We start from the raw sequence: 57,671 nt of genomic DNA, 5'->3' as shown, positions 1-57,671 counted from the left end.
GAGCGAAGTCGTGGCCATCTACCCCATCACCCCTTCCTCCGCCATGGGCGAGTGGGCCGACGCCTGGTCGGCCGCCGGACGGCAGAATCTATGGGGGACCGTTCCACGCGTTATCGAGATGCAGAGCGAAGGGGGCGCCGCCGGCGCCATCCACGGGGCGCTGACCGCCGGCTCGCTGGCCACCACCTTCACCGCCTCGCAAGGCCTTCTGCTGATGATCCCCAACATGTACAAGATCGCCGGCGAGCTGACTCCGGCCGTGTTCCACGTCGCCGCCCGCTCCGTCGCCTGCCAGGCGCTGTCGATCTTCGGCGATCACAGCGACGTGATGGCGGCCCGCGCCACCGGCTTCGTGCTGCTCGCCTCCGGCTCCGTGCAGGAGGCCATGGACCTGGCAGCCGTCGCCCACGCCGCCACGCTCGAGTCGCGCGTCCCCTTCCTGCACTTCTTCGACGGCTTCCGGACGTCGCACGAGATCCAGAAGATCGAGGTGCTGTCCGACGCGGACCTGCGGGCCCTGATCGACGACGAGTGGATCCGCGCGCACCGGTCGCGCGCCCTGACCCCCGATCATCCGACCCTGCGAGGAACGGCGCAGAACCCCGACGTCTTCTTCCAGGCCCGCGAAGCGGTGAACCGCTTCTACCTCGCCTGCCCCGAGATCGTCCAAGGCGCGATGGACCGCTTCGCCGACCGCATCGGCCGGCGATACCGTCTCTTCGATTACGTCGGATCGCCCGAGGCGGAGCGCGTGATCGTCCTCATGGGCTCGGGCTCCGGCGCCGCCGAGGAGGCGGTCGAGGAGCTGGTCCGGCGCGGCGAGCGCGTCGGGCTGGTCAAGGTCCGCCTGTTCCTTCCCTTCTCGGCCCGCCGTTTCATGGAGGCCCTGCCCGCGACCGTCCGGTCGATCGCGGCGCTGGATCGCACCAAGGAGCCGGGAAGCCTCGGCGAGCCGCTCTACCTCAACGTGGTGGCCGCCGTCGAGGAGGCCCTGGAGCAATCGATCGCTCCATTCGCCGCGCGCCCCCGGATCGTCGGCGGCCGGTACGGCCTCTCCTCGAAGGAGTTCACCCCCGCCATGGTGGCCGGCATCTTCTCCGAGCTCGCCGCCGAGCGGCCGCGGAACCACTTCACCGTGGGGATCGTCGACGACGTCACCGGAACCTCGCTGCCGTGGGATCGCTCCTTCTCCACCGAATTGCCCGAGACGGTGCGCGCCGTCTTCTTCGGTCTCGGCTCCGACGGCACCGTGAGCGCCAACAAGAACTCGATCAAGATCATCGCCGGGCAGACCGACCGCCACGCGCAGGGCTATTTCGTCTACGACTCGAAGAAAGCCGGATCGGTCACCGTCTCCCACCTGCGCTTCGGCCCCCGTCCGATCCGCTCCACCTACCTGATCGACTCCGCCAGCTTCGTGGCCTGCCATCAGGAGAGCTTCCTCGAGACCATCGACCTGATGCGGGTGGCGGCCGAGGGAGGCGTCTTCCTCCTCAACACCATCGCGCCGCCGGAGCGCGCCTGGGATCGCCTGCCGCGCGACCTCCAGGTGGCGATCCTGGAGAAGAACCTGCGCTTCTTCGTCATCGACGCCTACCGGGTGGCGGAGGCGACGGGGCTCGGACGGCGGATCAACACCGTCATGCAGACCTGCTTCTTCGCCATCTCGGGCGTGATGCCCAAGCACGAGGCGATCGAAGCGATCAAGGAATCGATCCGCAAGAGCTACGGCAAGAAGAGCGAGCAGATCGCGTCGATGAACTTCGCTGCCGTCGACGGCGCCCTGGCGCAGCTTCACGAGGTGACGATCCCTGCCGCGGCGCCCGCCGCCCGCTGGCGTCCCCCCGTCCTCTCCGGGCGCGCGCCCGATTTCGTGCAGCGCGTCACCGCCGAGATCATGGCGGGCCGCGGCGACCTGCTGCCGGTCAGCGCCCTGCCCGTGGACGGGACCTATCCCACCGACACGGCGCGCTGGGAGAAGCGCAACATCGCCCTGGAGGTTCCGGCGTGGGACGAGTCGTGGTGCATCCAGTGCAACAAGTGCGCGCTGGTCTGCCCGCACGCCGCCATCCGGGTGAAGGCCTACCCCGGCGAAGCGCTCGCCGGCCGGCCGGAGACTTTCAAGAGCATGGACTGGAAGGGATCCGAGTTTCCCGCCGGCACCCGGTACACCGTCCAGGTGGCCGCTGAGGACTGCACCGGCTGCGGGCTGTGCGTCGAGATCTGCCCCGCCCGCAACAAGACCGAGACGCGCCTCAAGGCGATCAACATGTCCCCCCAGGCGCCGCTGCGGGAGGCGGAGCGCAAGAACTACGGGTTCTTCCTGGAGCTCCCCGAAGCCGATCGGGGCGCGGTGCGCCTCGACACCGTCAAGGGCTCGCAGCTCCTGCAGCCCCTGTTCGAGTACTCCGGGGCCTGCGCCGGCTGCGGCGAGACGCCCTACGTCAAGCTGCTCAGCCAGCTCTTCGGCGATCGCCTGATGGTCGCCAACGCGACCGGCTGCTCCTCGATCTACGGCGGCAATCTGCCGACGACGCCCTGGAGCGCCAACCGCGACGGCCGCGGGCCGGCCTGGTCCAACTCGCTGTTCGAGGATAACGCCGAGTTCGGCCTGGGCTTCCGGCTGAGTCTCGACCAGCAGCGCGATTACGCCCGCGAGCTGCTGCGCCGCTTCGCCCCGGCGCTGGGCAGCGAGCTGACCGGCTCGCTGCTCGCGCCCGACCCGGCCGGCGAGGCGGGGATCGCGGCCCGCCGCGAGCAGGTTGAGGCGCTGAAGCGCAAGATGGCCGGGATCGAGGAGCCGGGGGCGAAGGACCTCCTGGCGCTCGCCGATCATCTCGTCCGCAAGACGGTCTGGATCGTCGGAGGGGACGGCTGGGCCTACGACATCGGCTTCGGCGGGCTCGATCACGTCCTCGCCTCGGGGCGCGACGTCAACGTCCTCGTGCTCGACACCGAGGTCTACTCCAACACCGGCGGCCAGGCCTCGAAGGCGACGCCGCGCGCCGCGGTGGCGAAGTTCGCCGAGGCCGGCAAGCCGGGGCCACGCAAGGACCTGGCGCTGCTCGCCATGAGCTACGGCAACATTTACGTAGCGCGTATCGCGATGGGCGCTTCCGACGCGCAGACGGTGAAAGCGTTCCTCGAAGCCGAAGCCTATCCGGGGCCGTCGCTGATCATCGCCTACAGCCACTGCATCGCCCACGGCATCAACATGGGTCTCGGCATGCAGCAGCAGAAGCTGGCGGTCCAGAGCGGCTACTGGCCCCTGCTGCGCTTCAATCCCGCGAAAGCCCGCGAGGGCGTCAATCCCCTCCAGCTCGACTCGAAGCCGCCCCAGATGCCGCTGAAGGAATACGCCTATCGCGAGACGCGCTATCGCATGCTCACCCTGAGCCGGCCGGAGGAGGCGAAGCGGCTGCTCGATCTCGCCCAGGAGGACGTCGCGGAGAGGTGGCGGACGCTCGAAGAGCTGGCCCGCCCGTGGAAACAGCCGGAATCGGAGACGGAAAGGAAGGTCGGTCATGGAGCTTAGGACCAGCTACCTGGGATTGGATCTGCGGAACCCGCTCGTCCCCTCCGCGTCCCCGCTGTCGGAGGACCTCGACAACCTGCGGCGCATGGAGGACGCCGGCGCCGGAGCCGTGGTGCTGCAGTCGCTGTTCGAGGAGCAGATCGAGCGGGAGGCGCTGACGATCCAGCATTACCTCTCGAAAGGCACCGAGTCGTTCGCCGAGTCGCTCACCTACTTTCCCGAGCCGAAGGAGTTCCGCTTCGGGACCCTGGAATACCTGGAGCACGTCCTGGGCGCCAAGAACGCCGTCGAAATCCCGGTGATCGCCAGCTTGAACGGCGCCTCGCTCGGAGGCTGGCTCGACACCGCCCGGGACATCGAGCAGGCCGGCGCGGATGCGCTGGAGCTGAACCTCTACACCATCCCGACCGACCCCGACACCACCGGCGCGCAGGTGGAGGAGCGGATGCTGGAAGTGGTCCGCCAGGTCCGCTCGGTCGTGAGCTTGCCTCTGGCGGTCAAGCTGGGGCCGCAGTTCAGCGCGCCCGCCAACATGGCGAAGAAGCTGGTGGAGGCCGGGGCCAACGGCCTGGTGCTCTTCAACCGCTTCTACCAGCCCGACATCGACCTGGAGAGCCTCGAGGTCCTGCCGCGCGTGCTGCTGAGTAGCCCGCAGGCGATGCGCCTGCCGCTGCGCTGGATCGCCATCCTCGACGGGCACATCGAGGCGAGCTTCGCCGCCACCGGCGGGATCGCCACCCACGAGGACGTGCTGAAGATGCTGATGGTCGGGGCCGACGTGACGATGATCTGCTCGGCGCTCCTGCGGCGCGGCATCCCGCACCTTGCCGAGATCCGCGCCGGGCTCGTCCGCTGGATGGAGGAGCACGAGTACGTCTCGGTCTATCAGCTCAAGGGGAGCATGAACCAGCGCTCCTGCGCCGACCCCTCCGCCTTCGAGCGCGCCCAGTACGTGAAAGCCCTGACCGGCTATCACCTGCCGATCTGATCGCGGGCGCGGCGGACTTCAAGGGCTGCTGGAGCCACTGCTGCTTCCCGCGGGCGCCTCCACCGCGGTGAACTCCTTTTCGAGGACCATCTTCTTCTTGGCGATCTTGTCCTCGATATCGGCCCGCACCTTGTAGACGCCCAGGGCGTCACCGGTTTCGATAAGAATCCCCATATTCTTCACGCTGAGCTGCATCTGGCCTTTTCCCGGCGGCAGCTTGTTGAGCCACAGCTCCCCTTCGATCGGATCGCTCCACGGTTTTCCGTCGGGCGCCTGGGCCGAGAATCGGACCGTGGCGTCGCAATTCCCCTTCGCGTCGGCGGCGCACCCGGAGAAATAGACGACCGCGACGATCGGAGCCCCTCGCAGCGCCTTCCGCGTGCCGCTCAACAGCGCGGCGGGTTCCGGCCTGTCCCCCTTCTTGAACGTATCATTCGGCGTGTCGCTGAAAACCAGCTGCGCGACAAAGTCTCCATCGGACTTGGCCCAGGCGGTATCGGGGACCGGCTTGCCGTTTTCCTTCCACGCTCCGCCGCACAGGCTCAATGAAACCAGACAGCAGAGTATCGTCCGAGCTTTCAGCGTCGACATGGACATGATGCGTCACCTCCGTATGCGACAACCGCGACAATGCGGGATTGAGCCCCGGCCGAGTGGCGGCCGTCAGGCCGAAGCGGGGGGGTAGGCGCCTCACTTACTTAACCATAATTGGCTCGAAATGCCGAGGAGCCGTCACCTACTTGTCCGGGCGCAGGAGCGCCCTGTTATAACGCAATTCGCCCGCGCCGTGCGTTGCCGCGGCGCACGTTCGGCTGTGCGGCGCGACTCAGTCGGGCATCACCTGCTGCACACGCTCGGGCTCTTCGCCCAGCCATTGCGGGTTGATGGCGGTGGCGTCGAAGATCGAGGTCGTCTTGAACAGCTCGAACTCCCCTTTCGAGGCCGCCCCGACCGTTTTGGCCAGCAGCGCCTTCACCTGGGCCTTGCTCATCGGGCGGAAGGTGCGCGCCGCCTCGAACGCCTGCCCGAGGATCTCCATGCTGTCCACCCCGGTGATGACCACCGAGGTCGGCAAGCTCAGGGCGTACTGCAGGCACTCAATCGCCGTCACGGTTTGCGACTTTAGAATGATTCCGTTCCCCATGCTCTTCATGCCGAGCACCCCGATGCCCTCCCGGACGAGCGCCGGCAAGACCAGTCTTTCGAAGCTGCGATAGTGCGCGTCCATGACGTTCAGCGGCATCTGGACCGTGTCGAACCGGAAATCGTGCTCGCGGGCCACCTCGAGCGTGTGCAGGTGGATCCACGGATCCTTGTGGCCCGTGAAGCCGATGAAGCGGATTTTGCCCGCCTGGCGCGCCTCGAGCAGCGCCGCATGGGCCCCCTCCTCGTCGAAGATCCGGTGCGGATCCTCGAAGCGCAGGATCTCGTGGTGCTGGACCAGATCGATGCAGTCGGTGTCGAGCCGCCGGAGCGATTCGTCGAGCTGCCGCGCCGCTTCCTTCTTCGACCGCCCGTCGATCTTGGTCATCAGGAAGACCTTCTTCCGATAGCCGTCGCGCAGCGCCTTGCCCATCCGGATTTCGCTGGCGCCGTCGTTGTAGTCCCAGGAGTTGTCCATGAAGTTGATGCCGCCGTCGATGGCGGCGCGAACGATGCGGAGGCTGAGCGGCTCGTCGACCTTCTTCACTCCGAGGTGCCAGCCGCCGAGACCGATCGCGGAGACTCTCTCTCCGGTCTTGCCAAGGGTCCGATAGAGCATGTCAGGCTGTGACTTGGACTTCGGCGTCGTTGGTTTCGGCATTTCCTCTTTTCCTTTCAGGATCCACGCCGCCCCGTTCAACCCAGCGGGGCGGAACCATCGGCTAGGGAAGCGCGAGGACCGAGCCAAGGCCGGCGCGGTCGAAGCGGTCCCCGAAACGATCCATGAAGATCGAGAATCCCGGCTCGCTCGTGCAATGACCCGGGGCGACGCGCTCGACCTTCAGGGTGTCATGAAGCAAGTCCGCGGTCCGTTGCACCTGTTCCCGGGGCGTCTGCACCAGGTGAAAACCGCCCGTCACGGTGTACAGCTTTGGGTCGATCCGCGCGGCTCCTTCGAGGATCTTCTCCACGCCCGGATGGGAGCAGCCCACGACGACAGCCAGCCCCTTGGGAGTGCGGATGGCGAGCGAGACCTCGTTCATTTCCATCGTCCCGGGCTTTTCGGAGCGAGTCGTCAGGACGTAGAAGCCGGGCAATATCTCCGTCGTCTTCGTCACGATTTCAAAATCGGCGGTTTCCCAGGGAGTGCCCGATTGAAGACGCTCCGGCTGCTTTCCGTCGAAGTAGCGCATCTCCGGTGGCAAGGAAGGCTGGGGCTCCAGGAAATCGGCCGGAAGCCGGCTCTTGAAGAAGGCTCCCTCCTGCGGGACGTAGATCTTGACGGCCGGATTCTCCCGCAGCAGGTACGTCAGGCCGGTGGTATGGTCTCCGTGCCGGTGCGAGATCACGGCGGCATCGAGTTTTTTCAAATCGATCCGGAGCCGCTTGACGTTGTGCTCGAAAATCTTCGCGTTGTTGCCGGTGTCGAACAGGATGCGTCGACCCGCATACTCCACCAGCGCTGCGAACCCCCAATCCTTCTGCAGCGCCGAGGGTGGGCCGAAGGCATCGTAGAGCACGGTGATTCGCCTGGGCTCCGCCCCGGCGGCCAAGGATGCGCTTGCCAGCAGCAATGCCAGGCCGACCGCGAAACCGTACAAGGTGCGCTTCATCATAGCCTCTCGCATACGGTTCAAGACGATGCCCTCCCTTTCATCGCTCGGCTCACTCCCGTGGGACCACCTTGACTCGGGCGGCCTCTCCTGAAAACTATGTCTGCACTTCGCCGCAACGCACTTGCCCGAGGACCCGATTCTCCTTGTTCATCCCAGACCGACGGTTGGCCCTCAACGCACGCGCGCTCTTTATGGATCGGCGATGAGCTTCCCGCCGCGCACGGTGGCACCAATCACCACGCCGGCGCTGATGAGCACCAGGTTCTTGATGATGTACTGACCCTCCAGGGTCGGCGCATAAGGGAACCGCAGGAAGACCTCGTCCGGGAAAAGGAACATCGGCGTGATGGTGCCGACCATTTGCACGAACATCAAAAGAAGGGTCGCGCGCATGAACAGGCCCGACAACAGCCCCACCCCGATGAGACACTCCCAAACCGCCAGCACCGGCAGGCATACGGCCGGCGGCACCCTGCCAAGGGTCAGGGCACCCATCGTGCGGGTCGCCAGCTCCTGCGCCGGGCTGAGGTCGGGAAAGAACTTGAGAACGCCGAACCAGAAGAAGACGATGCCCAGGCTCAGGCGCAGGAGGATGACACCTTCCCGCGCCATCCAGCGCGGCAAGATCGTATCCAGCCAGCTGTAAGCCTGTCGAATCGATGTCCCGATCGGCATGGCGCTTTTCCTTACGCCCCCACGCAGCCATTCTTCCTGGCGATTCTAACTCCGACCTCCCGGCCCTGGCATCTTCGCGCCCGCAAACCGCCCCTTTGCCGGGATGAGCCGCGTCGCCTGGGCCTGGTCCGGTTGACGGGAACGCCGCTGCAGGGCTAGTCTTTCGAATTCAACTTCAAGTTCACGAGTCTTGGAGTGGGCATGACACGGTGGATCCCTCCGGCAGTCCTGGCCATTCTTCTCGTCGGCGCGGCGGAGGGCGGCTTCCGCGCCGGTGGCGAGCCTGGCTCCAAGCCGAAGCACGAGCCTGCGGCGGCCGACCGGCGGACGCGGAGCCTGGCGAAAGAATTCCAGCGCGACGTGGAAATCCTCGCGGCCGACTCCATGGAAGGGAGGGGTCTGGGAACCGCCGGGATCGGACGCGCCGCCGACTGGATCGAGTCCGAGCTGCGGCGCCGTGGGCTCCAGCCGGTCTTCGACGGCAGCTTCCGGCAGTCCTTCAAGGTGAAGATGGGCGTGTCGATGGCGAAGGGAAACCGCCTCGACGGCGTCCCGGACGCCGACTGGGCGACGCTCGGCTTCTCGAGCACCGGGGAGTTCTCGGGCCCGCTGGCGTTCGCCGGATACGGTATCGAGTCCCCTGCCCTCGGGTTCGAGGAGCTGAAAGGGCTGGATCTGAAGGGCAAAGTCGTCCTGATGCTCCGTTACGAGCCACAGGAGAAGGACGACGCCTCCCCCTTCGCCGGGAAGAAGCCGAGCCGCTGGTCGGGGCTCCGCTACAAGGTCCTCCAGGCGCGCGAGCGCGGCGCGGCGGCGGTGATTTTCGCGACGGGGCCGCTCCAGGACGAGGGCCAGGACAAGGTCCCGGCGCTCAAGAACGACGGACCCGAGAGTCCCGCCGGAATCCCCGTCCTGCAAGTCAAGACTTCCGTGGCGCAGAAGTGGCTCGACCGCGCCAAGATGGATCTGAAAACCTTCCAGGAAACGGTGGATCGGGATCTGGTTCCGCGCTCGGTCGATGCCGTCGGGATCGACGTCGCCGGCCGAGTGGCGCTCGACGCCACCTACGCCGAGACGGCGAACGTGGCCGGAAAGCTCCCGGGGCGCGGAAGCCTCGCCCAGGACGTCGTCGTGATCGGAGCGCACTACGATCATCTGGGGATGGGCGGCGAGCGCTCGATGCGCCCCAACGAGACCGCGATCCACAACGGCGCCGACGACAACGCTTCCGGAGTCGTCGCGGCGCTTCAGATCGGCACGGAGCTGCGCAAGCTCCTGGAAACGGCTCGCGAGCGCCGGACCGTCGTGGTGGCGCTCTTCTCCGGCGAGGAGGTCGGCCTCGCCGGGTCTTCTTATTTCGTCGATCACCCTCCTTTTCCGCTGATGCGGACGATCGCGATGATCAACCTCGACATGGTGGGCCGGCTGCGCGACAACCTGCTCGCGGCGCTGGGCTCCGATTCGGCGCCGGAATGGAAGGCGGAGATCGACCGGGCCCGCCAGGCGGCGGGCCTGGAGGTGACGGCCCACGGAGACGGCTACGGCCCCTCGGACCAGACGAGCTTCTACGCTTCCGGCGTTCCGGTGCTCCATCTCTTTACCGGCGCCCACGAGCAGTACCACACGCCGGACGACGACGCGAGCACCCTGGATGCGGAAGGCGCGGCGCGGATCACGGAATTCGCCGTGGAGCTTGCCCGGCACCTTTCCCAGGAACCAATCCGGCTGACCTATAACAAGTCCGGATCGGCTCCGTTCTCGAGCGGGGACAGCCGGGGCTACGGCGCTTACCTCGGCACCGTGCCCGATTACCGTGCGATGGAAGCCACGGAGGGAGGCGTCCTGCTCGCCGACGTCCGCAAGGACGGCCCCGCCGATCGCGCCGGCATCCGCGGCGGCGATCGGATCGTCGAGATGGCCGGGACCCGGATCGAGAATCTCTACGACATGACCTACGCCTTGCAGGATCACAAGCCGGGCGAGACGATCACCGTCGTCGTGGTGCGGCAGGACAAGCCGAGCACGTTTCGCGCCACGCTCGGCGACCGGGCCGCGATGACCAAGGAACCGGCACCGGCCGCCTCCCCGGGCACACCGGCCCCGGCCGCATCGACCGCCGCCAAGCCGGCGGCGCCCGCCGCGGAGTCCGCACCTTCCAAATCGGCTCTCCCGGCTGCTCCCGGATCGCCCGCGTCCGCGCATGACACGCCAACGCCGTCTGCCGAAGGCGCGGTCGCATCCTTTTACGAGGGAAGGCCCGGGCCCGATTTCCAGGTAGGCGCCGGCAAGCCGTACGGCAAGATCGTGGAGGGAGAGCGCCATCTGAAGGAGATTCGCCAGCTCACTTTCGGCGGGGAAAACGCCGAGCCTTACTTCGCCCCCGACGGGCGCCAAGTGATCTTCCAGGCCACCCCTCCGGGGGGCGGCTGCGATCAGGAGTTCATCCTGGATCTGGCGACGGGCGCGATCCGCAGAATCTCGAGCGGCAAGGGGCGCACGACCTGCGGCTACTGGGACTGGCCCGAGGCCGACCGGGTCGTCTACTCCACCACGGAAGGAGCGGGAGCGTCGTGCCCGCCGCCGCCGGATCATTCGCAAGGGTACGTCTGGGCCCTCTACGACAGCTACGACATCGTCGAGGCCAAACCCGACGGGTCGGGGGTTCGGCGGCTGACCGAGACGCCGGGATACGACGCCGAGGCGACCTGGTGCCACCGCGGCGGCAAGCTGATCTTCACCTCCGACCGGAACGGCGACTTGGATCTCTATGTGATGGACGAGGCCGGCGAGACGAAGCGGATGACGCACGAGGAGGGGTATGACGGCGGCGCCTTCTTCAGCCCCGACTGCTCCGAGATCGTCTGGCGCGCCAGCCGCCCGCAAGGGCCGGAGCTCGAAGAGTACCGGCAGCTCCTGAAGAAGGGGCTGATCCGCCCCCACTCCCTGGAGATCTATATGATGAAGGCCGACGGCACCGGCGCCCGCCCGCTGACCTCCAACGGCGCCGCCAACTTCTGCCCGACCTTCACCGCCGACGGCAACCGGATCCTCTTCTCATCCAACATGGGCCCCGGCGGCAAGCGCGAGTTCGATCTCTATCTCGTCGGCCGCAACGGAGGCGAGCCGGAGCGCATCACCTTCAGCCCCGGCTTCGACGGCTTCCCCCACTTCAGCCCCGACGGCCGCTGGCTCATCTGGTCGTCCAACCGCGCCGACCCCGCCTCGCACGAGACCAATCTCTTCATCGCCCGCTGGGCGGATTAGTCTCCCGCTTCCCGTCAGCTCACCCTTAGCCGTCGTAATACGGCGCAGCCTTGTGCTTCCTCCCTCAGGGCCCTTCTTATGAGTAAATTCCTGGCGCGCCAATCGGAGTTCCTTCGGACCACTCGCTTCGATGGGCCAGTACGATGAGGAGGAGCACGAGATCGATTACGATTCCAAACACGGCCCCGAGCCCCATCATGAGACCCCACATGCCGCGCGCCATCATCAGTCCGGCGATTCGTGCGATGACCGTGGAGATGCTCGCAATCATCGCTACGCAAAAGCAACGAGGCGCCGAAGGCTTGTGCAGGATCAGCCAGATGGCGCTGAAGAGATAGAACGCGGACACGGCGAGCGAGACCAGACCCAAGCCGATGCACCATGGGGTGAACCACCATGGCGCGGGCGCCAGAAATTGCTCGAACATGGCGGCGACCGCGCCGAACGTCTGCCCCGATCCCTGTTGTGAGGCTTGGGTCTGTATCGTCGCGATGAACTTCCGCTGCCATTCCAGCATCAGGGGAGTCAAGGCCACCTGCGTTGCGCTCATCACCCCGAAGCTACCGAAGATGACTCCGAGAACGCCGATGACGGTCTTCCAGCGTCGTCGCGTCGGCCCGCCGGGAGAGCTTTCTTGATCCGTCATGGCTTCGCTTTCGCCCGCGCCCGCCGGATCGAAGGCCAGATGACCGCCTGCGCGACGATGACCTCGTCGCCGTTGAACGTGGCCGCCGGAGGCCCGTACAGCTCGTAGCCGAGCGCCAGAGCTTCGCTGACCCGGTGACAGAACACAGCATCGTCCACTCCGGTCAGAAGCCGATACACGGGCAGGCCGCGGGGCGGCGAGCTTGTCGACCGTCGCTTCGTGCTCATGTCAGCTCCGTGGCGTCTTCATCAAGCAGTCCGATAGTCCATGCAGCATCCTTGTCAACCGCCCTCGCTCACGGGAGGCGGTGCCTTCAACTACTCAGGCCCCTTTCTTCATCGCATCCAGGTCACGGATCATCCGCTTGAGCGCCACCCCCCGATAACTCTCCTCGAGAAGGCGGCCGACGAGGCGTCAGTTGAGCGATCCATCCGCCCATGCGCTGACCCACCGGCCGCGGCCGTAGGGCGTCGCGAAGAAACTCTTGAGAGGAAGCCGCCACTCGACCTCCGCGGGATCCAACCGGAAGGTAATCGAAGGCCTCCCTTGGATCCACTCGAACGCGGCGAACGTCCTCTTGCCGGCCCGGAAGTTCGGATGCCCCCACGAATCCACTTCGCGGCTCTCCGGCAGCGACAGGCAGAGCTTGCGCACCTGCCCGAGGACCCGATCCTCCTTGTTCATCCCAGACCGACAGCTGGCCATCAATAACGCCGCCTCTCGAGATCGGCGACGGCCAACGCGGCTATCGGACCGACCAGATCAAAAGCGACCTGCGTCCACGTCCCTGACGAATTGGATGACTCCGTCGACGTAAATCTTCTGATCATCATACATGGCCAGGTGGCTGCCGTTCGGACAGAAAAGATATCGTCCCCTTCGCACCTTACCGGCCATCATCTCCATGTGCGCCGGGTCCATCGTGTCGTACCGCGCGCCAATCACCAGCGTCGGCACCGCGATCTTCCCGAGGTCGCTCGTCCGATCCCAGTGGATCAGCTTGCCCTGGGCGCTGAGCTCGCTCGGTCCCTGCATCGGCACGTAGATTGCCCGGTTGAGGTGCTGGAAGGCCCGGTTCACCGGGTCCGGCCACTGCGCCGCCGGCATCCGCAACACGTGCTGCCCGTAGTGGTTCGGCATCAGCAGCTCCATGTAGCGCGGCTCTTCGGTCTTCCCCGTAGCTTCGAGCCGCTTGATCTCCGCCAGCGCGCTCTGGTCCATGGCCGGCATCAGCACGGTCCGGGCGTAGTCGTTATAGGCCGGGATGCTGGACATCATGTTCGAGATGATGAGCCCCTTCAGGTGCTGCTGGTACCGGAGCGCATACTCCATGGCGAGGATCCCGCCCCAGGAGTGCCCGAGCAGGTAGAAACTGTCCCGGTCGAGCCCCAACGCCTGCCGCACCTGCTCGACTTCTTCCACAAAACGCGGCAGATCCCACAGCTCGGGCTCGTTGGGCTGATCGCTGTAGGCCGAGCCCAGCTGATCGTAGTAGTAGTATTCGATGCCGGCGGCCGGGAAGTAGCTGTCGAAGGCCTCGAAGTACTCGTGCGTCGCCGCCGGCCCGCCGTGCAGCAGCAGCACCTTCATCCTGGGATTGTTGCCCACGCGCTTGGTCCAGACGCGGAACGTGCCCTTCGGCGTCTGGATCGGAATCATCCGCACGCCGCCACCGAGCAGATCGGTCCGTCCGGTGTAATCCAAATAGCTCGAAGCCTTTGCCGCGGGGGCGACGGAGCGGTCACGGCAGGCCGTCAGCCCCATCAGGCATGCCGCCAGGACGAGAGCCCATTTCACTTGAACGCTCGGTTCAGTCATCGTGCTTCGCCTCCGCGGTCGGGCGTGTTTCTCTCGGTTTTGCGTTTCAAATCGCCGGCGCAGGTCGCCTGCGTATGGTTGGACCCTTCAGGCTACTCGGTAGCGCCATGGGCCAGGAGAATCGTGATGAGATCCCCGCGCTTCATTTCACGAGCCGCATGAAGCGGGCTGTGAGCCCACTTGTTGCGAAGGTTCACGTCCGCTCCCTGGGCGAGGAGATACTCGGTGATCTGCACCTGCCCCCCAACCACCGCAGCATAGAGGGCGGTCGAACCGTCGCGGTTCTGAGCGTTGAGATTAATTCCAGAACGCATAAGGCTCTTCACGACGCCGAGGTTCCCCGTGGCGGCCGCATAGGTCAAGAACTCGGCCGCGTGAGGGCCGGACGAGAGACGGCCGACCGCAAGACGCTGCCAGGTGCCGTAAGGCACCAGGGGAACGAGCAGGAGAGCGATTGAAGCGGCCAACACGATCCAACGGTGTCGGGAGACCGACTTGCCCCGCCATAGAGCCCACAGACTGCGGCCGAGCACCGCCCCGCACCAGATCAACATGAGCACGGTGCTCAAGAGCAGAGGGAAGACCAGGCCCGAGTGCGCCAGAGCGAACCCCACCATCTGCGGACCACGACGCCAAGTCAACCATGTCTGCTCATAGACGAGGCGAGCCGCCAGGAACACGGCCCCGGGAGCCGCAATGACTCCGAGGATGCGCAGCCAAAGCGGCAGCCTGTCCGGCACGCGTTCTGGCCTGATCAGCGGGAATCCGCCCTTTCCATCCATTTCGCGGCATCGACTCCCTTGACGAGCAGCCAGGCCGTCAGCGCCAGCGCGGCGACCGCCGCCGGCAAGAGAAGGAGCGGAGATGAATACGGCGGCGCCAGGACCCACGTGAAGGTCTTGGCCACGAACCCGATGCCAGTCAGCGCCAAGAGAATTCCGATGAATCGGGGCAGGAAACCGGATCGGACCATCAGGTAGCCGACCAGAATCGTACCGACTCCGTAGAACATGGTGAACACGGACTGGCCGTAGACGCTCACCTTGAGCGACAGCAACGCGAGGGTATTCAGCTGCTCGGGGGAGAATACCCTCAGCGAATCGTCGCCTCTGACGATGGGCAAGGCCGCGAAGTGGAAGACCTGGGCCATCGCGAAACCCGCGGTGCCGATGAGCCGAAAGAAGACGGAGAGCAGGGCTAGGTCCTTGCGAACCACCCGAAGCAAGAGATAGAGCAGCAACGTGAGCCCGACGTCACACAGGGCCTCGACGAGATAGCCGGCGAAGCCCCAACGAAATAGCGACTCCGAGGCCGTGATATTGGCAGCCGTCGCCGCGGCATCCCGCCATACCACGAGCGCCGCCGGAACGTAGGCTTCGCCGAATCCCCCCGCCACGATCGAGACGAAACCCAAGACGCCCGCGATCCTGGCATATCTCTGGATGGGAACGACGTCAGGGTCCAAGGTGGTGATTCCCGCTATTCAGACGGGCGCAGCTCGAGGGCCTTGATGAACTGGGCAGAGCCCGACACCCAGCCGAGCAGCACTTCAACAGCCAGGAGCGAGGCGTCGTGATTGCTTCTCGGCAACCCCTGCCCGATGGGTTCGGCCATGCAGTCCGCGAGCAAGATGCACGCATAGTCCCTGAACATGGCGTCCCGGACCGTCGAATCCACGCAAATGCTCGTCGTGCAGCCCGTCACGATCAGGTGCTTGATGTCGAGCTTTCGGAGCCTGGCATCCAGGTCGGTCTCGTAGAAACCGCTGAACCGCGTCTTTTGGACGATGAGATCGCCGGCCCGCGGCGCCAGCTGGGGGACGACATCCGTGTTCCAGGTGTCACGAATCAGAATCCGACTCTCCCTGCCATCGGGAGCTCGGACCACCTTACCCACATTCAGCCGCAGATGCCGAACCCGGTTCACCGAGTCGGGAGCGCCCAGATCGGAAAGATCGGCACGATAGCCCATCTTGAGGTAGGCGATCTTCATGCCTGCGGCCCGGGCAGAGGCGATGACTTGCGCTGTGGGTCCGACGGCCTTCTGGATGCCCGAGATGTCAATCCCGGCGCGATCGAACATGCCCCCCTTGGACCCGAAGTCGTTCTGCATGTCGATCACGAGCACCGCCGTCTTCGCCGTATCGATCGGGATCGGCTCCGGCTTCGCCTCGATCGTGACTACACGGCCTGTGGGCGCATCCTGGGTGGCCATCTTCGTCCCTTGGGGGTCAGTCGCAGCTCCCGCGCGAGTGCCGCGAAATGCTATCGCTGCCAGCCCACCGCCGGCCGCGACGCGAATCAGATCACGCCGGCTCATCTTCGCCATCGAGTCCTCCTCACGCGCTGCGCTACGCTCCCCATCCACTCTATCCAACGAGACCCACTGAGAGGAAATGGCCGCGCCCAGGGTGATTTTCTTCTCCGATGCCCAGGCGACGAGCAGCTCACCGAATTGATCGCCTTCCAGATCCGCGATCTCCGGACCGGTGGGCCCTTGACATGCACGGGTGCATACTCGCTCCCGGCGGCGATGGGGGGAGATCGGTACTATAAGCTGGATTCGGAAGTTTCGATAGCGGGAATCTTGTAAGCCTCTGGACGTGGGAAACAGCACGGCATCCCATGCTGGACAGCGATCGGTCGTAGGCTCAGTTTTCCTGGTCTGCCAAGCGGCAAATGAATCCCCATCCGCCACCGAGCTCGCTGACCGCGAGCATCAGCTCATTGCTGCCCTTCCTCAATGGGAGGTAGACGGCGTCGTTTTCCGGGTTGACGATGCCAAGGAACCCGGGATCGCGAAAGCCCTGGGCGCTTCGGCCACGATAGAGCATCTTGCCATTCAGAAACACGCTGACGTCGTCGCTATAGCCTATGGTGAGTCTCTTCACTTGCTCGCGGTCCGAACGGATGCTGGCTCGCGCGTACACCACCCTCATTCCCGGCTGAGGCTCCAGACGCTTCGAAAAGTCCCCCTGAAACGAGACTTTCGGATGCGGATTTTCGCGATAACGATTGATGACCACGAAGCCGGGCGGCTCGGCCTCCACCTCCTGCCAGCGTATCGCCTCGCTCTCGGAGGACGGGATCGGCCGCTCCAGATTGCGTTCGAGCCCATCGTACGAGGGCGACAGGCTCCACTTGGTCAGAGTATCCGGTGGCATCGAGGGCAGGTGACGTTCCCAGGGCGCGTCGGGCGTCGTCCGTATCTCGAAGTTCGAGAAATAGGTCGCGCCCGTGAGAACGTACAGGGCCACCTGGCCCTTCTGAACGCCGCTTTTCAGGTCGTTCATCACGAGGGCCGGCTTGTCCAGGTCCTTGACGTAGAGCTTTGCCTGCGCGCCCGTAACCTCCAGGCGCAAGTGGAACCAGACGTCTTTCGGGATATCGACCGCGCCGGTGAAGCCTGGCCCATTATAGATTTGCCAGTTGAGGCCGGTGTTGAGAACCGGCGTGTAGTGCATGGCGTCGGGAAGCCCGGATTTGTGCTGGCGCAGGTAAACCACTTCGGCGCTGGCCCCATCGTTGGCGATCCGAAATTGAATGCCGAAAAACCCTCGACTTGCCGGGGTCGCCACATCCACATCGACGACGCCGTCGCGCATTTCCAAGTCTTTCACGACGGCTGCAGCACCATCCAGGAGGAGACACTTGCGGCCTTGATACTCAACCGTCTTGGCATTGCCTTGCAGATCCCAGCGCGGGGAGTCTGGGGGGATCCGGAGCGTCGCCGGCGTCTGGGAATGGCCCGTGGATCCAAAGAGAAAAGCAAGAGCGCAAACAATGAGATGTCGATGCACAGCTCGATGCCCCAGTACTCTGATACTCACCTCCCCCGCCTCTTCGCGATGCTCGCGACGGCTTCTCGCCACGATCCAGTCCGCACGCCAATCCGAGCCATGCATGGATCACATATCCGGGCAAGGTTGGTTGAATTCTGCATACCGGTACGCAATGGAATGGAACGAGTTTCACCATACCCCGAATTACTTGGCTTCTTCGATTCTGAGGAATCGCGCGGCGTTATTGTAGAAGATGTCCCGCTTCTGCTCCTCGGTCAGGAATGGGGCCGACTCCACCCCCTCGATGGCCATGCCGATCGCTTCGGGCCAGACCATCTGGTCGGAGCCGAACATCAATCGCTTGCCGAACCCGGCGCGCATGAGCGAATGGAGAACCTCGTGGAACTCCTCGCGAGGGATGACCCAATCGATCACCCCGAGATCCGCGTACACCTGCCGGTACACGTTCATGATGGCCTTGGTCTCTTCGAGGTACGGGGCGCCGGCGTGCATCAGGTAGACGCGCAGCTTCGGATGCCGGATGAGCACCTCCTCCACCAGGAGCGGATTGCCGAGACCGACGCGGAAGTTCGGGCAGCATGGGTCATAGGGTACCCCGTGAGGACCAAGCCCCGTGTGAATCGCGACCGGAATGTCGAGCTCTTCCGCCAGCGCGAAGTAAGGCTCGAGCTTGGGATCGCTCGGGGACAGCCCCATGTACTGCAGCGCCAGCTCACCCAGGACTTTCACGCGACCGGCCTGAATGTCGGCGCGCAGCGTCGCGAGATCGGGGAGCGGTTCGTAGGTATCCACGTGAATGCCGGGAATGATCGTATCCGGAGCCGCCGTGCGCCACGCGGCGACGTTCGCCGGCGCTCCGCTGGTGACCGCCTTGACGATGTTGTAGCGCTTCAGCGCGGCCAGCGACCCCTCGCGGATCGCCGCCGTCGAGGTCGCGGCTGAAGGCTTTTTGGTCACCGGATTGGGCGGAGCCGCTTCCCCATCGGCCAGCCCGAACGCATGCAGGTGCATGTCGATGATGGGCTTCCGGTGGCTATCGACCGGCGGCGGTGCCGCCGGCCCCGGCGCCGCGAGCGTTCTCGTCGCGAACGTCAGCAAGGCCAGAGCGGCAAGTCTCCTCACGATGTCCTCCAATGATTTGAGTCCGTCGCCTACCCTCAGAAGACCCATTCTCGGCTCACGAAGCATAGCGGATTACCTACCGTCGTCTGGACTTCCCCAAGAGCCGTAAAATCTCGAGATACAGCCAAACCAGCGTGACGAGCAATCCGAATGCGGCATACCACTCCATGTACTTGGGAACGCCACGCTTCACGCCTGACTCGATGAAATCGAAATCGAGCACCAGATTGGTGGCGGCCACGATGACGACGAACAAGGAGAACAGGATGCCGATGGGGCCGCTGTCGTAAATGTATTGCACGTTGATGCCGAAGAAACCCAGGTCCAAGCTCAAGAGGTAGAGGATTGCGATGCCTCCGGTCGCGGAGACCACTCCCAGCTTGAAATTCTCGGACGGGCGGATAAGCCTGGAGGAGTAGGCAATCAGCAGTGCTGCCAGCACGCCGAAGGTCAAACCCACGGCCTGGATCGCTATGCCTGGGTATCGCTGCTCGAAAATGGCGGAGATTCCGCCGAGGGCAACACCTTCAAAGCCAGCGTATACCGGAGCAAGGTACGGTGCCAGGGTCTTGCGGTAAACGACGATCAAACCGACGACGAACCCGCCAACCGCGCCAAACAGGGCGATCCGTGAGGCGAAGCCTGAATCGCGAGTTTCAAAGAATCGTGACCACGCCCAAGCGGCTGTCACCAGGAGGATGAAGAGAAGAGCGAAAGACTTATTGACCGCGCCCTGCAGTGTCATGCGATCGCTCGACACGGCAGGGATGGGGAGTCGCTCGAACGTCTTGGCGTTTAGACCCGGGTTGCCTGTCTTGTAGGCCACAAGGTGCCCCCCTCGAATGGACCGCCCAACTCCCCAAGAAAGCCTTGCTCGATACTCGCCACGCTCGTTTCTACGTCTTGTATTCTCCTGAATTAGGCGCGTCATAGGGGTTTTGCTTCCTGGCGCCAAAGACGCGCTTGAGGAGGGCGCCCACCCCGACGACCCCGGCGATGATGAGCTTCTTGAATCCCAGAATCGCGACCCACAGCAGCTTGAAGAACCCGGCTTTGGCCGCCGCCGCGCCGAGGATCAGTCCTCCGACTCCGTAAGCCGCCGCCTTGTCCTTCCCAGGGAGGAAGTCGGTGTAGCGATGGCCCTGGTTGAAATCGACCGCGGCGAGAATGTCCTTCGACTGCCCGCGAATCGCGGAAAGCTCGCTCATGTTGGAGACTGCATTGAGAACCAGGACGCCGCGACGTCCGAGGATCCGGATGTTGTAGTTCAGGGTGTGCTCCGGAGCACCGCCGAAGGCGAGCTCCTTCGCCCAGTACAGCTTGTGTGTTGCGCCGTCGTAGGAAGGAGGCTCCGCCCAGCCGACGAGCGTTACCGGCTCGTATCCCTTCTTTTTCCTCTCCTTGTTCGCGGCGAGCGCGGCCTCCTGCATTTCCTTGAGCATCTTGTTGTAATCGATCGACGCCGCATCCTTGTCGTCCACGTAGCCGTCCTGGTCGTAGGTGATGACGATGCCCCACCCTTCGCGGCTCAGAGGACTCACCCCGGAAGGGATTAGCATCCCCAGGACGCCTTCCGCCATCCCGGCGGGATTTCCCCAGCCGCTCTCCAGGAGCCGGCGGCTCCCTTCCGGCCCGATGAAGCGGAAAGACTCCGGCAGATGGATCGTCGCCACGCCCCCAGCGAGCTCGACAGTGCCCGTCTGGTATCCCAGCTTCGCTTCGAATTCCTCGGGCGTCTCCGGAAGACCCTTCGACTCCGCAGCGCACGGGCCCGCCATCGAAAGGACGCAGACCATAACAACGGCCATTGCGGACTGTCTTCTCATGTCACCTCCAATTCCAACCGCCTTGTTGCAATCACTACGGCGAGTATCTCGCGCCTCCCGCGATTGTAAGCGCTGGCCACTCTTCAGCCGGCGCTATTCTTGGACCTGAAAGTCGTTCACGATGAATACCCAATCACCTTTTGCGGAACCTATCCACATCACGTACAGATCAGCGGCGCAGGCGCTTCGACATTCTTTCTCCAAATCAGGTCGGAGCACCTCCTGGATGGGCAGCCAGTACTCCCTATCGGCCTCCGTGACGTGGATCTCCCGTTTAAATGCTGCAGGTACATCTGGGCCTGGCCGAACCGCCTTCGCCCACATGCGGATCAGCTCGTGTACGTGCGGTCGGATCGGCCGGTGCTCACCAAGATACTGCACCGCCACCCTGTACTTGAAGTCACTGGCGACGATATTGAAGTCGCCGCCCTGCAGGTGCTGCTGCTCCTTAATGACTCTGTGGATAGAGTGAGGCCGATAGCTGTCGTAGTTAAAGCCTGCTGCGATCAGGAGCGGCAGCACGAGAGCGAGCAAGGCAATGATACGGTATGAATGGAACCGCTTCATCGAACACCCGGTCTGAACAAGAGCCACGGCGCGTCTTTCCGGTTCCGAGCCTTAACCAACGGCGAACGTGACGACCACGCATAGTCCAGCGCGTCGCCCTGGAGAAGAAGGGCCACGAACGCGACATGATACAACTTCAGCATATGCACAGTGTCAACCCTTCCCACAAATCTGGCGATCTTCACGAAAGAATATGGCCGCGAGACGTGTATCGTAGCCTCATCGTCGCTCGGCCAGGAAATGGCATCGTAGACACCCAATGCAGGGGTCGTCGGGTTACATAGTCAGGCGAGAGGTTCGCGGCATCGGGGTCGGTGCGGTCGGGACACGCCGGCGGGCCAGGTGCGCTTGGGCCTTCGCGCGGGACTTGCGGGAACTCTAACGACGCTTGTCGGATCGTTCTGCAGGCGGTCCAGGGTCTCCTTGGCCTCCTTCCGCACGATGAAAGCTGGGGATCGCCGGCGGCGCGGCGTGAGCCGGCGGGCGGCGGGAGGCGCACGATTCTTCCCCAAAGTCCTGGCGGCCGAGTCGCGCACCTCCTTGTCGGCATACGTCAGCCCGCCCAGGACTTCCGGAATCGCTTGGATCACTCCTCACCCTACAATGGGGAAAAACTCGCGCCACCTTGAGAACCCCCGCGCAAGATCTGCGCGGTTGAAGCCTGATTCGGGCCGGTTTCCGCTCCCCCGCCGGAGGGTCCGGCCCCGTTTCTAGCGAAAATTCCCACGCTGGTAAGATTGTAAAGTCCGGGCCGTGGGAGCGGCCGGCGAACCTGAAGATCCTCGGGCATTTGGCGGATCGGCGGTTCGCCCTGAGCTGCCGGCGCAGGCGGAAGCCTCTTCGCAATCCCCCTCCAGGATCAGCCGGGCCAGCTCGCTCATCAGCTCCCCGGCGTTCGCGGCGCTGCATCCCTGGGTGACCGGATTCACGGGACAGCTGGTTTGGAGGCGGGCGGCGCAGACGTTCAGCGTCAAGGAAGCGATCTTGCGCAACGCCACCTGCCGGCAATCGCGCCAGGGACTCGGGGCGAACGCCTCGCAGGCGTCGATTTCCGGGAACCCGAGGTCGCCCAGGATCTTGCCGGCGCAGGGAAGGACCCAGTCGGTGAAACGTGGCTCCGCGCCGGCGCCGCTTTCGGCCCCGCCGCGGGTGAAACACTGGCGCTGCCAATAGCCCGGAGTTGCCGGATTGGGCCGACAAGGCGGCACGAACTCCACGTAGAGCAAGGGGCGGAGGCTTTCCTCCGGGCTTTCGCGCGATTCGAAGCGCTTCACCGTCGTCGGCAACGTCTCGTCGCCCAGCAGGATCCAGCCGTGATTCTGGTCCGGATCGTCGAGCCAGGACTGCGCGTCGCCCACCATCTCGGGGGTGGATCCCCACGAATAGGCCCCGAGCTGATCCACCAGAGCGGCGGCCCGCGGGACGGCGTCGAAATCACCGCCCGGCAGCGCCCAGAAGACGTCGTCGTAGAAACGGTGAACCCAGGTCGAATCGCCGGGCATCGCCGGCGCACCGCTGCCTCCCGCGGCGAAGGCGGGCCCTTCGCCCCATTCGGAAAGGACGCGATGCAGGCGGATCGTGACGGGCCCGGCGTTGGTGGAGGCGAGGTTCAACGTGAGGACTACGTTCGTCACGGTCGACCCCGGAGGAATCGCCGAGGCGACATCGAACTCGAGAAGCGCCCGGCGGATGGAGCCGGTCGAGGAGCTGATGCGCCCGGCAAAGATCGACGGCCCGGAGCCGTTGGCGACGGCCCCGGAGAGGTTTTCGATCAGGGTGCTGTCCTTCTGAGGCCCCAGGAGCGCGAACTCGGCCACCGCCGGGCTCCCCACGGCGCCCGCCAGCAATCCCAATCCGACGAAACCGATGGCGCGGCGGACGAGGCGAACACTTCGGCTCGGACCCATAGGAACCTCCTTCCTCCACAATCCGCGATTCGCTGACTGAGGACGTCCCATTGCAGGAACGGTGCCCGCCGGCCGCGTTCGACGCGCACGCTGCGTTCGTCCCACCGGCCCTTTCCAGCCTGCTCCTTTCGTCGAAGCACTGCTTCTGTTCCGCGCACGCCGGGCGCGACCCTCGAGAGGCTCCGTCCGATCTCGTCAAACGGCTGGCACTGGAATTGCGAACTGTCGGCGTGAGTCGTGTGAGTTGGCGTCGAAAGTCGGCGACAACTTGTCGCGATGACATTTTCCTCGAATCAAGAATGCGGCCATCACAGGGGGGAGGGGCGACTTCGATCGCCTCCGGCAACCCGAAAGGGGAAAACGATGGGTATCACCAAACGCCACGGAAGGACTCTCGCGCTGCTGATCGCGGGCCTGCTGATCTCGGGACTGGTCTTCTCCAACACGGCGACGCTTCAGCCGACCAAGGACAACACGCTTTACGAGCCGATTTCGCCCGACGGCTTCACTGATCGCAGCGATGGCGCGGGCCCGACGATGTTCGTCGGCAAGGTGAAGGACGCCGACGCCGATCCGGGTACGGGAACGCGGCCGGCCGTGCGACGCGGCGTTCTGGCCTTCGACATCGCCGGGAACATTCCCGCCGGAGCAACGATCAACAGCGCCCAGCTCACGCTCTACGCCGACAAGGTCGCCGTGACCACGAGCTACAACGTCAGCCTGAATCGCCTGTTCTCCAACTGGGGAGAAGGCACCTCGAACACCGGCAATTCCCAGCAGGGACGCGGCGAGCCGCCCACGACCGGCGACGCCACTTGGCATCACACCTTCTATCCCACCCTGTTCTGGACGCTTCCCGGCGGTGACTACACACTGACCGCGAGCGCCACACGGACGGTCGGCAACACCGGGTTCTACACCTGGGGCTCCACCTCCGGCTTGGTCGCCGACGTGCAGTCGTGGCTGAGCAATCCCGCGCAGAACTTCGGCTGGATCATCATCGGCACCGAGACGACCACCCAGACGACGAAGCGCTTTGGGACTCGGGAGAACACCGGCTCGACGGGCGGCGTCTCGTGGAAGCCGAAGCTGGTGATCGACTACACACCGCAGGCGATCAGCGGCGGCTGCTGCCAGGGAGGCACCTGCACGATCCAGACGGCGGCCAACTGCCTGTCAGTGGGCGGGACGTACCGGGGCGACGGAACTTCCTGCACGCCGAACCCGTGCGTCGCGGCCACCGGCGCCTGCTGCGCCAGCAACGGAACCTGCAGCGAGGTCAGCCAGAGCACCTGCACGACCGGCGGCGGCGCCTATCAGGGCGACGGCTCCACCTGCGCGACGGCCGACTGCCCGATCCAGCTCACTCCTTACCTGGACGCGCTGCCCATTCCGCCGATCGCCACGCCGACCTCGGGAACGGTGGGGGGCGCGGCGACCTACACCATCACGATGCGGGAGTTCGAGCAGCAGCTCCACAGCCAGCTCCCGCCGACGCGCGTCTGGGGCTACCACGACGGTGTCTCGGCGATGAGCACCCCGGGGCCGATCATCGTGGCGCGGACCGGCATGCCGGTGACGGTGAACTGGGTGAACGACATCCGTGATTTCGTGACGAACGCCCCGCGGACCAACAACCATTACCTGGCGATCGACACGATGACCGACAGCGAAGGGATGACCTGCATCCACGGCGCCGAGAACAAGGCCAAGACCGTGGTCCATCTGCATGGCGGCCACGTGCCGGCGGCGTTCGACGGCTATCCGGAGTCGACGTTCCTTCCCGGGGATCCCCCCGTGACCTACACCTACCCGAACGACCAGCAGGCGGGATTCATCTGGTTCCACGATCACGCCCTGGGCGTCACCCGCCTGAACGTCTACATGGGTCTGGCCGGAGCCTACCTGATTCGCGATTCGGTGGAAGACGCCATCAACCTTCCGGCCGGGCAATACGAAGTCCCGCTCGTGATCCAGGACAAGAAGCTCAACCCCGATGGGTCGCTCAAGTACCCGGCCATGTGGATGGATCACTGGTTCGGCGACAAGGTGATGGTCAACGGAAAAATCTGGCCCTACTTGAGCGTCAAGAAGGGAAAGTACCGCTTCAAGCTGCTGAACGGCAGCACCTCGCGCGTCTACACGCTGTCGCTCGTCCCGCCGTCGGGGACGCTGAACTTCACTGTCGTCGGCGACGAAGGCGGGTTGCTCGAAGCTCCGGTTCCGGGCGTCGGGTCGCTGACTATCGGACCCGGAGAGCGCTACGAGGTGATCGTGGACTTCGTCGGGTACGCCAGCGGGGATCACATCCTGCTGCAGAACAGCGCGGCCGCGCCTTTCCCGAACGGCGTTCCCGACCTGCCCCAGGTGATGGAGTTCCGGGTCACCAATCAGGCGGGCGATGTCGACCCGATCCCGGCCACGCTGCGCCCGATCCAACGGCTCAACCCGGCGCAGGCGGTGCAGACGCGCGACTTCCGGCTGAAGCAGGACCTGACCGACGGATGCGGCCGCTCCATGTGGTCGATCAACTCTCTGCGTTTCGACGACATCACCGAATATCCGGAGTTGGGCACCGTGGAGATCTGGAGATACATCAACGACTCGGGCGTGTCGCATCCGATGCACATGCACCTGGTGATGTTCCAGATCCTGGATCGGGACGGATTCACCAAAGGTCCGAACGGCGAGATCATTCCCAACGGAACTCCCCAGGCTCCCGGGGCGGAGGAGAGCGGCTGGAAGGACACCGCCATGGTGGCACCGGGGCAGATCCTCCGGGTCATCACGCGCTTCGACGCTTACAAGGGAAGATACCCGTACCACTGCCACATCCTGGAGCATGAGGAGCACGACATGATGCGGCAGTTCCAGACGGTGCAGTGCGGCGACGCGGCGATCGACCCGACCGAGGAATGCGACGACGGGAACCTGGCGGGCGGCGATGCCTGCTCGGCGGGATGCGACAACGAGTACTACTATGAGGTGGGCGGGCTCGGACAGGGCGGCACCGTGCAGATCACGGTGTCGGGAGTGGTGATCACGGTCAACACGACGCCGGGCGAAACCCCCGAGCAGGTGGTCGCCGCGCTCGCCGCGGCGATCAACGCCAACCCGACGCTCTCCGGCATGGGCATCACCGCGATCGCCATGGGGCGGCGGCTCATCACCGTCGGCACCATGTCGGCGATGACTCTCGGCGACCCGGGGCTGACGGCGTACTTCGGACTGACCATGGAGCCGGCGCTCCTCTGGTGGTCGTCCATGATCGGAGCCACCAGCTACGACGTGGTCCGCGGCGACGCCGCGACGTTGCAAAGCACCGGCGGCGATTTCGCCCAGGCGACAAAGGCCTGCGTCGCCGACAACCGGGTCGAGACCTCGATGCCCTACACGGCGGTTCCGGCGGTGGGCGAGGTTTGGTGGTTCGCGGCGCGCAAGGTGACCGGAGGAGGGAACGGGACCTACGACGGCGGCGACGCCACGCAAGTCGGCTCGCGCGACGCGGAGATTGCCGCTTCCGGCCACGGCTGTCCGTAAAACACGGGACTGATCGCGACCCGGCCCGGGATCGCTTCCCGGGCCGGGTCGCTCCGGTCTACTCTTCCGGTCCGTCCGCGGCTTCTTCCTTTGGCTCTTTCTCCCGCCTCTCGTCGATGGCGACGCCGCGCGAGCGGTACTGCTTCATCTTGTATTGAATGGTCCGCGGGCTGATTTGCAGGATGTCGGCCGCGCGGGCGGTGGAGCCGCCCACCGCCTCCAGCGTCCGCTGGATGGCGTCGCGCTCGATGTCGGCCAGGCTGGCACCCGGAATGGCCAGTCCCGCCGCTTTCCGGGTCACCGGCTCCAGGCGCGGCAGCGTCGGGAACAGGGACAGATCGATCACCGGCTCGCGCGCCAGGATCACCGCCCGCTCGATGGCGTGCTCCAGCTCGCGCACGTTCCCGGGCCAGGCATAGCTCATCAAAGCGGCCAGGGCCTCCTCCGTGAGCCCGGTGATCTCCTTAGCGTTCGCCTGGGCGAATTTGTGCAGGAAGAAATCGACGAGCAGCGGAATGTCCTGGCTGCGCGTCTTCAAGGGCGGGATGACGATCTCGATGACGTTGAGGCGGTAGTAGAGATCCTCACGGAACTTCCCTTCCCGGATCAGGTTCGGCAGGTTCCGGTGGGTCGCGGCGATCACCCGGACGTCGACCGTCAGCGTCTGGTTTCCCCCGACCCGCTCGAACTGCCTCTCCTGGAGGAAGCGGAGGAGCTTGACCTGCATCCCCGCCGGGATGTCGCCAATCTCGTCGAGGAAGATCGTGCCGCCGGCGGCCAGCTCGAACCGCCCGGAGCGCCGGGCGACCGCGCCGGTGAAGGAGCCGCGCTCGTGGCCGAACAGCTCGCTTTCCAGCAGGGTCTCGGGCAGGGCGGCGCACGAGACCTTGATGAACGGCGCCTCGCGGCGCGGGCTGCGCTGGTGGATCGCCTGGGCGATCATCTCCTTGCCGGTGCCGCTGTCGCCGCCGATCAGGATCGACGCCTGGGTGGGAGCGACCTGTTCGACGAGGCGGAAGACCTCGAGCATCTCAGGGCTGCGCCCGATGATGTTCTCGAACCGGTACTTGTCGTCCAGCCGCTCGCGCAGCATGCGCGTCTCGGCCAGGAGCGACTTCCTCTTGCGGATGCGGCCGAGCAGGTATTCCAGCTCCTCCACGTCGATCGGCTTCGTCAGGTAGTCCTCGGCGCCTTCCTGCAGAGCCTGGACCGCGCTGCGGATCGTGCCGTGCGCCGTCATGATCACGACCGAGACGTCGGGGTAGCCTTGGCGGACGCGGTTCAGGAGCTCATGGCCGTCCATGCCCGGCATCCTCAAGTCGGTGAGGACGACGGCGGGCGACTCCTGCGCTACGAGGCGCAGCGCCTCTCCGCCGTCTGCCGCCAGCAAGACTTCGTAGCCGTCGTCCGACAGGATCTGGCCCAGGCTCTTGCGCGCCGTCTCCTCGTCGTCGACGACCAGGATGCGTCCCTGCGCCTCGCTCATGGGCCTCCGCCCGGCGCCGGCGCCGCCGGCGCGCTCATCGGGCCTTCAACGCGATCGTGAACGTGGTTCCCCGGCCCGGATCGCTGCGATAGCTCAGGGAGCCGCCGTGGCCCTCGACGATGCGCCGGGCGATCGGCAATCCCAGGCCGGTGCCTCCCCGCTTGGTGCTGACGAAGAAGTCGAACACGTCGAGGCCCGGGGCGATCCCGGTCCCGGTGTCGGCCACGTCGATCGCCACCATCTCGTCGCTCCGCCGGATCGACAGGCGCAGCGATCCCCCTTCCGGCATCGCCTCGATGGCGTTGCGCACCACGTTGATCAGCACCTGCTTGATCTTCTCCCGATCCATCGAGATGGGCGGGAGCGGGCCGTCGAGATCCTCCGAGACCTCGATGCCGCGGGTGCGTGCCATCGGAGCCAGCAGGGCGGTCACCTCGCGGACCACTTCCTCCGGCTGCGCCGCGGCGAGGGAGATCCGGTCGATCGTCGAGAGCGACAGGAACTCCTCCACCAGGCTGTCGAGCCGGGCGATCTCGCGCCGCGCCGTCTCGAGCAGCCCGGCCATCTCCTCCTGGGCTCCGAGCTTGGCGACCCGCCGGGCGAGAAGCACTAGCTGCAGGTTGATCGAGTTGAGCGGGTTCCGGACCTCGTGCGCCAAGGACGACGCCAGCGTCCCGACCGTCGCCATCCGTTCGGCCCGCATCATACCGTACTGGGCCTGCTGGAGACGTAGGAAGGCGTCCTGCGCCTCCCGGTAGAGGCGCGCGTTGTCGATGGCGACGGCCGCCTGGCCGGCGAGCGCATCGGCCAGCTTCATCTCCTCCTCGCTCCAATTCGAGGGCTGCGAGCGCCCCGCGACGAGGAGCCCGCAAGGACGGTCGTGGGCCAGTAGGGGGATGATGATCGCCGATCCGATGCCCCAGCGGCGGGCCAGCTGGGGATTCCCGCGCGGATCCTCCAGGGCGTTGGGGACGACCATCGAGGCGCGCTGGTTCAGAGCGCTCGAGAAGGCGCGGGAGCCGATCGCCTCGAGGTCCACGGAACGGCCGACTTCCAGCCCCTCCATCGGCGGTCCGGAAAGATGGGCGAACAGCAGGGAGGAGGGCTTCTCGCCCAGGAAGATGGCGCACACGTCGGCGCTCAGCAGCTCCCGCGTGTAATCGGCCAGCGCCGAGAGGACGTGCTCCTCCTTGAGGCTTCCTCCGATGGCGCGGGCGAGCGAGGCGAGCGCCTTAGCCTCGGCGTTGCTCCGGCTCTCGGCGCGCGCCGTCCTCGTCTTGTCGACGGCCAGGCAGACCTGGTTGCCGAAGGTCTCCAGGAACTGCAGCTCCTGCGGCGAGAACAGCCGGCCGGGCCGGTTGGCGATGTTCATCACCCCGAGCGTCCCCCGCTCGAACTTCAGAGGGATGCAGGCGTGGGTCATCGGCTCGGTGCCTTGGACCAGATCGGGAAGGCGCGGGCACTCGGTCGTGTTCCTCGCGAAGCGCAGGCGCCCGGTCTCGAAGACGTCCTTGCACAGGCAGCCTCCGATCCCCTTCTCGCGCGCCTCGATCACGAATTTCTTCGCGACGCCGCGCGCGGCGGCCAGGCCCAGCTCTCCGCTGCTCGCCTCACCCCAGAAGACCCACCCCGCGGTCAGCCCGAGCCGCTGGAGGACCAGGTCGAGAGCCGTCTGCAGGATCTCCTCCTCGTCTTCGAGGCCCTGGAGAGAGCCGACCAACTCGCGCAGCACCTCCAGCTCGATGTTCCGCCGGGCCAGGAGCTCCCCCTGCCGGTGCGTCTCCTCCAGCATGCGCTGGACCCGCAGCGCGGCGCCGAGCGTCCGCGCCGCGCTCTGGACAAAGAGGCGCGCGGTGGCGTTCCAGCGCGCCGGGGCTTCGAGCACCATCACCCCCATGACGCCCGCTTCGTCGGCGATTGGGATCGCCACGCGCCGCGAAGACGTCCCGCCAGGTCCCTTCTCCTCGGTCAGTTCGCCCAAGGACGCCGTTCTCTCGGCCAGCGCGCCGAGATCTTCGGAAGACGGCCTCCCCCAGCGGCATGTGAGGCGCAGCGCCGGGCTCGGCTCCGCCGTCTCGAACCCCAGGGCTGCCTGGGCGCCGAGGGCCTTGGCGATCAGGGCGAGCCCCTGGTCGCAGATCTCGTCGCTGTCCGCCGGAGGGGCCGTCAGCCGGGCCAGCTCTCCGAGGAGAGCGAATCCTGTATTGGCGTTGAATTGAGGCTCGGACATCGGTTGAGCCTAGAAAAAGCAGCTTCCTCGGTCAAGCGGTCTAGATTACTCGGCGCGGCATGAAGACCTCGACGTCGACGCCGTGGGAGAACAGGAGGTGATCCGGCCGGCGCGCCGGCGGCGGAAAGCCGTCGAGGGCGAACAGCTCCGCGTCGCAACGCGTCACTTCGACCGTCTCCAGAGGATACGGCCGGTGCCAGACGCGCGCCGAGTAGAGCGTCCGGGAGGCCTCGGCCCAGGCGAACAGGACGTAGCGCTCGATCAGGAAGAACTCCAGGGAGCCCGGCTCCGACGCGACGTCTTGTCCCCGGGCGAGATAATCGTACGACAGCTCGCGCTCCGGAGCAGCCTCCCGGCGGGCCCGGTAGCAGATGCCTTTGGCCGCGTCGGTCCAGGCCGTCATGGCCGCGTAGTAATAAGGTAGGTGGAACAGGGCCCGGGCCGTCTTCACCGCCAGCCACTGATTGGCGTCCAGCGAATAGAACCAGACCCCGGGGATCCCGTTGCGGTCGTGGACGTAGGTGCGGAAGTTCAGCTCCAGGAAGTTCGAAACGCCCGGGAAAGCGGGAAGGACAGGAGGCCGGACGTCCCGCATGAAGAAAGGAACGATCCCCAGATAGGCTTTCCCCTCGAAGGTGTCGACCGACAGCCCCTCGGGCAGGGTCCGCTGGATCGCTTCAGTGGGGTATTCCCAGTGGAGGAACAGGAGATCCCGCCATTTCTGCAGCATGATCGGGCTGCTGGCGACCGGCCGTTGCCGCACCGCGAGCCGGGCTTCCATCGTGGGAGCACTCATGCGCCCGCCTTCCGCCGGAACAGGGCGCTCACCTGCCGGGCCGCCCGCAAACCGGTCGCGATCGCTCCCTCGACCGTGCCCGCTGCTTCGGGATCGGTCGCCTCGCCCGCGAAGAAAAGAGTCGATTCTACCGGTCTCGCCAGGGACTTCGCCGCCTCCGAGCCGCCCACCAGAGGATAGCTGTAGGCGCCGCGCGCGTACGGATCGGCGTCCCAGTTGTGGGTCCAGATCTCCTTGACGCACGACGAGACCCGCCGGATCGAGACGCCCAGCCCCTCCGCCAGGCTGCGCAGCGCGATCGATTCGACCTCCGGGCGGCTCCGCCGCGACAGTTCGGCGGCCGGCGGCCCCCCGCTCCACGCCACCATCACCGGGCGGCGCAGTGGATAGGCGGTCCACCAGACGCGGAACGGATCGCGCTTCAGGTGCAGGAAGCTGAGATGGTCGAGCTGGAGGTCTCGCGAGGCTGCGGCGGCGCGCTGCCACGGGAATTCCTTCACCCAGAACGCCAGACGCATGACGGAGCCCATGGCGAGCGCGCCGAGAGCCCGCCGGATGTAGGGCGGATCCGGACGGAAGCGGATGCCTCCCGGCTCGTCCCCTCGCGCCTGGAGGACGCCGAGGGGCACGGTGAGGATGGCGCAGCGCGCCGCGATCCGCCGGGTCCGGCCCGATCTCGATCGGACGGTCAGCTCGGCGCCGCCGCGCTCCCAGGCGATTTCGGTGACGCTCGCCCGGAGATGAAGCCGCGCGCCAAGACCCCGAGCCAGCCGGGCGGCAACGCAGTCGTATCCCTCGACGAGGCGCGCGGCATGCGAAGCCGCCTCGCTCGGGCTCTCGTCGTCGCCGGCGGCGACGGAATGGGCGCTGAGGCGCTCCGGATCGGCGGCGTAGAACCCCTGGACGAATTCCCGGGCGGCGCGGCGCTGGCGGGCGAGCGACCGACCTCCCGGCTTCCGCGCCAGAAACGCGGCGACCGATTCGTCGTCGTCGTTCGGATCGATCCGCCGCAAGACGCGGTCGACTCCCTTCCAGAAGCTCGTCCGCCGCAGCGCGCCGCTTTGGGCAAGCCAGTGCTCCCCGCGCACCTCGCAGGCCGAGAGACGGGCGCGCTCCAGGATCCGCGACGTTTCGGGAGCGTCGCCATGGACGAACTCCGCCCCCAGCTCGACGGGGAAGGGCGCTCGCTCGTCGCGGTGCGTGAAGATGCGCCCGCCGATCCGCCCGCGCGCCTCGAGCACTTCGACGCGCAGGCCCTTGCCTCGCAGCTGCGAGGCGGCCGCCAGCCCCGCGGCTCCCGCTCCCACGACCGCGACGTCAATCCGCTGTGCTGCCAGGTTCGATCTCCCATCCCGGATCGCCGCGTGCCGCGTCGCCATTTAGGTGCGATCCCCCTGAATTATGGCCCATTCCGATCCCAAGAAGGGCCGCTCCGTCCCGGCACACCCAGCTCGGCTGCGTCACATGCGGTCATTTGAAGCCGCCTGGGCTTGGCGACACGGAGCCCGGATTGGAGAGGCTCGAACGTCCTCGGCGTCGCGGCGGGTCGGCTGGAGCACGCCCGCCGTGACCTACGCCTTTCCGGCTCTTTGACCTCGCCGCCTTCCGCTCCCCATCCTCATCCTCAACGAGCGCTTCGACCCCGGCCTGCCGGGACGACCTCCAGCCGCGGGGGTAAAAGCGGATCCCGACCAGCCGAACGGGGTCTTTGCGACGTTCCAGATGCGAAGCGGCCAATGACTACGGGCTTTTTCGTCCTTGACAAACCGGCCTCGGGCGGGTATACGAAAGCGGATTAAAGCCACTCTCTCGCGCTCGTCGCCATGCTGCGCCGTGGCATTACTCCGCGGCGCCATCTGTAAGGATTTTCGCGCGGGGCGTACCCAGGCCCGGTCAGGCTTCGTATGTCTCGTGAATCATCGCCCATGGCTCGACCGGCTCTCCGGGATTTGTTCACGGATCCTCGTGCTTCCAAGTTGAAATCGCCGCTCCCCTCGCCCTTCTTCCCCTAGGCCAAGGAGGCCCCATGAAGCTTGTGCGCCGAAGATCACTGTGGCTCGGCCTGTGTGTGTTGCTGGTTCTCGCTAACATCGCCGCCACGATTGGGATTCCCCAAGCGGTCGAAAGGCCGCGGTTTCTCAAGCCCACCGATGACGGCGGAGGAGGAGGCGGCGCCGCCAAGTCCGACAGCGACGGGATGGACGCGGTCCTGTTGGACGTCTCCAAGCCGTACAGCCCCGTGATCGAGGCCGTTGTGGCGGCCGGGGGGACGGTCACGCGGCAATACCGGAACTTCAACGGCATCGCCGCGCGCATTCCGAAGTCCGCCATCGAAAGTCTGAGCGTGCTCACCGGCCCTGGCAAGATTTCCAAGGACCTCAAGGTTCCGTTGCCGGATCCGGTGGACAATCTGGCGCTGCGCGACGGCGCGCTGGCTTCCGCGTCGGACGTCAAGAACGTGGCCATTGAGTCCAGCGAGGTCATCGCGTCGGCCGATCTTCCCGCCTTCGCGGCCGCGAATCCGGATGCCTACTTGATCAACAACGCGACGACCGGAGTCGGCGTCCTCCATGCCGACGGCTTTGCGGGACAGGGAATCGTCGTCGGCGTGATCGATTCCGGCATCCGTCCGGGGTTCCCTCACTTGTCGCTCGACGGCTCGGTGATCGGCTGCGAGGATTTCATCGGCGACGCGAAGGGCTGCTCGAACTTCGCCAACGACGGGCACGGAACCTTCGTCGCCGGGATGATCTCCGCCAACGTGGTCTTCAGCTTCAACACGGCCAGCACGTTCTTCCGGGCCACGAACGCCTACCTGCCGGGCGCCATCATCCTGCCGAACCGCATCCCGATGATCGGCTCGGCGCCGCTTTCCAGCATCTACGCGATGCGGGTCTGCGACGGCGGCTGCTCCACGTCGGCCATCCTGGCGGCCATCGATCGCGCCATTGATCTGCGCACCATGTACGACACGGGAGTTCCCGGAGGAGTGAAGATCCAGGTGGTCAACATGAGCCTGGGCGGTCCCACGCTCTTCTCGGGGCACGACATCTTCGATACCGCCGTCGACGCGCTGCTCGATCACGACATCGTCGTCGCCACCTCCGCGGGCAACGCGGGTCCCTCCGGCTTGACCTCCGGCAGCCCCGCCAGCTCCTTCTCGTCCATCTCGGTGGGCGCCTCCAGCATCGCCGGTTATGAGCGCATCGTCCGCGATCTCCAGTTCGGCCTTGGGATCGGCCGCTTCTACCGGCCCACGACCCACGTCCAGACCGCGTCGTTCAGCTCGCGCGGCCCCAACGCCGATGGGACCCGCGGTCCGGACGTGAGCGCCAACGGCGACTGGAGCTACGGCCAGGGGTTCGCGACGACCGTCAACGGCATCAGCTTCGCGGGCGGCACCAGCTTCAGCTCGCCGACGGTGGCCGGCATCGCGGCGGTCCTGCGCCAGGCGTTCCCGGCCGCCACGGCGCGGCAGATCCACAATGCCATCGTTGCCTCGGCCAATCCCAACCTGCTGGGAGACAGCTCGGGCCCGCAGGATCAGGGGCTCGGCTTCGTGGACGCCGGCGCGGCGCGGGCGATGCTGGCGGCCGGCAACGTGCCGGACGCCCTGCCCACCTGGCCCACGCCGTCAAAAAGTGTGAAGAGCAACGTCACGTTGATCGCCGGCCTGCCGGTCGCCAACGGCACCGTGGCGCAGTCGGTCGGGCCGTTGAGGCCCGGGCAGCGCGGCGAGATCATCTACGAGGTAACGCCGAACACAGCGCAAGTGATCGTTACCCTGTCCAACTTCGCGGCCTCGCTGCCGCCCTCTCAGCAGAACGCCCTGTTCGGAGACGACATCTTCCTCACGATCCACAAGGCCAAGACCTCCCGCCAGTCGGGGACCACCGGCTACTTCGTCCAGACCTTCACCAAGGGCGGCCAGTGGGTGCTCAACAATCCCGAATTCGGTCTGATCCGCATCACGCCGAATGGCGACTGGACGAACGCCGGCGACGTCAGCGCGGACATCTCCATCGTCTCCGTGGTCGATCCCCTTCCGCAGCTCACCGAGCAGGGGAAGATCCTTCAAGGCGACGTCCTCACCCGCACCGTGACGATGCCGACCGGAGTCGCCTCGGCCGAATTCCGTCTTCTGTGGCGTGAGGGCTATTCGCACTACCCCACCAACGACATCGACATGGTCCTCGTGGATCCTGACGGAGTCATGAGCACGGCCGGGGCGACGTTGAGCGACCCGGAGCGTGTGGTGATTGCGAATCCCAAGGCGGGCAGCTGGCAGGTCCTCATGTTCGGGTTCCAGGTGAACTCGATCGACGACAAGTATGAGCTGAGAGTCACCGCCGACGGCAACGTGATCCACTGAGCCATTGCGGCAGGGGAAGGCGCGGAGCTCCGGCTCCGCGCCTTTTTTTTGTGGTTGGAGCAGCCGAGTCACGGGCACGCTGGGACCAGGGTTCGGGTCAGCCCCTGGCTCGTGTTTCCCGCGCCTTTCTCGCCGCCGGGCGTCTGGAAGGTCACCAGGTAAAACCAGCCGGCTCCAGAACCGGCGGGAGTCCCCGCGTCCGAGAAGACCAGATCGGTCTGGACCGGATCGAGAAAGTCCCGGCACTCGCCGTAGCCCCCATCGGGCAGGCCGTCGGCGTTCGTGTCGCGAAGCAGCGTCAGGGCCCCGCGATAGACGTGGTAGCTCGAAGCTTCGCTCAGAGGATCCCAGGTGAGCGTCGTGACGTCGGACAGGAACCGGATCTTCGCCTCCACGGGGGCGATCAGGGCGAACCGGCCGGTCCTGACGATCGAGCCGCGCACCCGGTTGTGCTCCGTGAGGACCGCCCAGGGCGGCATCGGGACGTAGCGGTCGAGAACCGTGTCGAGGCGCGCCAGCTCCAGATCCTGCTCGCGGACCGCGGTACCGTCCACCAGGCCGTTCCCGTCGGCGTCGGGATAGCCGATGTCGAGAGCTGCCTGCAGCCCCTGGGCCAGGTCCGTCTGCCCGCTCTCGAGCGCGACGTCGACGAAGACGCCGATGCTCTGCGCCGGCTGCTCCAGCTTCGCCGCCTCGACGGCCGGATCGGGATGGACGATCTTGATCGTGTCCGCGGGCGCCTCCAGGGATCCTGCGGGGAACTCGCACGCCGTCATGCCGCCGCGAGGCGCCCGGCTTCCCGAGGCCGCCGTGACCGTCTCCAAGCCCGCCGCCGTCCGGCTCTCCTGCAGGCCCTGGGCATTCACATGCTCCTCGATGTCGGAGCCGCCGGCCGTCACGTGGACGGTGATGGGAACGGGGGACGGATCCGGCGCTCCGGACCCGCCGTGGGCGACGGCGCGCAGCTCGTAGTCGCCGTCGGCCACGGCCGCGAGATCCCAGTGGATGACGTAGGGATAGGTCGTGTCGGGATTGGGCTGCGTGGCGTCCTTGGCCGGAATCGCGGCGAAGCTGCCGAAGGGAAGCGAGCGATATTCGAAGCGCACCCCCGCCGTCGCCGATATCCCCGCCGGGCTTCCCTGCGCCAGACGAGCGGCGACGGTGAGGCTGTCGCCGCGGATCGAGAGGCCGCCGGCGGGCTGCTCGACGAGGGCGCGCGGCGCCCCTGGGAGGAATCCAACCGACAGATCCACCGGGAAGCCGGATAGCGAAAGATCGGCGGTCGCATAGGTCCGATTGTGCGCCGCGGCGTCGCTCACCACGACCTGGGAGATTTTCCACACGCCTTCGGGAGAATCGGCCGGAAACGCGAGGTCGCAATGATAGGCTCCGCTCAGGGAAGGGCTGCTGTCCGGCAGCGTGCTCGCGCAGCTCCGGCTCTGCGGCGAGGAGCCGGGAGAGACGAGAACCGCCGCCACCGAAGCGACGCCGCTCAAGTCGTCGGCGGCGGTGAAGCTCAGTCGGGTCGCCGTCCCGCCCGCCTCGGCGTCGACGGCCGAGGGACTCAAGGAGAAACCGCTGAGGCTCGGGGGAGTGACGTCCGGCTGCGTCGTGACGTTCAGCTCGGAAGGGAATCCCAGCCCGGGAAGATTGGACGTCTGTACCTGGTAAAGGTTGCCCGCCGCATCCTGCGTCTCGACCGCATAGACCGTCCACACACCCGGCGCCGAACCCTGGGGAAGCACGGCGTTGCACACCAGAACCACGTCGAGCGCCGGCTCCCCTCCCGTCACCGCCTGGCCGGTGCAGCCGAGCACGGTCCCCGCCGGCGGGGGGCCGACGAAGGTCACCTTGGCCCAGGCGATTCCCGACCGGTCGTCCGTCGCGTGAAAGGAAGCCTGCACGGTGACCGGTCCCTGGGAGGCGTCCGCCGCCCGGGGAACGAAGTTGAATCCGGTGAGCAGCGGAGGCGCCGTGTCGGGGGCGCTCCAGACCTGCAGATCGGTGGGAAACCCCATGCCGGCAAGCGCCGCCGTCGACAGGAGTGTCTGGTTCGAAGCCTGGTCGACCAATTCGACCGTGGAGACCTGCCAGGTCCCGGAAGACGAGAACCGCGGGAAGGTCACCTGGCAGACGTAGGTGCCGTCCAGCGCCGTGCCGCTCTGCGGCGCCGCGCTCTCGCAGCCGAGCGGCTCGGAAGGCACGTCCCGGTTCGCGAAGATGGCGCGGGCCGACGCGACTCCGGACAGGTTGTCGGTCACGTGGAACGTGACGGTCACCGTCCGGGAGGCGTCGGTCGTGTCGATGGAGGCCGGCGAGAAGGAGAACCCGGCCAGGTTGGGTGCCGAGGTGTCGGTCTGGGCGAAGGACGGGATCACCGACCAGCCCACGACCAGCACGAGCGTCGAGAGGAGTCGTGCCACGGTTCACTTCCCTGAGGCTTGCTTCGAGAGGCCTCAGGATACAGCAGGACAGGCTCCCCGACAATGCATTCCAGCGGCTCGCCGCGGGTTCGTGGATTCCTTGAGAGGCGCCGCCTCCCGTGCGCGCCCGTTTTGCCGAGCCTGAGAGGTAACCTCCTGGGATAAGATGCTTTGAGAAGGACGAGCCGGCCCCCGCATGTGCCAGAAACGGACATTCCAAGAACCGAACCGGGCCATGATGCGTAATAGAGGTAGTCACCCTGACACGCGAGGAGGAACCATGACCCCGGAGCTCGTCGTCGACAACATCTCCAAGACCTATTCCAACGGCGTCCAGGCGCTGAAAGGCGTCTCGCTCCGGATCCCGGCGGGAATGTTCGGCTTGCTGGGGCCGAACGGGGCGGGCAAGTCGACGCTGATGCGCACCATCGCCACCCTGCAGGAGCCCGACACCGGCTCGATCACCTTCGGCGAGATCGACGTCCTCCGGCAGAAGGACGCGGTGCGGCGGACGCTCGGATACCTGCCGCAGGAGTTCGGGCTGTATCCCAAGGTCTCGGCCCTGGAGATGCTCGAGCATTTCGCCGTCCTCAAGGGGATCGTCGACGGACGGAAGCGCGCCGAAATCGTCGAGGCGGTCATGCACCGCACGAACCTCTGGGACGTGCGGAAGCGGAAGCTGGGGACCTTCTCCGGAGGGATGAAGCAGCGCTTCGGGATCGCCCAGGCGCTTCTCGGCAATCCCCGCCTGATGATCGTCGACGAGCCGACCGCCGGGCTCGATCCGGCGGAGCGGCTCCGCTTCCACAACATGCTGAGCGAGATCGGCGAGAACGTCGTGGTCATCCTGTCGACGCACATCGTCGAGGACGTCAGCGACCTGTGCAGCCGGATGGCGATCATCGCCGCGGGGCGCGTCCTGGTGAGCGGCGAGCCGCAGTCGGCCATCGAGAGCCTGCGCGGCCGCGTCTGGAAGAAGATCGTGCCGCGCGACCAGATTGCGGCTTACGAGCGGGAGATGAGCGTGATTTCAACCCACCTGGTGGCCGGGCGCACGGCGCTGCACGTCCTGTCGCCGGCCCGGCCCAATCCCACCTTCGAAGAGGTCTCGGCCGACCTCGAGGACGTCTACTTCTCCACGCTGCGCGACGCCAACCAGAAGGCGGCGTGAGCCTCATGTTCTGGAGAATCTTCGCTTTCGAGATCCGCTACCAGCTGCGCCAGCCGCTCTTCTGGATCGCCGCGATCCTGTTCTTCCTGATGACCTTCGGCGCCGTGACCACCGACGTGATCGTCGTGGGCGGGGCGATTGGCAGCGTCAACCGGAACGCTCCCTTCGTGCTGATGCAGATGCTCCTGGTCATGACCCTCATCGGCACTTTCCTGACCACGGCGTTCGCCGCCGGCAGCGTCTACCGGGACTTCGAGACGCAGGCCGACGCCATCTTCTTCTCGCTGCCGGTGCGCAAGGCCGATTATCTGTTCGGGCGTCTCGCCGGAGCCATGGTCGTGTCGTGGCTGGTGTACATCGCCGTCCTGCTCGGCGTCGCGATCGGAGGCATGATGCCGTGGCTAGAGCCGGAGCGCATCGGCCCCTTCCAGCTGGCGCCCTATCTTTTCTCGATGCTGGCGTTCGTCCTGCCCAACGTGATCATCACCGGCGCGATCTTCTTCGCGCTGGCGACGCTGACCCGCAGCCTCCTGTGGACTTATGCCGGCGTCGTCGTCTTCTTCGTCGGGTACGCGATCTCGGGGATCTTTCTCGGCGATCTCGAGAATCGGAACCTCGCGGCGCTCGCCGACCCCTACGGGTTCGGGGCGTTCGAGCTGGTGACGCGCTACTGGACGGTGATCGAGAAGAACACCGGCGCGATGCCTTTGCGCGGCATTCTTCTCGAGAACCGCCTCCTTTGGCTGGCGGTCGCGGCCGTGGTCCTAGTCTTCACCTGGGCGCGCTTCCGATTCACGACCGTCGCGGGCGGCGGCGCCCGCCGCAGCACGCGGCGGCAGATGGAAGCCGAGAGCGCGGCGGCCGGCGCTCCGGCGGCGGCCTCGGCGCCTTTGCCCGCCGCCCCGCGAGCTTTCGGCCGCTCGGCGGCCTGGTCACAGTTCGTGCGCCAGACGCGCATCGAGACGCTGGGCGCTCTGCGGGGCGCGCCGTTCATGGTGATGCTGTTCGCCGGGCTCCTGAACGTCTTCGGGAGCATCTATGCGCTCGACGACATCTACGGGACGAAGGTTTACCCCGTCACCAACCTGATGCTGCGGGCCATCATCGGCTCGTTCGGCCTCTTCCTGTTCCTGGTCCTGACGTTCTACAGCGGCGACATGGTCTGGCGCGAGCGCAACCTGAGGATGTCGGAGCTGCTGGACGCCCTGCCCGTTCCGACCTGGATTGGGTGGGCCTCGAAGCTCTGCGCCCTCGGGGCGATCATCGTCGTCATGCAGATCGCCGTGATGCTGACCTGCATGGGGTACCAGGCGAGCACCGGCTACTCGAACTTCGAAATCCCGCTCTACCTCAAAGGGCTGTTCCTGGTCGGATTGCCGCAGTTCCTGTTCTATGCCGCGCTGTGCCTGTTCGTGCAGGTCCTGGTGGACAACAAGTTCGTCGGCTGGCTCGCGTCGAGCCTATTCTACATCGCCGGCTTCGTCCTGCCCGCGATGCGGCTCGAGCACCATCTCTACCGTTTCGGCACGACTCCGGACGCCCCTTATTCCGACATGAACGGTTACGGGCATTTCGTCCAGCCGCTCGCCTGGTTCTATCTCTATTGGGGGCTGGTCTGTCTGGGTCTGGTCGTCCTGGCGCACCTTCTGTGGGTACGGGGCTCCGAAGCCTCGCTCCGGCTGCGGTTGCGGGTCGCCCGCCAGCGGCTGACGCGCCCCGCCGCTGCGAGTCTCGTCACCGCGGCTGCGGGGACGCTGGCCGCCGGCGCCTTCATCTTCTACAACACCAACGTCCTGAATCACTACCGGCCCACGAAGACGGGCTACGACCGGCAGGCGCGCTACGAGAAGCAGTACCGGAAGTACCTGCGGCTTCCGCAGCCGCGCATCACCGGCGTCGAGGCCGACGTCGACATCTATCCGGAGACGCGCTCGGTCGCCATCCGGGGGCGCTACGATCTGGAGAACAAGACGGGGGCGCCGGTCGATCGGCTGCACCTCTCACTGAACCCCGACGTCGTCGTGCGATCCTTGAAGCCGTCCGGCGGAAAGCTCGACATGGAGGACAAGGACCTCGGCTACCGGATCTACCGCCTCGAGCCGCCGCTGGCCCCGGGCGGCCGGATGGAGGTCACCTACGATCTGGCGATTCAGAACCGCGGATTCGTGAACAACGGCAGCCGCAACCAGTTCGTCGCCAACGGCACGTTCTTCAACAGCGCCGACTTCTTCCCCCACGTCGGCTATTCCAAGACCGCCGAGTTGGACGATCCGACCGAGCGCCGCCGCCGCGATTTGCCTCCCGTGCAGCGCTTCCCCAAGATCGACGACGCCTCGGCGCGCGCCGACAACTACCTCTCCGGTGAGGCGGACTGGGTGCGCTTCGCCACCACGGTCAGCACCAGCCCGGATCAGATGGCCATTGCCCCGGGATATCTCAAGCGGGAATGGACCGCCAACGGCCGGCGCTATTTCCGTTACGAGATGGACTCCCCGATTTTCGATTTCTTCGCCTACCTGTCGGCCCGTTACGCCGTCAAGCGCGACCGCTGGCACGACGTCGACATCGAGATCGATTACCATCCCGGCCATCCCTACAACGTCGACCGGATGATTGCGGCCGTGAAGAAATCCCTCGACTACTTCACGACCGAGTTCGGCCCCTATCAGCACCATCAGGTCCGGATCGTCGAGTTTCCGCGTTACGAGCGCTTCGCGCAGTCGTTCCCGAACACCATTCCCTTCTCCGAGAGCATCGGCTTCATCGCGCGGCTCGACGATCGGCCCGACGCGATCGATTACGTCTCCTACGTCACGGCCCATGAAGTGGCGCACCAGTGGTGGGCGCACCAGGTGATGGGCGGCAACGTCCAGGGCGCCACCCTGCTTTCCGAGACGATGTCGCAATACTCGGCCCTGATGGTCATGGAGCACCTCGTCGGTCCCGAGAAGATGCGCCGCTTCCTGAAGTACGAGCTGGACCGCTACCTGCAAGGGCGCGGCGGCGAGCGGATCGAGGAGCTTCCTTCCTATCTCGTGGAGAACCAGCCCTACATCCACTACCGCAAGGGAAGCCTGGTGATGTACGCCCTCAAGGATTACGTCGGAGAGGAGCCGCTCAACGCGGCGCTGGCGCAATACGTGAAGGCGACGGCATTCCAGCAGCCGCCCTACACCTACTCGATCGAGTTCCTGGACTACATCCAGAGGGCGGTCCCGGAGGACCGGCGGGCGATCCTCGACGATCTCTTCCGGAAGATCACCTTGTACGAGAACAAGGCGGTCGCCGCCACCTGGTCGAAGCGCGACGACGGCAAGTACGTCGTGCGGATCGAAGTCGGCGCCGCGAAGTACCACGCCGACGGGTCGGGGCGCGAGACGAAAGTTCCGATGGACGATTGGATCGACTTCGGGGTGTTCGGGAGCCGCGATCCGAAGGGACCGTCCGAAGGGCGCCTGCTGGCCCTCGAGAAGCGCCACGTCGACGGCTCGGCCAGCACGTTCGAGATGGTCGTCGATCAGCAGCCGGTGAAAGCCGGCATCGATCCCTTCAACAAGCTGATCGACCGCGATCCCGACGACAACCTGGTATCGGTCACCCAGGGTGCCAGCCCGGCTCGGGCCGCGGCGCGCTAAGCGGCCGAATCGATCGGTCCGGGTGCTTCGAGAGAGCTGGAGGGATCCATTCCGCGGATCACCAGACGCTGCAGGGCCCGCACGCGCGGCAGCAAGAACCACAAGGTCGCGAAGATTCCGAGCATCCCGAGCGCCAGCCACGGCATCGGCCGTCTCCCCACGATGATCCCGCCGACCAGGTAGAAATCGATGCAGAGGCTTATGGCCAGGCCTAGTCTCGCGTCTCCGCAATCCGGCGGCGGGCGGCGCCCAGCGCGCTTCGGGCCGTCAGGTAGAGAAGCGCGCCGGTGACTCCGAGGAATAGGTCGCGCATCGTGTTGCCGAGGCTCAGCTGGACGTTGGTGTCGAAGATATGGTCGACCACGAATTCCGCGAATTCCCACCCCAAGGCGATGGCGCACGTCAGACCGAAGGAAAGCAGGTCCAGCGCCGTGTCCGTCAGCGCTCCGAGTAACGGCGCGGCCGCTGAGCCGGCGTGGCGGAAGAAGAAAGCGGCCGCCGCTCCCCCCAGCAGGTGCATCACCGGATCGAGGTAGGGCTCGTGACCTAAGATCGCTCCGAGGGCTGCGTGCAGCACGAGAACCGTCGCCGGCACCCAAGCGGCCTCCCGCGCCAGGCGGTGCAAGATGGTTCGACCGGCCCCCGTCATTTCCGCCGTTCCGTTCGTTTTCACCCTTTCCCTTCTTTGATTTCGCTCGGAGGCCACTGACCGGCCCAGCCGACTGCTGCCCGGCAGTCCAAAGGCCTCGGAGCCGCCCACCCAGCTGCATTCCAGAAGCATCTATGTTCTCACGAAAAGTCTCCCGAGAGGACCCGAGCGACGGGGCGGGCCGTGGGCACGTCATGACCTCCGGGTCCTTCCTGTTCATTATTAATAGGGGCGCTTTTCCTCCATCCGCCGGGACCGGCAGCTCTTCCCGAGGAAGTTCACGGCCGGGCTGCGGCGTCCGTTCCCTGAGAATACTCTTTCGCAGAACGCGGCTTTAGAATGAGCCATGAGGCGCATCTATCTTCTTTCCCCCGCGCACTGTGGGGGCCGGCGAGCCGGGCTTCTTCTCAGCGAGAAGGCCGGATTCGAGTTGGCCTGCAGGCTCCGTAGTCCCGGGGGCGCTCCCCTCTCCGAGGTCTTCACCTTCCTGAGCGGCCTCTACTTCCGCGGCAAGGTGGCCTACGCCGGCGCCTTCTCCTCCCCGCCGCGCGGCCTTCCCGGCGCCCTGGTCATCACTCCCGGCTACGGATTGAGGCGGCCCGAGGAGGCGATCACGCTGTCGTTCCTTCGCCGGCTGGCGGACGTTCCAATTGATCCCGCCGATCGGCGCTATCGCGGGCCGCTCCTGCGCGACGTTGGTAGGCTCGCCGCGTCGGCGGGACCCGAATGCCACTTCATCCTGCTGGGGAGCATCGCCACCGGGAAATACCTCGATCTTCTCACTGGCGTCCTCGGCGACCGGGTGCGCTTCCCGGCAGAGTTCGTGGGCCGGGGCGACATGAGCCGCGGCGGATTGATGCTGCGCTGCGTCGACGAAGGACGTCCGCTGCGCTACGTGATGCTGGATCCCGGCGACCGCCACGGCCGGCGCCCGGGCCGTCTCCCGCCGCGCCGCCGCCTCGCGATGTAGCTCGAGCCGCTCATTCATCCGCCGGGGTTCACGGGAGCGGCTCCCGGCGGTCCGAGCCGCTGGTCCACCCAGCGCTCGGGGAATGGGTTCCTCTCGCGCCACGCTTGGTGGTCGAAGTGAGGTACGATCACTTCACGGGGAATCGGTTCCGCCATGGAACGCGTTTCTTGCGCTGGAGGCCGGACAAGTCGCCCAGGCAATGCACGCTCGCGCAGGTGCGGACGGAGCGGGCGATAAGAATCGCGGCGCTGCTTCCACCTCCGCGAGCCGCGCGGGCCGGAGCCTGAGCCCCCACCCGCGCGACCCTGGCCTCTCCTTCCTTCCTACCGGGCGCTCACCCTGCGTTGGGGCGGCGCCGTCTCCAAAAGATCCTCGAACAAGGCCCGGTAATGGACCAGCGCCTGCCGCAGGTCCTCGGTCATGGCCTTGCCCTCCCGGTTCGTCACCGCGATCGCCCGGGCGGCCCGATAGTGGTTGACCACCTCGGGGTGATCCACCGAAATGTCCGCGGCGCGCTGCTCGAAGTCGACCATCGGATAGCCCCGCGCCTGCATCACTTCCTTGACCAGCCCATCGGCGTCGGTGACCGCCGCCGGCGGATCGTCCACGAACCGTATCTGAGCCTCCTCCCAGGCCTTCGTGAACCCCCGCTGCTGATCGAGCGACAGCGGATGGATGTCGAACGATTTGACCCGCTTCTCTCGCGCCGCCAGCTCGCGCTCCGCCGAGCGAGGGCCGCCGAAGGTTTCGACCGCCTTGCCGTACTCGGGCCCGAACTGATCCCGGAGATGGCTGCTTTGACGCCTGCGAACCGCGGACCAAATGGCCAGTCCAAGAGCCACGATAGCGATCACCGCTACGATGGCAATCACCGCGTTGTTGTCCATCAGAACCTCCGTCGCGCTGCTTTCCGTTTCACCCCACCCCCTCGACGGCTCATTCCATTCTCGGCCCGCCCCGCGGGCGATTCAAGTAGGGTGATTTGCCCGTCGGCCGCAAACCGATGTCAGGCTGAGCCCGTCGGGCTGGGCCCGACCGCGGCGTCCGGCCGAGACCTGACATCCCTTGGTCGACCCGGCCGGCTGAGGGCCAGCCCCAGGTCGGCACCTATCCAAGGCATGATTCGACGGCATGGCGCTCGTGGAAGACTTCACGCAGGCGCTGCTCGAAGACAGGCTTGACCTCGGCCGGCGGCGTTTTCATCCGTCTTGCCGCCGACTTAAGAACCGGTCCGCCGGGATCCGGGAAGGCGGTCGAGAAAGTCTCGCGCGACCTCACCGGGACTGCGCCCTTCCCGGTCCACGGCGGAATTCATGCGCCGCATCTCCTCCGGCTGAATCGATCCGGAGAGCTCGCGCAGAGCGGCCAGAGCTTCCGGCCGCTCCCGGGCCAGGCGCGGGCCGACCAGGATGATGGCGTCGTAGGGAGGGATGGCATGACGGTCATCCTCGAGGATCGCCAGGTGGTAGGCCGCAATCCGGCCGTCGGTGGTGAAGGCGCTGATGACGTCCACCTGGGACTCGGCCACCGCCTGGTACATCAGCGTGGGGTCCATGCTTCGGCGGGCCCGGAAGGCGAAGCCGTAGACGCGCTCGAGCGCGGCCCATTCCGGCCGGCTGAAGAACTCGTAGTCCCCCGCGATCTCGAGCGACCGGGCGTGCACCGCCAGCCTGCTGAGGGAGTCGGCGCCGAGCTGCCGCGCGCGATCCGCCCGCATCGCCAGGGCATAGGCGTTCTCGAACCCCAGAGCGCCGACGAGCGTGATCCCGTGCTCCCTCTTCAGGTATCGCCCGACCTCCTCCAGCACCTCGCTCCGATCGGGCGGGATCCCCGTCCGTTTCATGATCGTCGCCCAGATCGTTCCGGAGTAGTCGACGTAGGCGTCGATGTCGTTGGCGCGCAGGGCGTCGAACGCCACGGTCGATCCGAGCGAGGGGACCACCTTCGCGCTCCGGCCGGTTTCGCGCCGGACGTGGGTGGCCAGGATCTCGCCCAGGACGTACTGCTCGGTGAAGGTCTTGGCGCCGATGAGAACCGGGCGGTCGCCCGCCGCCGCCCCCATCCCGAAGCTGGCGGCGGCGTAGAGCGTCAGGACGCCCAAGATTCCGGCCGCGCCGGCGGTGAGCTGGGGCCGTCGCTGGCGGATTCCCGTTTCCAGCGCCCGCACCAGGGTGTCGAGGCCGATGGCGAGACCGGCGGCGCTCGCGCAGCCCACCAGGACCGCTTTGAAATTGCGAGTCTGCAGGCCGCTGAAGATGTAGTTCCCGAGGCTGCTCGCCCCCACCGGCGTCGACAGCGTCGCGATCCCCACGACCCACACGGTGGAGGTCCGGATCCCGCCCACGATCACCGGCATCGCCAGCGGCAGCTCGACCCGCCAGAGCTGCTGCCGATCGGTCATGCCGACGCCGCGGGCCGCCTCGCGGAGCGCGGGGTCGACCCCGTTGATCCCGATGATGGTGTTCTGCAGGATGGGAAGGATGCTGTAGAGCGTCAATCCGACGATCGCCGGGAGGAAGCCGATGCTGCGAATCTCGATCCCGGCGCCGGAGGCGAGCGCGCCCAGCCAGGCGAGAAGCGGGACCATCACCGCCAACAGGGCGAGGCTCGGGATCGTCTGGATCACGCCGGCGACGACGAGGACCGCCGCGCCGAGACGCCGGCGACGGGTCGACCAGATTCCGATCGGGACGCTCACGATCGAACCCAGGAGCAGCGCCAGGAGGGTGAGCTGGAGATGGTCGGTCAGGTACTCCGGCAGCAGAGCGAGCTGCTCTCTCATCGCGGTTCCTGCCTTTTCCCCGACTCCCCTCCCACCAGATCCTTCAGCGCTCCGGCCTGCCGGGCCGGCGTCGCCATCAGGCTCGCGACGTAGTCGTCGGCCGGCCGGCGCACAAGCTCCTCCGGCGTCCCGACCTGGACCAGCCTGCCATGGTTCATCACCGCCACCCGGTCGCCGAGAAGAAGCGCCTCGATCATGTCGTGGGTGACGAAGATGGCCGTCAGTTCGAGCCGCCGCCGGATCCGCTGGAACGATTGTTGGATCCGATCGCGCGTGAGAGGGTCGAGGGAGCCGAACGGCTCGTCCAGCAGCATGACCTTGGGCTCGGCCGCGAGCGCTCGGGCGACGCCGACCCGTTGCTGCTGCCCGCCCGACAGCTCGGACGGCCGCCGGTCGCGAAACGCGGCGGGGTCCAGCTCGACGAGATCGAGTAGCTCGTCCACGCGACGGGCGATGCGGCCCGCATCCCAGCCGAGCAGCGACGGGGTGACAGCGATGTTCCCGGCGACGGTGAGATGCGGAAACAGGCCGACTTGCTGGAAGCAGTAGCCGATCCGCCGGCGCAGCTCGGGACCTGGAACCGACTGCGCCTCCGCACCGTCGACGAAGATCCCGCCGGAGCTGGGCTCGATGAGCCGGTTCACCATCTTGAGCGTGGTGGTCTTGCCGCTCCCCGAGCCTCCCAGCAGGACGACCAGCTCTCCGCGCCCGACGGAGAGCGACACGCGATCCACCGCGAGCGTGTCGCCGTAACGGCGGCTCACCTCCCGGAGCTCGATCACCGGCCTCGCCGAATCGGCCACACGCCTCCCCGACTCCGGACGCCGAGAGCGGAGGGATCCCTCGTTATGGAGGACTTACTTCTCTTCGAGCACCGACAGGATGTTCCCCGCGGGATCCTTGAACCACGCGATGCTGGGGGCGCCCTGACAGCGCGCGATCCCCTTCTCGTTGGTCTTGATGTTGGGTTCATCATAGTGCTCGAAGCGCACGCCCTTCCGGGAGAGCTCGTCGACCGTTTCCTCGATGTCGGCAACGGGGAAATTGAGGACGGTGAAGGTCGCCGGCGTGTGGTTCGGCTTGGGATACATGAAGATTTTCGCCTGGCCCGGAACGTGCAGCTCCAGTCCTTCTGGCTTTTCAGAGACCTCCAATCCGAGCGTGCGGTGATAGAACTCCTTCGCCTTCTGCAAATCGTTCACCGAAAAACTGGAAAATGGCTTCCCGTTCGTGAACATGGTCTGTCTCCTTGCGCCAGATCGCTTAGGGATCGCACGGTCGGCAACCTGCCGACCGCAACGAGGGCCGGCCGTCGTCGCGGACTACGGTCGCCGCTTCGAGCTTCAAGAAATCCTACCACCGGGAGGGCTCTGGTCCAACGACCCCGTCGCGGATCTGCCGCGGATCGACGCGCCGGCGATCGCGGCGGCAAGAGCCAGCGCCGCCGCGCCGATCATCACCAGGCGAAACCCTGAGACGAACGCCTCGTCGATCGCCCGCCGGACGGCGGCCCGCTGCGCCGGCGCCATGGACGGCACGGAATCCAGCTCGGCGCCCGCCATCTTCGGTAGCTCACGATCGATCGCCGTCCTCACCGGGGACGGCAACTCGAGGGGGTCGAGGCGGAGCCGGACCCGCGTATCGAAGGTCCTCACCAGCAGCGCTCCGAAGACCGCGATGGCGAGCAGCCCGGCGACGCGCGCCACCGCGTTGTTGACGCCCGACGCGACGCCCGCATGGTCGCGCTCCACGGCGCCCATCGCGGTCGTCGTCAAGGGCGCGACGGTGATCGCCATGCCGAGGCCGAGCACCACGATCGCCGGGAAGAACGTCGTCCAGTACGGGCCTCCGACGCCCGGTCTCGCGTACAGGGCCAGCCCCGCCGCGCTGATCAGCGGTCCGAGAGTCAGCGGCAAGCGGCTGCCCATCCGGGCGACCAGACCGCCCGACCAGCGCGACAACGCGAACAGGATCAGGGGGAACGGCAGGAACGCGGCGCCCGCCGACGTCGCGGTGTAGTGCTGGACCTGGATGAGGTTCATGGGGACGACGAACAGAGTGACGCCAAGACCGGCGTACAGCAGCAGCGTGAGGAGGTTCGCGAGCGTAAACGGCCGCGAGCGGAACAGTCTCAACGGCAGCATCGGGTTCCGCGCCCGCCGTTCGACCGGCACGAGAAGCGCGAGCGCGGCGGCGCCCGCCGCGATCCCGCCGAGCACCGGGGGGCTCGCGCCGAGGCTTGGCCACTCGAGCAGGCCGAACACGATCCCGCCGAGGCCGCCGACCGCCAGCGCCGCGCCGGTCCAATCGACGTGGCCGAGGCGCGACGGATCGCGGCTCTCCGCCGTGAAGCGCCAGGCAAGCGCCACCACGACCGCCGCCAGCGGCAGGTTCAGGAAGAACACGGCGCGCCAGCTCACGTGCTCGATGAGCCAGCCGCCGGCGATCGGTCCGAGGGCCGAAGTCATCGCGCTGAACCCCGACCAGGTTCCGATGGCGCGGCCCCGGCCGGCGTCGTCGAACGTCGCGCTGATGATCGCCAGGCTGCCGGGGACGAGGAACGCGGCGCCGATGCCCTGGAGCGCCCGGCCGGCGATCAACACGCGCGCCGAGCCCGCCAGGCCGCACAGCGCCGACGCGGTCGTGAACAGCGCCACCCCGGCGAGGAAGACGCGCTTGCGCCCGAGCTGGTCTCCCAGCGAGCCGCCGACCAGAATCAGCGCCCCGAGGAACAGGGCGTAAGCCTCGATGACCCACTGGACTTCGGTGATGGTAGCGTCGAGATCCGCCTGGAGCGCCGGCAGCGCCACGTTCACGACGGTCGCGTCGATGAACGTCAGGCTCGATCCCAGAATCATGGCGGCGAGCGTCCAGGCGCGGGGGGAAGGCATGCGCGATTATGGCCCGCGAGGGGCTCAGGTGGAAAGCTCCGCCGAGAAGATTGGAGCTGCGGCCCTCGTGGCTCCCGCTCCGACATCCTCTCTCGTCGCGGCCCTCGGCCGCTCCAAGGAGAAGGCAATTACTCCAGTGGTTCATCGCTCAAAGCAGGGACGAATACGGGGAGGAGGACAGCAACAGAGGGATCTGGGAGGGCTGGCGGGTGAATCGCAAGCGCGTGCGCGGGGCGCTCGAGCGCTAGACCTGCCGGGGCACGCCGGGTTCACCGAATGAGCTGTCGAGCTCCGCCCGATTCCAGCCTGCCAGGTTGGCAGCCGCTTCGTACGTGCTCTGCAAGAATTCGAGCAGCGTCGCCTCCGGATCCGGCGCGCTCCTTACCGCCGCATACGGCAGCATGAACAAGCCGAGCTTTGCCTCGTACAGCGCGCCGACAGGTCGAACCGCCGCCGTCCGGAAGCCCTCGGGCTCCGGATAGGCGTACGAGTAGAAGGCCGCGTCGTCGGCTCCGCTGCCGCCCGGCCAGAAGCCGGCGCTGCTCACCTCGTGCGAATAGGCCTCGACGTTCACGGCATCCGGCAGGTGCGGCACGCCACCCGGATGTCGCGGCGCACGGCGGCCCGAAAAGCGCGTCACTGCCAAGTCGAGACCGCCCCAGAACAGGTGCACCGGACTCACCTTGCCGAGGAACCCGGAGCGAAAGCGTACGAGAACGCGCTCGGTGTGGAGCAAGGCGCGCCAGAAGCGCCGGACGGCGTCGGCATCGTAGGGGCGAGGCGCCCTGTCTTCGGCGAACGGCACGGCCTTCGGCATCTCGCTCGGCCGGTCGTGCATGGCGATCTCGAGTCCCAGCTCGGCGAGGGCGGCCCGGAAGCGAGCGTGAAAATCGGCGATCGATGCCGGCGCCAGAGCCAGCGTCGCGACGCCGCCATCGCTCGTGGCGATGCGCAGTGCGTCGCCGATGAAGTCGAAATCGATTTGAAACGTGCGCGGTCCATAGGCGATGGTCGACGTCGTGAGACCTCGCGCCGTCAAGTAGAAGGTCGCGTGCCAGGAGTGATTGATCCAGGGAGTTTGTGCGAGCCGCACCTTGCCGACAATCTGCGTCCATAGGTGCAGCGTCGTGCACGTGGGCTCCCAGTCCTTGTAGCTGAGTGCCGGCCAGTCCCCGGACGTCGAGCGATGAGGCAGCATGTCGCTAATCATAATGCCAAACCCCGGAAATGGGCAGCCGTGGCAGCGCAGGCTCACGTCCGGCGTGAGTTTCAGCGAGCTTCGACAGGCGTGGTACCGGGAAGTGGCCGCTAGAAGCGGTACTCGAAAGAGAAGTTGACCCAGTCGAGCGTCCCGTCGATGCCTGCCGGAACCGAGCTGAAGTACCGGTAGTAGGTAACGTGGACGCTGAATGGGACCCGGGTCAGGTGCACCCCGAAGAGCACGTCCTCCTTGCCGGGATACGGTCTGAGCTTCGGCTGATTCCCGCCGCTCTCGGTCGGGCCCCCCTCGGACGGCGCCAGGTAGGTGATCCAGTGGCGACGCACGACCAGGTTGAAATAGATGCGCCAGCCGTACAGGTCGATCAGGGGCTGCTCCGGGTCGAGGTAGACGGGATCGAGGACCATCCCGACGCCGGGCGGGTCGGGGATCTTCGTGAACCCCATCGGCAATCCCCACCCGAACCGCAGCTCAACCTCGCCATTCACGCGAGTGGTCAGGTTCCCGGCCGCCGCCTCGCTACCGACGGCGAGGTCGGCGGCGAACCGTCTGGGGAGGTAGGCAGCCACCGCGGGGCTGAACAGCTTGTAGCGGTACTCGTAGTTCAGGTTGGCCAGCGCCTTGTTCGAGAGCTGATTCTTCCATCCCTTGGGCGGATCCCCGAAGCCGAGATCCTCATGAATGAATTTCTGCACGTCCTCGGCCTGGGAGCAGGGACCCATGCACCCGAGGTAGATCTGCAGCGCCCCCAGCTTCCGGTTGTCGTACGACGACCAGGTGCCGGTCACGCCGAGCGAGCCGGCCCACGGCGCGTCGTTCGGCTGCGGCGCGGCGATGCTGATGTCTTTCGGCGTGATGATGATCTGGCTCAATGCGAACGCCCAGCGGACGACGCGGCGGCCCGGGCCATCATCCCCCAGCCCGGGCAGCTTACCGATCCAGCCGGCGTAGGCGGGATTCCACTGGTCCATCACCCGCGAATGCACCTGGAAGCTCCAGCCTGCCGAGAACGCGTCGTCGGATCCGATGAAGCTGTCGTTGTCGAACTCGAACCGGAACATCTTGAGGTCCCAGGGCGATTTAGTTTGCCGATCATCGGCGGCGAAACCTGGGGAGAGACCGCCGCAGGCTCCCATCAAGGCAGTCAGGATCAGCGCGCGAAGGGTTGGGCGGCGCATCGCTTCAAGCTCCCGTTGAGTCAAACCACCTTGAGCGCGATTTTCCCGCGCGTGTGGCCGGTTTGGATGAGCTCCTGGGCGCGGCGCGCCTCGGACAGGGGCAGAACGGTGTCGACCACGGCCTTCAATTTCCCGGAGTCAACCAGCTTGGTGATGGCGTTCAAGGATTCGGCCTTCATTTCATTGACCATGAACGCAGCCCGCACGCCATGTTTCTCCGCTTCCGCCTGGGCCGGAGGCTGCGCGATGGAAACCAGGATGCCGCCTCGCTTGAGGGTCTTCCAGGAGCGCGCCTGCGTCTCACCGCCTTGGGTATCAAACACCATGTCCACATCGCGAACCTCGTCCTCAAAACGGACCGATTCGTAATCAATGGCTTCATCGGCGCCCAATTCCTTGAGATAGCTTTGGTTGCGCTTCGATGCCGTGCCGATGACATGGACGCCCTTGGCATGCGCAAGCTGCACGGCGAACCCCCCCACGCCGCCGGTCGCTCCGTGGATCAGAACCTTCTGGCCGGGACGCAATCCGCCCACTTCGAACAAGGCCTTCCAGGCCGCCAGGCTCGCCGAGGCGATGGCGGCCGCATGGATGTGGTCTACCGTTTTCGGCTTGGCGGCCACCAAGGTTTCCTTCACGGCAATATATTCGGCATAGGCGCCCAGCCCATACCCATAAACTTCGTCGCCCGTTTTCCAGCGCGTGACGCCTTCGCCAAGAGCCTCGACCACTCCGGAGAAATCGAAACCCAGCGTGAGCGGCAAGGGTGCATCCTTCCCGAACAATCCATTGCGGAACTTCCAATCCGCGGGATTGACCGCGCTGGCATGGATCCGGATCAGGACCTCGCCCGCCGCGGCGACCGGCCGCGGGGCGTCTTCATACCGCAACACTTCCGGACCGCCGAAGGCGTGGATGCGTACGGCTTTCATGGTGGTCTCGGTTTCACTCCGTTGGCTCATATTCTTCTCCTTGATAGTCTCCCACCTCTTCAGCACATGCGAAGAAAGAACTCTTCCGCAGGTGGCAGATCGTAATCCCCTTCGCCCGGAGATTATTCCTGCATCAGCATATTGCTGCACCCGCGGCCTGTAAACTCTTTCAGGCCGAATTGATGGCCGATCTCATGAATGGAGGCAAAGTCTCGCGAGTGAAGAGTCTTTGAGCAAATCCATCGGCTGGCTATTGGAACAGCGGGATCTGCTTCGGGAGGGCCGGGGCGGGGGCGCTCTTTTTGTCGGCCGGGTCGTAGCGGCGGTGATCGAGGCCGAGGCGCCGGCATTGGGCCTCGTAGAGGCTGTGGATCGCCTCCCAACGCGGGCCCTTGCCGCGCATCCGCTCGCCGAATTCGGAGCGGTAAAGATGTCCTTCACGCATGTCGCGCAGCGCGTGGAGGACCTTCTCGGCGCGCTCGGGGAAGACTTCGTGCAGGCGCTCTTCGAAGACCGGCTTGACCTCGGCCGGCAGCCGCAGGAGCACCAGGAACGCGTCGGTCGCGCCCGCTGCCTTGGCCCGCTCGAGGATCTCGGCGATGGCGCTGTCGTTCAGTCCGGGAATCAGCGGCGCGATCCCCACTCCCACCGGCACGCCCGCCTCCGCCAGCCGGCGAATCGTCTCGAAGCGGGTGGACGGGGCGCTGGCGAGCGGCTCGATCTTCCTCCCGTCCTCGTCGCGGGCGAAGGGGATCGAAATCGTCACGTGGGCGCCGCCGCGACCGCTCATCCGGGCGAGCCGATCGAGGTCGCGTCGGATTAGGGCGCTCTTCGTGATGATCGCGATGCGATGGCGGAACTCGTCGCAGATCTCCAGGCACCGGCGCGTCAGCTCGTAGGAAGCCTCGAGCGGCTGGTAGCAGTCGGTCACTCCCGAGAAGGCGATCGTCTCGCGGCCGCGCCTCCACCGCGGGTGCGCCAGCTCCTTGCGCAACAGCTCCGGGGCGTTGCGCTTGACGACGATCCGGGAGTCGAAATCGGTTCCCGCGCCGAAGCCGAGGTACTGGTGGGTCGGCCTGGCATAGCAATAGGCGCAGGCATGCTGGCAGCCGCGGTAGGGATTGACGCTCCAGGTGAAGCCGACGTCGGGACTGTCGTTCGTCGCCAGGATCGTCTTGGCCTCCTCTTCGTACACTTCCAGCGCCACGAGCGGCGGGGCATCGATCCACTCGACGTGCTGGCTGGACCACGGATTGGGCGGGTTGCTCACCCGCCGGGGCGACTGCATCGGCGCTCCCACGGAGTGCTCTGGCTTCCGGCTTTCAACGAACGCTCGGGGACGGCGTGAAATAGTATAGCGACCGCGGGACGGCTCGGACAGATTTCCGCGGGCCGGCTGGACAGACTCCCACGAGGACAGTGGAAGAGGACAGGCAAGTTCGAAAGGCGACCATGACTTCCATTTTGGCTGAAGTAAACCTGGCCAGGGCCGGATGCCGGGTAATGGTCCTATCCGTGGCCGGACGCCGAAGACGCTTGACCTGTCCGGACTTCTGGCGTCAGAATCGGACCTCTCGCAACATCCTCTCTCCGTTTGCCTGATCGGTGACGGGATCGGCTCTTCGGATGACTATCCCCAGGAGGTCCTCATGAGACACGGCGCCAGGCTCTCGGTCGCACTCATCATTCTGACCCTGGCGGCCGGCGCGGCGGCAGCCATGGAGATCCGCCAGATAGGAGTCGACGCTTCGGCTTCTGATTCCGGGGTTGTCCTGTCGCTGTCCGCGCCCGCCGGGGCTGAGTCTCTGGTGCTCGAAGCGTTCCACGGGCAGGAAGGGATCTCCTCCCTCTTCTCATACCAGCTCGATCTGGTGTCGGCGAGTACCGCCAGCATCTCCGCGAGCGACTTGCTGGGCCGGGAGATCGGCATAAGCGTGACGATGCCGGGAGGACAGACGCGGTACTTCCACGGAATCTGCAACCGCTTCAGCCAGGGCGAGAGGACCCGCTACCAGGCCGAGATCGTGCCCAGGCTCTGGCTCCTGACCCGCACGCGGTCGACCCGCATCTTCCAGGAGATGTCCGTTCCGGACATCCTCGCCACGGTCCTGCGCGAGACTCCCGGCCTCGCCTTCACGATGCAGCTCCAGGGGACCTTCCACCCGCGCACCTACGTGGTCCAGTACCAGGAGAGCGACTTCGCCTTCCTGAGCCGCCTCATGGAGGAGGAGGGAATCTTTTACTTCTTCAGGCACTCGGCGGGCGGCCACACGATGGTGCTCGCCAACACTCCCGAAGGGCACCCGGACCTGGCGGGCGCGTTCCCCTACCGGTGCGCCGCGCTCGACCGCCCCGACACGATCGCGGACTGGGACAAGATTCAGGAGATCCGCTCGGGCAAGACCACCCTAAGAGATCACGAGTTCGAGCTGCCGGGCCAGACTCTCGAGGTGAGCGCGGACATCCAGGATACGGTCGCGGCCGGGCAGGTCCTGCACCGGCTCACCGCCGGCGGCGCCGACGCTCTGAAGCTCTACGACTATCCGGGAGGTTATGCGAAGCGTTTCGACGGCATCGATCCTGGCGGCGCCGAGGGGCCCGACGAGCTCACCAAGATCTTCGAGGACGGCCGGCGCACCGTGGGAATCCGGATGCAGGAAGAAGCGGCCCAGGCGCTCGTCATCCGCGGCGTGTCGACCGCGGCGATCTTTACGCCCGGGCACCGGTTTCAGCTCACCCGGCACTTCGACGGCGACGGAGCGTACGTCCTGACCTCCGTACAGCACTCGGCGCGGGCGGCGACCGACGGCTCGAAGGGGGAATATCGGAACCGCTTCGAATGCATCCCGGCCGGCCTGCCTTTCCGGCCCGCCCGGAAGACTCCGAGACCGGTCGTTCCCGGCACGCAGACGGCGGTCGTGGTCGGGCCCCCCGGCGAGGAGATCTTCACCGACAAATACGGCCGCGTGAAAGTGCAATTCCACTGGGATCGCGAGGGCCGGCGGGACGAGTCCAGCTCGTGCTGGGTGCGCGTCGGGGCGCTTTACGCCGGAACCGAGACCGGGTTCGTTCTCCCCCGCGTCGGCTGGGAGGTGGTGGTCGCCTTTCTCGAGGGGGATCCCGACCAGCCCATCATCGTCGGCAGCGTCTACAATCCGGACCATCTACCTCCAAGGTGACCACTAGGCGTGCACCGCTGTCACGACTCCGCGCCGATCTTCAGCGGCGCGACTCCATTCCTTGCGCTACATGCCGCCACGGGCGTATAGTTTCTCCAACCGCGCCCCCAACTCCGAGCCTGGCGAGCCATTCGCGCGGGGGGTTCGCATGACAATCCATCCCGAGTCCTCGTCACGCCCGGCACCTCCACCGAACCCTTACCACCTGCTCCCTCGCAGTCATATTTTTTCGTACAGGTCAGTCTATTTCGTTGAAAACCTCCGAATGGAGGCGCGCTCTTTTTCCCTCTGTCGTTGGATTGGAGGGGCTTCCCCGCGCAGGCTCGTGCGGCACTACTTTTTTTATTCTCGCCGTCCTCGCAGCCCTATCAAATAACGGGGATCGGCACAAAACTAGTTAGGCATGCATCACGAGGAGCCGAGAGTGAGTACAGTGGGTAAACCATCCGCAATGCCGGCTGAACTAGCCGCGGTTCGAGCGGCGCTTTGGCAGGAAGTTGTTCGCCTGCATATGAAGTGGAAGATATTTAGTGAGCTCTACGGAAGCAAGGAGACAGTTGACCTGCTCAACTTTGGCGCCCAAGCCTATTTCGGCCTAAGCCAACATGTCTGGGCAGACCATATACAATTAGCCATCGCCCGGCTTACGGACCCGCTCAAGTCGGTCGGGAAGGACAATCTCAGTCTAAGCCGGCTTCTTGTACACATCGACCCTGCCGACCCGGCGGGTTTACGCGATCGAGTCAAGGTGCAACTTGACGAACTCGAAACGCTGTGCGGGCCCATCCGACAGCGACGGAGCAAACTTCTCGCCCATTCTGACCTCGACACGATACTTGGGCGTAGCTTAGTTCCCCTCGTGCCAATCACCAAGAAAACCATCGATTCAGCATTCGAGAAAATTCGCGGCATCATGAATGAAGTTGAACGGGCTTACTTGGACCGCACCACACTTTTCGAGTATGCCGTTGATACTGACGCGCAGGAGTTGCTCTACTGCTTGAGACATGCTCGGGAGTATCGGCGGCAGCAACGGATCCGCTCCGGCCTACCGGCGGATCCCGAGAGTCAAAATGAGGCCTAACCTCCGTATGCACGCGACGGTGGGCGTCGGGCTCGCAGCCGACAGGAAGCGTCGGCACTCACCCACCGCGCGTGATACGGCCCGTTAGCAGGATGCTGAAAAACCCTTCATTTTCCCGTTGACGTGATCACTCATCGTTGTACGATGCTCCGGAACTTTTCGGAGGAGCCCACGATGCGCGGAGATGACCGGCACCAAGACGGTGTGTTCAGCTACCTTTCCCCC

General features: G+C 65.9%; 43 protein-coding genes and 1 pseudogene (1 of these 44 running past the window's edge). 11 read left to right on the top strand and 33 right to left on the bottom strand.

The features are described 5' to 3' along the window. Nucleotides 1–3,535: the 3' portion of a pyruvate:ferredoxin (flavodoxin) oxidoreductase gene (nifJ, locus tag VGR67_12400; protein ID HEV8337210.1), read on the top strand. Its footprint begins 62 nt before the window's first position; 3,535 of the gene's 3,597 nt are visible here — the last part of the coding sequence; its start codon lies beyond the left edge, outside the window; it ends in the stop codon at nt 3,533–3,535. After that, nucleotides 3,525–4,523, top strand: a complete 999-nt coding sequence (locus tag VGR67_12395) for a dihydroorotate dehydrogenase-like protein (GenBank protein HEV8337209.1) — start codon at nt 3,525–3,527, stop codon at nt 4,521–4,523. Before nifJ ends, VGR67_12395 begins: the two co-directional genes overlap by 11 nt. An 18-nt stretch (nt 4,524–4,541) precedes the next feature. On the opposite strand, the gene VGR67_12390 is transcribed toward VGR67_12395, so the two are convergent. From VGR67_12390 to VGR67_12375, 4 genes are all read right to left on the bottom strand, one after another. Further along, nucleotides 4,542–5,120 carry a hypothetical protein gene (locus VGR67_12390; GenBank protein HEV8337208.1) on the bottom strand — a complete coding sequence of 193 codons (579 nt, stop codon included), beginning with the start codon at nt 5,118–5,120 and terminating at the stop codon, nt 4,542–4,544. A gap of 229 nt (nt 5,121–5,349) precedes the next feature. Next, nucleotides 5,350–6,327 (bottom strand): aldo/keto reductase, encoded by a 978-nt coding sequence (locus VGR67_12385; GenBank protein HEV8337207.1) that lies wholly within the window; start codon nt 6,325–6,327, stop codon nt 5,350–5,352. Nucleotides 6,328–6,388: 61 nt separating this feature from the next. Then, nucleotides 6,389–7,279 carry an MBL fold metallo-hydrolase gene (locus VGR67_12380; GenBank protein ID HEV8337206.1) on the bottom strand — a complete coding sequence of 297 codons (891 nt, stop codon included), beginning with the start codon at nt 7,277–7,279 and terminating at the stop codon, nt 6,389–6,391. Between the two features lie 192 nt (nt 7,280–7,471). Beyond that, a complete protein-coding gene (locus VGR67_12375; protein ID HEV8337205.1) occupies nt 7,472–7,957 on the bottom strand; it encodes a DoxX family protein in 486 nt (161 codons plus the stop codon). A gap of 201 nt (nt 7,958–8,158) precedes the next feature. On the opposite strand from VGR67_12375, the gene VGR67_12370 reads away from it, so the two are divergent. After that, nucleotides 8,159–11,221, top strand: a complete 3,063-nt coding sequence (locus VGR67_12370) for a M28 family peptidase (protein HEV8337204.1) — start codon at nt 8,159–8,161, stop codon at nt 11,219–11,221. Between the two features lie 76 nt (nt 11,222–11,297). Here the strand turns inward: VGR67_12370 and VGR67_12365 are convergent, their stop codons facing one another. From VGR67_12365 to VGR67_12305, 13 genes are all read right to left on the bottom strand, one after another. After that, nucleotides 11,298–11,867, bottom strand: coding sequence for a hypothetical protein (locus VGR67_12365; GenBank protein ID HEV8337203.1), 570 nt, complete (start codon nt 11,865–11,867; stop codon nt 11,298–11,300). Next, on the bottom strand, nt 11,864–12,094 hold the full coding sequence (locus tag VGR67_12360) for a DUF1737 domain-containing protein (GenBank protein ID HEV8337202.1): 231 nt from the start codon (nt 12,092–12,094) through the stop codon (nt 11,864–11,866). The genes VGR67_12365 and VGR67_12360 overlap by 4 nt, the downstream gene beginning before the upstream one ends. 187 nt (nt 12,095–12,281) lie before the next feature. Next, entirely contained in the window at nt 12,282–12,572 is a 291-nt protein-coding gene (locus VGR67_12355) for an MmcQ/YjbR family DNA-binding protein (protein HEV8337201.1), read from the bottom strand. Between the two features lie 57 nt (nt 12,573–12,629). After that, on the bottom strand, nt 12,630–13,631 hold the full coding sequence (locus tag VGR67_12350; protein ID HEV8337200.1) for a proline iminopeptidase-family hydrolase: 1,002 nt from the start codon (nt 13,629–13,631) through the stop codon (nt 12,630–12,632). Between the two features lie 146 nt (nt 13,632–13,777). Then, the gene (locus tag VGR67_12345) at nt 13,778–14,425 is read right to left on the bottom strand and encodes an ankyrin repeat domain-containing protein (protein ID HEV8337199.1); all 648 of its coding nucleotides are present in this window, start codon (nt 14,423–14,425) and stop codon (nt 13,778–13,780) included. Between the two features lie 14 nt (nt 14,426–14,439). Beyond that, nucleotides 14,440–15,150 (bottom strand): DUF4386 domain-containing protein, encoded by a 711-nt coding sequence (locus tag VGR67_12340; protein HEV8337198.1) that lies wholly within the window; start codon nt 15,148–15,150, stop codon nt 14,440–14,442. A 14-nt stretch (nt 15,151–15,164) separates the two neighbouring features. After that, the gene (locus VGR67_12335; protein ID HEV8337197.1) at nt 15,165–16,013 is read right to left on the bottom strand and encodes a cysteine hydrolase; all 849 of its coding nucleotides are present in this window, start codon (nt 16,011–16,013) and stop codon (nt 15,165–15,167) included. A gap of 322 nt (nt 16,014–16,335) precedes the next feature. Beyond that, a complete protein-coding gene (locus tag VGR67_12330; GenBank protein ID HEV8337196.1) occupies nt 16,336–17,589 on the bottom strand; it encodes a hypothetical protein in 1,254 nt (417 codons plus the stop codon). A gap of 81 nt (nt 17,590–17,670) precedes the next feature. Then, nucleotides 17,671–18,609 (bottom strand): amidohydrolase family protein, encoded by a 939-nt coding sequence (locus VGR67_12325; GenBank protein HEV8337195.1) that lies wholly within the window; start codon nt 18,607–18,609, stop codon nt 17,671–17,673. A gap of 76 nt (nt 18,610–18,685) precedes the next feature. After that, the gene (locus VGR67_12320; protein ID HEV8337194.1) at nt 18,686–19,435 is read right to left on the bottom strand and encodes a Bax inhibitor-1/YccA family protein; all 750 of its coding nucleotides are present in this window, start codon (nt 19,433–19,435) and stop codon (nt 18,686–18,688) included. Nucleotides 19,436–19,505: 70 nt separating this feature from the next. Next, nucleotides 19,506–20,435, bottom strand: a complete 930-nt coding sequence (locus tag VGR67_12315) for a DUF2167 domain-containing protein (GenBank protein HEV8337193.1) — start codon at nt 20,433–20,435, stop codon at nt 19,506–19,508. A gap of 93 nt (nt 20,436–20,528) precedes the next feature. Continuing rightward, nucleotides 20,529–21,002: a hypothetical protein gene (locus tag VGR67_12310; GenBank protein HEV8337192.1), complete on the bottom strand. Its 474-nt coding sequence runs from the start codon at nt 21,000–21,002 to the stop codon at nt 20,529–20,531. A gap of 710 nt (nt 21,003–21,712) precedes the next feature. After that, the gene (locus VGR67_12305) at nt 21,713–22,909 is read right to left on the bottom strand and encodes a DNRLRE domain-containing protein (protein ID HEV8337191.1); all 1,197 of its coding nucleotides are present in this window, start codon (nt 22,907–22,909) and stop codon (nt 21,713–21,715) included. Between the two features lie 363 nt (nt 22,910–23,272). Between VGR67_12305 and VGR67_12300 the strand changes: the two genes are divergently transcribed. Beyond that, nucleotides 23,273–26,449, top strand: a complete 3,177-nt coding sequence (locus tag VGR67_12300; protein HEV8337190.1) for a multicopper oxidase domain-containing protein — start codon at nt 23,273–23,275, stop codon at nt 26,447–26,449. Nucleotides 26,450–26,507: 58 nt separating this feature from the next. Here the strand turns inward: VGR67_12300 and VGR67_12295 are convergent, their stop codons facing one another. Genes VGR67_12295 through VGR67_12280 form a run of 4 tightly spaced genes read right to left on the bottom strand, consistent with a single transcriptional unit; the run spans nt 26,508 to nt 32,340 of the window. After that, nucleotides 26,508–27,935, bottom strand: coding sequence for a sigma-54 dependent transcriptional regulator (locus VGR67_12295; GenBank protein ID HEV8337189.1), 1,428 nt, complete (start codon nt 27,933–27,935; stop codon nt 26,508–26,510). A gap of 34 nt (nt 27,936–27,969) precedes the next feature. Continuing rightward, on the bottom strand, nt 27,970–30,165 hold the full coding sequence (locus VGR67_12290; GenBank protein HEV8337188.1) for a GAF domain-containing protein: 2,196 nt from the start codon (nt 30,163–30,165) through the stop codon (nt 27,970–27,972). A gap of 40 nt (nt 30,166–30,205) precedes the next feature. Further along, complete coding sequence (locus tag VGR67_12285) at nt 30,206–30,961, bottom strand: DUF2071 domain-containing protein (protein HEV8337187.1); 756 nt, start codon at nt 30,959–30,961, stop codon at nt 30,206–30,208. Continuing rightward, nucleotides 30,958–32,340: an NAD(P)/FAD-dependent oxidoreductase gene (locus tag VGR67_12280; GenBank protein HEV8337186.1), complete on the bottom strand. Its 1,383-nt coding sequence runs from the start codon at nt 32,338–32,340 to the stop codon at nt 30,958–30,960. Before VGR67_12280 ends, VGR67_12285 begins: the two co-directional genes overlap by 4 nt. A gap of 647 nt (nt 32,341–32,987) precedes the next feature. Between VGR67_12280 and VGR67_12275 the strand changes: the two genes are divergently transcribed. Further along, nucleotides 32,988–35,333 (top strand): S8 family serine peptidase, encoded by a 2,346-nt coding sequence (locus VGR67_12275; protein ID HEV8337185.1) that lies wholly within the window; start codon nt 32,988–32,990, stop codon nt 35,331–35,333. A gap of 68 nt (nt 35,334–35,401) precedes the next feature. Here the strand turns inward: VGR67_12275 and VGR67_12270 are convergent, their stop codons facing one another. Beyond that, a complete protein-coding gene (locus VGR67_12270) occupies nt 35,402–37,756 on the bottom strand; it encodes a hypothetical protein (GenBank protein ID HEV8337184.1) in 2,355 nt (784 codons plus the stop codon). 280 nt (nt 37,757–38,036) lie between these two features. Here VGR67_12270 and VGR67_12265 point away from each other — a divergent pair, with 280 nt between their 5' ends. Continuing rightward, a complete protein-coding gene (locus VGR67_12265) occupies nt 38,037–38,927 on the top strand; it encodes an ABC transporter ATP-binding protein (GenBank protein ID HEV8337183.1) in 891 nt (296 codons plus the stop codon). Between the two features lie 5 nt (nt 38,928–38,932). Continuing rightward, nucleotides 38,933–42,562, top strand: a complete 3,630-nt coding sequence (locus tag VGR67_12260; GenBank protein HEV8337182.1) for a M1 family aminopeptidase — start codon at nt 38,933–38,935, stop codon at nt 42,560–42,562. Here VGR67_12260 and VGR67_12255 read toward each other — a convergent pair. Continuing rightward, entirely contained in the window at nt 42,559–42,708 is a 150-nt protein-coding gene (locus tag VGR67_12255) for a hypothetical protein (protein ID HEV8337181.1), read from the bottom strand. The genes VGR67_12260 and VGR67_12255 overlap by 4 nt on opposite strands. Before the next feature lie 65 nt (nt 42,709–42,773). Beyond that, nucleotides 42,774–43,235 carry a hypothetical protein gene (locus VGR67_12250; GenBank protein HEV8337180.1) on the bottom strand — a complete coding sequence of 154 codons (462 nt, stop codon included), beginning with the start codon at nt 43,233–43,235 and terminating at the stop codon, nt 42,774–42,776. A 322-nt stretch (nt 43,236–43,557) separates the two neighbouring features. On the opposite strand from VGR67_12250, the gene VGR67_12245 reads away from it, so the two are divergent. After that, nucleotides 43,558–44,181, top strand: coding sequence for a hypothetical protein (locus VGR67_12245; protein ID HEV8337179.1), 624 nt, complete (start codon nt 43,558–43,560; stop codon nt 44,179–44,181). Then, nucleotides 44,182–44,468 (top strand): annotated as a pseudogene (locus tag VGR67_12240) (ATP-dependent DNA ligase). A 36-nt stretch (nt 44,469–44,504) separates the two neighbouring features. Here the strand turns inward: VGR67_12240 and VGR67_12235 are convergent. The 9 genes from VGR67_12235 to VGR67_12195 all read right to left on the bottom strand — a co-directional run bounded on the left by VGR67_12235 (nt 44,505) and on the right by VGR67_12195 (nt 54,471). Further along, nucleotides 44,505–45,068 (bottom strand): hypothetical protein, encoded by a 564-nt coding sequence (locus VGR67_12235; protein HEV8337178.1) that lies wholly within the window; start codon nt 45,066–45,068, stop codon nt 44,505–44,507. A 332-nt stretch (nt 45,069–45,400) separates the two neighbouring features. Beyond that, the gene (locus VGR67_12230) at nt 45,401–46,963 is read right to left on the bottom strand and encodes an ABC transporter permease/substrate-binding protein (protein HEV8337177.1); all 1,563 of its coding nucleotides are present in this window, start codon (nt 46,961–46,963) and stop codon (nt 45,401–45,403) included. Then, nucleotides 46,960–47,766, bottom strand: a complete 807-nt coding sequence (locus VGR67_12225) for an ABC transporter ATP-binding protein (protein HEV8337176.1) — start codon at nt 47,764–47,766, stop codon at nt 46,960–46,962. Before VGR67_12225 ends, VGR67_12230 begins: the two co-directional genes overlap by 4 nt. 54 nt (nt 47,767–47,820) lie before the next feature. Beyond that, nucleotides 47,821–48,201, bottom strand: a complete 381-nt coding sequence (locus VGR67_12220) for a VOC family protein (GenBank protein ID HEV8337175.1) — start codon at nt 48,199–48,201, stop codon at nt 47,821–47,823. Nucleotides 48,202–48,306: 105 nt separating this feature from the next. After that, nucleotides 48,307–49,854 carry an MFS transporter gene (locus tag VGR67_12215; GenBank protein HEV8337174.1) on the bottom strand — a complete coding sequence of 516 codons (1,548 nt, stop codon included), beginning with the start codon at nt 49,852–49,854 and terminating at the stop codon, nt 48,307–48,309. A gap of 244 nt (nt 49,855–50,098) precedes the next feature. Continuing rightward, nucleotides 50,099–51,064, bottom strand: coding sequence for a DUF5996 family protein (locus VGR67_12210; GenBank protein HEV8337173.1), 966 nt, complete (start codon nt 51,062–51,064; stop codon nt 50,099–50,101). A 98-nt stretch (nt 51,065–51,162) separates the two neighbouring features. Further along, nucleotides 51,163–52,251: a lipid A deacylase LpxR family protein gene (locus VGR67_12205; protein HEV8337172.1), complete on the bottom strand. Its 1,089-nt coding sequence runs from the start codon at nt 52,249–52,251 to the stop codon at nt 51,163–51,165. Between the two features lie 20 nt (nt 52,252–52,271). Further along, nucleotides 52,272–53,213, bottom strand: a complete 942-nt coding sequence (locus VGR67_12200) for an NADP-dependent oxidoreductase (protein HEV8337171.1) — start codon at nt 53,211–53,213, stop codon at nt 52,272–52,274. 220 nt (nt 53,214–53,433) lie between these two features. Next, nucleotides 53,434–54,471: a PA0069 family radical SAM protein gene (locus VGR67_12195; GenBank protein HEV8337170.1), complete on the bottom strand. Its 1,038-nt coding sequence runs from the start codon at nt 54,469–54,471 to the stop codon at nt 53,434–53,436. 361 nt (nt 54,472–54,832) lie between these two features. Here VGR67_12195 and tssI point away from each other — a divergent pair, with 361 nt between their 5' ends. Together tssI and VGR67_12185 are read left to right on the top strand one after the other, a co-directional pair. After that, nucleotides 54,833–56,362: a type VI secretion system tip protein TssI/VgrG gene (tssI, locus tag VGR67_12190; protein ID HEV8337169.1), complete on the top strand. Its 1,530-nt coding sequence runs from the start codon at nt 54,833–54,835 to the stop codon at nt 56,360–56,362. A gap of 424 nt (nt 56,363–56,786) precedes the next feature. After that, nucleotides 56,787–57,446 (top strand): hypothetical protein, encoded by a 660-nt coding sequence (locus VGR67_12185; protein HEV8337168.1) that lies wholly within the window; start codon nt 56,787–56,789, stop codon nt 57,444–57,446. The last annotated feature ends 225 nt before the right edge of the window (nt 57,447–57,671 follow it).

The organism is Candidatus Polarisedimenticolia bacterium (assembly GCA_036004685.1).
In the GTDB taxonomy this organism is placed as follows: Bacteria; Acidobacteriota; Polarisedimenticolia; order Gp22-AA2; family AA152; genus DASYRE01.
This window is presented reverse-complemented; position numbering and strand designations above follow the sequence as displayed.

Bases quoted from the DNA above. Each gene is read 5' to 3' on its own strand.
- VGR67_12395 (HEV8337209.1), top strand. From the start codon at position 3,525: ATGGAGCTTAGGACCAGCTACCTGGGATTGGATCTGCGGAACCCGCTC.
- VGR67_12390 (HEV8337208.1), bottom strand. From the start codon at position 5,120: ATGTCCATGTCGACGCTGAAAGCTCGGACGATACTCTGCTGTCTGGTT.
- VGR67_12385 (HEV8337207.1), bottom strand. From the start codon at position 6,327: ATGCCGAAACCAACGACGCCGAAGTCCAAGTCACAGCCTGACATGCTC.
- VGR67_12380 (HEV8337206.1), bottom strand. From the start codon at position 7,279: ATGAAGCGCACCTTGTACGGTTTCGCGGTCGGCCTGGCATTGCTGCTG.
- VGR67_12375 (HEV8337205.1), bottom strand. From the start codon at position 7,957: ATGCCGATCGGGACATCGATTCGACAGGCTTACAGCTGGCTGGATACG.
- VGR67_12370 (HEV8337204.1), top strand. From the start codon at position 8,159: ATGACACGGTGGATCCCTCCGGCAGTCCTGGCCATTCTTCTCGTCGGC.
- VGR67_12365 (HEV8337203.1), bottom strand. From the start codon at position 11,867: ATGACGGATCAAGAAAGCTCTCCCGGCGGGCCGACGCGACGACGCTGG.
- VGR67_12360 (HEV8337202.1), bottom strand. From the start codon at position 12,094: ATGAGCACGAAGCGACGGTCGACAAGCTCGCCGCCCCGCGGCCTGCCC.
- VGR67_12355 (HEV8337201.1), bottom strand. From the start codon at position 12,572: ATGGCCAGCTGTCGGTCTGGGATGAACAAGGAGGATCGGGTCCTCGGG.
- VGR67_12350 (HEV8337200.1), bottom strand. From the start codon at position 13,631: ATGGGGCTGACGGCCTGCCGTGACCGCTCCGTCGCCCCCGCGGCAAAG.
- VGR67_12335 (HEV8337197.1), bottom strand. From the start codon at position 16,013: ATGGCGAAGATGAGCCGGCGTGATCTGATTCGCGTCGCGGCCGGCGGT.
- VGR67_12330 (HEV8337196.1), bottom strand. From the start codon at position 17,589: ATGCATGGCTCGGATTGGCGTGCGGACTGGATCGTGGCGAGAAGCCGT.
- VGR67_12315 (HEV8337193.1), bottom strand. From the start codon at position 20,435: ATGAGAAGACAGTCCGCAATGGCCGTTGTTATGGTCTGCGTCCTTTCG.
- VGR67_12310 (HEV8337192.1), bottom strand. From the start codon at position 21,002: ATGAAGCGGTTCCATTCATACCGTATCATTGCCTTGCTCGCTCTCGTG.
- VGR67_12305 (HEV8337191.1), bottom strand. From the start codon at position 22,909: ATGGGTCCGAGCCGAAGTGTTCGCCTCGTCCGCCGCGCCATCGGTTTC.
- VGR67_12300 (HEV8337190.1), top strand. From the start codon at position 23,273: ATGGGTATCACCAAACGCCACGGAAGGACTCTCGCGCTGCTGATCGCG.
- VGR67_12295 (HEV8337189.1), bottom strand. From the start codon at position 27,935: ATGAGCGAGGCGCAGGGACGCATCCTGGTCGTCGACGACGAGGAGACG.
- VGR67_12290 (HEV8337188.1), bottom strand. From the start codon at position 30,165: ATGTCCGAGCCTCAATTCAACGCCAATACAGGATTCGCTCTCCTCGGA.
- VGR67_12285 (HEV8337187.1), bottom strand. From the start codon at position 30,961: ATGAGTGCTCCCACGATGGAAGCCCGGCTCGCGGTGCGGCAACGGCCG.
- VGR67_12280 (HEV8337186.1), bottom strand. From the start codon at position 32,340: ATGGCGACGCGGCACGCGGCGATCCGGGATGGGAGATCGAACCTGGCA.
- VGR67_12275 (HEV8337185.1), top strand. From the start codon at position 32,988: ATGAAGCTTGTGCGCCGAAGATCACTGTGGCTCGGCCTGTGTGTGTTG.
- VGR67_12265 (HEV8337183.1), top strand. From the start codon at position 38,037: ATGACCCCGGAGCTCGTCGTCGACAACATCTCCAAGACCTATTCCAAC.
- VGR67_12260 (HEV8337182.1), top strand. From the start codon at position 38,933: ATGTTCTGGAGAATCTTCGCTTTCGAGATCCGCTACCAGCTGCGCCAG.
- VGR67_12255 (HEV8337181.1), bottom strand. From the start codon at position 42,708: ATGCCGTGGCTGGCGCTCGGGATGCTCGGAATCTTCGCGACCTTGTGG.
- VGR67_12245 (HEV8337179.1), top strand. From the start codon at position 43,558: ATGAGGCGCATCTATCTTCTTTCCCCCGCGCACTGTGGGGGCCGGCGA.
- VGR67_12235 (HEV8337178.1), bottom strand. From the start codon at position 45,068: ATGGACAACAACGCGGTGATTGCCATCGTAGCGGTGATCGCTATCGTG.
- VGR67_12230 (HEV8337177.1), bottom strand. From the start codon at position 46,963: ATGAGAGAGCAGCTCGCTCTGCTGCCGGAGTACCTGACCGACCATCTC.
- VGR67_12220 (HEV8337175.1), bottom strand. From the start codon at position 48,201: ATGTTCACGAACGGGAAGCCATTTTCCAGTTTTTCGGTGAACGATTTG.
- VGR67_12215 (HEV8337174.1), bottom strand. From the start codon at position 49,854: ATGCCTTCCCCCCGCGCCTGGACGCTCGCCGCCATGATTCTGGGATCG.
- VGR67_12210 (HEV8337173.1), bottom strand. From the start codon at position 51,064: ATGATTAGCGACATGCTGCCTCATCGCTCGACGTCCGGGGACTGGCCG.
- VGR67_12205 (HEV8337172.1), bottom strand. From the start codon at position 52,251: ATGCGCCGCCCAACCCTTCGCGCGCTGATCCTGACTGCCTTGATGGGA.
- VGR67_12200 (HEV8337171.1), bottom strand. From the start codon at position 53,213: ATGAGCCAACGGAGTGAAACCGAGACCACCATGAAAGCCGTACGCATC.
- VGR67_12195 (HEV8337170.1), bottom strand. From the start codon at position 54,471: ATGCAGTCGCCCCGGCGGGTGAGCAACCCGCCCAATCCGTGGTCCAGC.
- tssI (HEV8337169.1), top strand. From the start codon at position 54,833: ATGAGACACGGCGCCAGGCTCTCGGTCGCACTCATCATTCTGACCCTG.